Here is a 57671-nt window from a genome sequence, read left to right on the forward strand (position 1 = left end):
GAGCTGCTGGGACGGCCGCAACATCGACAGCGCCAACCACCGCACCCACGTGGCCTTCACCGCCCCCGACGGCTCCTGCCCCGCCGGCTTCCAGGCGATCCCGCAGCTGGTGCAGCGCATCGTCTACGACGTCGCCGCGCCGAGCATCCAGGACGGCGGGCGCACGGTGCCGCTGTTCGCGGTGGACTCCTTCCCGGAGCAGTTGCACAAGCCCGTCACCGACCACGGCGACTTCATCAACGTCTTCGACGAGGACCTGATGCGCGACATGGTCGACTGCATCAACTCCGGCCGGACCTGCGGACCCCGTGGCGGCGACGACTCCGGTGCCACCACCGCCCCGAGCACCGGCGGCGGCACCGGAGCGACGGCCGACCCGGGCACCGGCACGACCGCGGATCCCGGCGCGGGCGAAACGGCAGCTCCGGCACCCTCCACCGCCAACCCGGTGGAGCTGCCGAGGACCGACGCGACGACCTCGCCCGCGAACACCACCAAGCACAGCAAGCCCGCCCGGCAGAGCAGGACGACCGAGCCTGCCGGGCCCGCCCGGCACGGCAAGACGTCCGAGCCGGCCGAGCCCGCTCGGCACGGCAAGTCCACCGAGCCCGCCAAGTCCGGCCAGGCCGGAGCCTCGTCCCGTGCGGCGGACTCCAGCGGGGGTGAGGTCGGCAAGCCCACGCAGTCCGCACCGCCCCAGAGCGCCGGAGCGGGTCGGACCCCCGCCGCGCAGACCGAGCCCCAGGCGGTGCAGGGCGGGCTCGCCGAGACCGGGGCCCACCTGTGGCCCGCGGCCATCGGCACACTGCTCGCCCTGTCAGGCCTGATCATGCTGGTGCGGGCCAAGCGCCTGCGCTACTGACCGCTCGGCACGGACGCACGGACGGCGGCCCACCCTCCAGGGGTGCGGCCGCCGTCCGCTTCCACCTGCCATCGGTCGGACGGCGTCCGTCACACGACCCGCAGGCTCCGCTTGGCGAGTTCGTACGCGGGCAGCATCGCCTCGTGCTCCTCGGTGTCCAGCCCGCCGAGGTGCAGCACCACCGGACCGTCGGGCGTGATGACGGCGAGGGCGCTCTCCTTCTTCGTCTCCTTCAGAAGCTTGCTCGTGTACAGGTACTCGACCTCCGCACCGGCAAGCCCGCCGCCCGTCGTGAAGGAGCGGTACTTCTCCTTGCTCACGTTGTCCTCGGCGACGACGAACTGCCGCAGCACAGCGCGCGCGTCGGTGCCTTGCGGCTTGCCGGTCCACACGCGCAGGAAGCCGATGGAGCCGGCCGGCTTGGCGTCGATCTCGCAGGCCATGGTCACCGGGCCCTGACGGAGGAAGGCGTCGGCGAACGCTCCGGTCAGGTCGCCGTCCGACCCGTCCGACGCCTTGGACAGCTCCTTCTCGGCGTCGACCGCCTTGGCCTTCCAGCGCGGGGCGATGTCGAAGCTGACGGGCAGTTCGCAGGCCGTACCCGCGGCGCCGATCGTGCCCCCGCTCGTCGCCGCCGAACTCTTCGCCCCCGCGGCCCCGGCCGAAGGGCTCCCCGACGCCTTGGCCGCTTCGTCCGTCGACTGGGCGCAGCCGCCCAGCAGGGCCGCCAGCATTACCGCCTGGACCACTCTGCCCCGTACGGACCCCACTCTGACCTGCACAATCGTCTCCCCTCCGACACAGCGCGGTCACTGTAACCGAGGGCACCGACAGTGCGTACGCAATAAATAAGGGGCCGGCTGCCCGGCGGACCGGGGCCCGTGGCCACAACGCCGCGCAGGGCGCCGTTTGCGGGCGGCGGCACGGGCAGGGCAGGGTTCGGGACGTGCCTACCTTGCTGATCGTGCACCACACCCCCTCGCCCCACTGCCAGACACTGTTCGAGGCCGTCGTCGCCGGTGCGACCACACCGGAGATCGAAGGCGTCCGCGTCGTGCGCAGGGCCGCGCTGTCCGCCACCGCCTCCGACGTCCTCGAAGCCGACGGCTACCTCCTCGGCACCCCGGCGAACCTCGGCTACATGTCAGGCGCCCTCAAGCATTTCTTCGACCAGATCTACTACCCCTGCCTGGACGAGACGCGGGGCCGGCCGTTCGGCTACTACGTGCACGGCGGCAACGACGTCACGGGCGCCGTCCGTGCCGTCGAGGCCGTCACCACCGGTCTCGGCTGGCGCCGTACCGCCGAGGCGGTGACCGTCACCGGCGACCCGGGCAAGGGCGATGTCCAGGCGTGCTGGGAGCTGGGGGCGACGGTCGCGGCGGGGCTCATGGCCGACACGTGAGGGGCCTGACGGCGCCCGTCACCTTCACCTTGCGAGGGCCGCGCCGGCCGTGAGCCGCCGGCGGACGACGCGCCGCTCGGCCGACCAGGACGGTGTCGGGCAGCGGGGTCTGTAGGCCGTTCGGGTGTTCGGCGGGCGTGGGGATGGCGCACCCCCCGGGCAGGAGGAGCGGGCAAAGGCAGGGGGCATGGGCGGCGACCATGCGGGAGTCATATGCGGCCCGGGCCCGGGCACGCACGCGGACAGTGGGACCGGCGCACCTCCTCTACCTGGATGGATGAAGGTGCGGGTGTGCCGTCCCTGGCCGACGATGGAGCCAGACCGCGTCGCACGCGGGCGCGGTCGTACACCGCCGAACGTCGTCGAGCCGAGGGAGCGCCGGATGCGAGCGGACGGCCACGCACCCGGACGGCCCGCGCAGGACGAGCAGAACGCCGGAGAGCCGCTGCGCCGGTGCGCACGGGATGTGGTGGAGGTGGCCGAGGACATCCGCGAGGTGTCCGCGCGCACCAGCGCCGCGCTGTTCGCGCCGTCCCTGACCGCCTCCGCGCGCCGCCGCCCCCGTACCGGTCTCGCCGCGCGGTGGGCACTGCTGCGGGCCCTGACGGACAAGCGGGGCCTCGGCGGCCCGGCGATCACGGCTCCGAACGGCATGGGGCATGTGCTCGGCACGGCCGGGGAGATGCTGGGCCGGGCGAGCCTGGCCGCGCTGGTGGCCGTCACCTCGCTGCGGCTCAGGATCGCCGCCGTGCTGGTCGACCACCCCGAGTTCGAACGCGACCCGGGCATGCGCCGGCTGACGGCCGCCGTCACCGCCGACCGCGATCTGGACGCCGTACGGGCCCTGCGCACCCTGTTCAAGGACCAGGGCGCCCGGCGCGCACTGTCCGGGCTCGTGCCCCTGATTCCCGAACTCCTCGCCATCCGCGCCCTGTTGGACGAGTACCCGCCGAACGAAGAGACCGGGCGGGCGCCGGCCACGGCCCGTGAGCCGTCCGCCTACCCGGTGCACGGCATCCGCGCCTCCCGCCTCGCGGCCATGGACGAGGGCGAGGGCGTCGCCGAGTCCGTCGACCTCGCCGAGCAGGAGAAGCAGACCATCGCCCTCGAGGGCTCCTTCCTCGGCTTCCTGCGCAACATCGAGACGCTGTCCGCCGACGGGCGGATCCTCGTGCAGAACGTGCGCGGCCCCGACGGCGTCGTCCGATACGTCGTCCAGGCTCCCGGCACGGCACCCGGCCGCCCCCGCAACGACTCCGCGCAGGACATCGCCGGCGCCTGGCGCAACCTCTTCATGGCCGACTCGCCCCACACCCGCTCGATCCGGCTCGCCCTCGCGGACCACGGCATCCCGCGCGGCGCCGACCTCGCGCTGATCGGGCACGGCGAGGGCGGCATCGCACTGATGAACCTCGCCCAGGACGAGGAGTTCTGCCGCGCCCACCGGATCACGCACGTGATCGCCGTCGGCTCCCCGGCCGGCGACGAGAAGCCCGCCGACCCCCGGACCTGGATCGCCCGCATCACCAACCAGCACGACATCCTGCCCGTCCTCGACGGCAGGAACACGGGCTCCGCCTTCGACCCGCACCCCAACCGGTACGAGGTGGAGTACACCGGACCCAGCCACGAGTTCCCGCTGTGCCACATGCTCCGCGCATACATCGAGCACCTGCGGAGCGTCATACCCGAGGCCCGTGAGGACGTCGACGAGGCGCTCGCCCTGTACCGCGGCCCGGTCGTGCGCACCCAGGCCTACCGGCTCAAGGACCGCGCCCACCCGCCCGAGGGCCACCCCTTCCTCACCCTGCCCACCACCTCCGTGCCCACCACGACGGGCCCGGTCGAGGTGCCGGTGCGCTACTACGACTCCTCCGCCGCCCACCTGTGCTTCGCCGTCGACGCCGACACGGCGCGCGGCCTGCTCCCGGACGTCACCTGGATGGTGCCGAGCAGGCTCGGCCGCCGGGCACTGGCGGTGCTCTCCCTGTACGAACACCGCTGCTCCACGATCGGCCCCTACGCCGAGCTCGCGCTGTCGGTGCTGGTGGACGACCTGTGGCGGCCGCGCCCGTACGACTTCGCCGCCGATCTGCTGCGCCGCGTCGACCTGCGCCGCACCGGCCGCTACGTCCTCTCCCTCGCCGTGGGCAGCGAAGAGGCCCGCGTGGTCGCCCGGGAGATCTGGGGCCAGCCCGCGGTCCGCTCCTTTGTCCAGGCCGACCTGATGGGCCGTGACATCGGCTTCACGGCACCGGAACTGGGCTTCGCCGTCGAGGGCCGCCTCGGTCCCGGCATCCGCTGCCCCGAGGCGGACTGGGTGCTGTACGGGCGGCGCGGCAAGAGCACCGTACGCACACTGGTCCGGACCCACGGCAGGCTGCGGCTGCACACCGGAAGCGGGGTACGGCTGCGCCTGCACACCCCCGCCGCCGAACCCATGGCGGGACAGCTGCGCCGCCTCGGCATCGAGGCCGCCCGGCCGCTGTTCGCGCTGTCCTGCCCGCAGTTCATGCTCCACCGCAGCGCCGGTGCCGCCCTGCCGCGCTGAACCCCCTTACGCGTTCCGGCAACTGGGAGCAGCCTTGGTGACCGAGTCCACCCGCACGATGCCGCCGGTCGGCGAACTCCTCGACCAGGCAGCCAGGTTGCGTGCCGACGCCGATCTGATGGACGACTGTGCCCGTCGGCTGCTCGCCACCGCGTCGGCGCTGACCGGCTGCGCGGCGGCACCCGAGCCGAGCCGCCCCGCCCTGCGGCAGCAGGCGGCCGCGTGCGGCACGGCGGCACAGCAACTACGCACCGCCGCAGAGGCCTTGATCGCCCACGCGCGCGCCTAGAGACGGGGCCCGCTCGGCGGGCGCCGGCGCGGCCGCACCGAGCAGCAGCCAGCCGGCTCGTGCACATCGGCCGCGCGCTGCCACTGGCCGATTCGTCCCGCCCGCTGGAGGGCCTGGAGACCGCCCTGGCCGGGGCTGGTCCCATGCGGTACGGGCGCTCGGCCCGGCCGCGCCCGAGGGGAAGCCGGACGACGAGGGGCTCGTCCGCCTCGCGGACGGTTGATGGTCCGTCAGTGGCGTTCGCACATCCGGGTGGTAGCGGCCACGGTCCTGGGCCGAACGAGTTGCCGAGGCCGCGACGGGGTGCGCCGGGCCCCGATAATCAGCGCTCATGCACCTCGTGAAAGCGCGCGGCCCGGCTCGCACGCCCGTGGCCGCCACCGGACCGGGACGGGTCACAACCGCGGGCATCGGCCGGGACGCGGCGTGGGCGGGCCTGTGTGCCGGGCAGTCCACCGCGACCGCCGAGCGGGGCGGCGACGCGCTGCCCGTGGCCTTCTCGTGCCGGGCGCCCGGCCTCGGTGCGGCCGACCTGGTCGGGCACCGGCTCGGCCGCCGCCACGGCCGCTTCACCTCCCGCGCCCTGCCGACGCTGCCGGACGGCGCGCCGACCGGCTCCTGGCAGGGCGCGCCCATCGCGTTCTGCCGGGCCGGACCGGTGCGGATCTGCCGCGTGCGCCACGTCACCCGGTCCGTCAACTCGATCTGCCGTGCCGCCGGTTCCCGGCCCTTCCGCGGCCGGGACCACTTCGGCGACGTATGGGGCCGACCCCGGTGTCCCTCGGCGAGTCCTGGCACGACCTTCACCGCGTCGGTCCGACCGGCGCACGGCACGATGTGCGCCGGCCGGACCGGCGCCGGATCACCGCACGCCGAGGGGAAGCGCCCGAGGGCGTGCGACACGAGGACGGAGGACCACAGGAATGAATGTCCGCCAGCATATGCATGTCACCGGCCAGGTGCAGGGCGTGTTCTACCGCGACACCTGCCGTCGGCTCGCCGAGGAACGGGGAGTGGCGGGGTGGGTGCGCAATCTGCGCAACGGCGACGTGGAGGCCGTGTTCGAGGGACATCCGGACGGCGTCGTCGCCATGGCGCGCTGGGCGGCGGAGGGTCCGCCGGCGGCGCGGGTGACGCACTGTACCGGCGTCGCCGAGGAACCCGAGGGCCTGTCCGGCTTCCGTGTCCTGCCCGACGCCATGCCCGGGGACGATCCCGGCGCCGGGTAGGCCGACGGGCCGCTGACCTCAGCGCACCCGCTCGGCGGCCGCGCGCGTCAGATGACGGCGGGGAGCGGCCGCGTCGCTCCGCGAGGAGTCGACGAGCGGCCGTACGAACAGGCTGACCGTGGCCTGTTCCGTGAAGCCGTTGCGGCGCATCAGCTCGGCGGAGGCGGTGTTGCGCCGCTCCACGTCCGTGACCACGCACACCGCCCCGGCCGCGGCGAGCCGCACACAGCACTCCTTCACCAGCCGCGTGGCCACTCCGCGCCCCTGGTAGGCGGGGTCGACCGCGATCCACTCCAGATAGCCCCAGTCGGCACGCTGCTCGAACGAGACGGACCCGAGGACGAAACCGGCGACCCGGTCGCCGTCCAGCGCCACCAGACAGGCGGAGTCCGGTGCGTCCAGGTGCCCGGCGACGGCCGACAGCGACCAGCCGGTGTACGGCATCGCCTCGGTGTCGTAGACCCGGTGACCGAGGTCGAGGACGGCGGCGAGGTGCTCGAAGCCGAGCTGGCGCAACGGGAGGGCGGGGGTCGGCGGGGCGTCGGTCACGGGCACTCCCTTCGGGGCAGCATTTCGCAGCATATGTCCGATCGAAGGGGGCGGCGCGGCCGGGAGCGAGACCGGGACCGGGCTGGGCGGCCGGGTGAGGCCAGGTGCTCGCGGGTGTACTTCACGTCCGCGGCCGGTGCCGGTGTGGTCGGGGCCCCGCGGTCAGGGAGCCCGTCGTCCGCCCTCGGCAGCCGGTGCGACCTCGCCGGGACCGGCCGTCGGCGATGGCGCGTCAAGGGGTCCGGGAGGGCTGGACGGCGGCCGGATCATCCGGTCCCGGCTTCGGGCGGGTCCGGGTCCAGGACGGGTCGGCGGGCAGGCCGGGGCTGGGTGTGTCCAGGGGCATGGGCGGGGGATCCTTCGGACGAGTGGGGGACGGTCCGTGGAAGGGAAGCGGCCCGTGCGGGGGAGGCAGGGTCCGGGATGGCGGATGCCGCCGTCAGTTCCGCCCAGACGACGCGCGCGGGCCGGTCGGCCGCGATCGTCACGCCCCAGTCGGCGCTCAGCGCGTCGACGAGGAAGAGCCCGCGCCCGTTCTGGTCGTCGGGCCCTGGACACCGGGGGACCGGGCGGGCCGGGCCCCGGTTCTGGTCCTCGACCTCGATGCGCAGCCGGTGCGCGGCGCGGCGCACCCGGCACACGATCCGTTCGCCGGCCGCGTGCACCAGTGCGTTGGTGACCAGTTCCGAGGTCACGAGGACCGCGTCGTCCCGGGCGCTCTCGCCGACGCCCCAGGCGGTCAGCAGGTCGCGTACCACCCGGCGGGCCGTGCCGACCACGCCCGGCAGCGGCGGGAGTTCGAACGCGGCGGCGGGGCCGGGAAGGGCGGCCCCGGAGGCGAGCGGGTCGAGGCCGTCGGGCCCAGGGAGTCGACCCAGGTGCTCGCCTCCGGGTGGTCTCAAGGTGCCGGCCGACTCCGCCGTCCTGCGGGCGGACTCCAAGGCATCCGGGGCGCGGGCCGGAAGGCCGACCGGAGGCAGCCGGGGCGGGGTCGGACGGGCAGCCGACGGCCGACCGGGGGTCCGGTCTTCGGGCAGCCGGTGGAGCGGTTGGGGGAGGGAGGAGGGCGGAGCCATCGCCGTACGCCTTTCGTCCGGCCTCGTGCCGTGGGGGGTGTCGGTGTCGGAAGGGCCGGCCGCTTCGGAGAGCAGACGACACACCGCCTCCCGGGAGGCCGTGGTGCGGCCCCGTCTCCCCCGACTGGACCGCGCCGCCTGCTCCTTCGGTCGGCCGGAGCAGTGAATCCACTGTGACATCCACCAACAACCCCTCGCAACACGCAAGTTGAAAATTGCAAGTGGCCAAGTGCATGCTGCTTCCGGCAAGAAGTGATCGAATGGGTTTGGGAAAGCGGTTGCGTGGGACGGCGGCCCTGAAGCCCGTGTGAGGGGGTGGGCGTGACCGCGGAGACCGACTGGGGCGGCGCCCCTTCCGTTCTGCGCATGATCCTCGGCAGACAGCTGGAGGAGCTGCGGACCCGGGCCGGCCTGACCTACGAGCAGGCGGGCGTGGCCATCGGTGTCAGCCACTCCACGATCCGGCGCATGGAGGCGGCCAAGGTCGCCCGACTGCGGCTCGCGGACGCCGAGAAACTCCTCCAGGTCTACGGCGTGAGCGACCGGCAGGAGATCGACACCTTCCTGCAGTCGGTGCGCGAGGCCAACAAGCGCGGCTGGTGGCACACCTACCGCGACGTCATGCCCGACTGGTTCGCCGCCTACCTCAGCCTGGAACAGGCGGCGCTGCAGATCCGCGCCTACGAGAACCAGTTCGTGCACGGCCTGCTGCAGACCGAGGACTACGCACGCGCCCTGCTGAGCGCGGGCAATCCGCACGCCCCGGCCGAGGCGACCGAACGCCGGGTCGCGCTGCGCATGCGCCGCCAGGAACTGCTGGCCCGGGACGGGCCGCCGCGACTGTGGGTGATCATGGACGAGACCGTGCTGCGCTGGCCGGTCGGCGGACCCGAGGTGATGCGCGCCCAGGTCGGCCATCTCATCGAGCTCAACCGGCTGCCCCACGTGACCGTGCAGCTCATGCCGTTCGCCAACGGCCCGCACCCGGCGCTGCGGGCGGGTGCGTTCCACCTCTTCCGGTTCCGGGCCCGCGAACTGCCCGACATCGCCTATCTCAACGGCCTGGTCGGCGCGGTCTACCTGGACAAGGGCGACGACGTCGTGGTGTACCGCGAGGCCCTGGACCGGCTGGGTGCCCAGGCGGCGCCCGCCAGGAAGACCGAGACCCTGCTCGCCGCGATCCGCAAGGAGCTGTAGAGGTGCACCCCCCGATACGCAACGGCATGCCTGCCCGGCAGCTGGGCGCCCACGGCTGGACCAAGCCGTGGAGCGACGACGCCGGCGGCGCCTGCGTGGAAGTGAAGAAGCTCGCCGACGGGCGCGTCGCCGTACGCCAGTCCACCGACCCCGACGGTCCGGCGCTGGTGTTCACGTCCGGCGAGATGTCGAGCTTCCTGAGCGGTGTGAAGGAGGGCGACGCCGACTTCCTGCTCTGACCGTGCCTTTTTGACGCAAGTCCCACACCTCCGACTCGAATGGGAGACACGGCGTTGCCCGACAACGGATGGCCGGCCGAACGCATCGACACCGAGAACGCCCACTCCGCCCGCATCTACGACTACATCCTCGGCGGCAAGGACTACTACCCCGCCGACCAGGAGGCGGGCGACGCCATGTCCGGGGAGTGGCCCGCCCTCCCGGTCCACATGCGCGCCAACCGCGACTTCATGAACCGCGCCGTGCGCTGGCTCGCCGAGGAGGCGGGCATGCGCCAGTTCCTGGACATCGGCACCGGCATCCCGACCTCGCCCAACCTGCACGAGATCGCCCAGGCGGTGGCCCCCGAGTCCCGGGTCGTCTACGTCGACAACGACCCGATCGTCCTCACCCTCTCCCAGGGGCTGCTCGCCAGCGCGCCCGAGGGCCGGACGTCCTACATCGAGGCCGACTTCCGCGACCCGGCGGCCATCCTCGGGGCCCCGGAGCTGCGCGAGACCCTCGACCTGGGCCGGCCGGTCGCCCTCACGGTCATCGCGATCGTCCACTTCATGCTGGACGCGGACGACGCCGTCGGTGTCGTGCGGCGGCTCCTGGAGCCGCTGCCCTCCGGCAGCTACCTGGCGATGTCCATCGGCACCGCCGAGTTCGCGCCCGAGGAGGTGGGCCGGGTCGCCCGGGAATACGCGGCCCGCAACATGCCGATGCGGCTGCGCACCCTCGATGAGGCCCACGCGTTCTTCGAGGGCCTGGACCTGGTTGAGCCGGGCATCGTCCAGGTGCACAAGTGGCACCCCGACGGCACCGGCGAGCGGGACATCCGCGACGAGGACATCGCGATGTACGGCGCGGTGGCCCGCAAGGCATGACAGGCCCGGGGCCGGGGTCCGCCCACCACCTCCCGGACCCCGGCCCCGTCCGTGCCGTACGCCGGACGGAAGACCGGAATCCGCCGGCCGTCAGAAACACAGCTGGCCGAAAAGGCGGGTAATCGGTCCGGAATTCGGCGCAACCTTCGGTGCTGTGCCAGCGGCTCGGAATGAGGGAAAAACAAAGCGGAAAGAAGCGGAACCCGGCGCGGGGAAAAGCGGTCTTAAGGTCCGCCGACGGCCGGGAACGGCCCGGCCGTGCAGGAACCGGGGGAACGAGTCATATGTCCGTACGCAGCCGCAAGACCCTTCTGACCGCAGTCGCCCTCACCGCCGGCCTCACCCTGGCCGCCGTCACGCCCGCCCTCGCCGGCTCCGGCGCGAGCCGCACCACCCGCGCCGCCGTCTCCTCCGCCGAGGGCGACCCGCGCAACGTCACCCAGCACGTGGCCGACTTCTACGGCGCCTACATCGACTCCGTGTGGGCCACCGAGGACCCGTCGGCCGCCGCCGGCGCCAAGGCACTGCGCGCCTTCTACCTGACCGCCGCCGCCCAGAAGAAGGTCGCCGCGTTCGAGGAGAAGAACCACGCCGACGGCATTCTGTTCGCACAGAACGTGCCGGTGAAGTGGAAGGTCACCTACACCGGCTCCGGCGCGGGACACGCCACCAGCAGGGTCACCCTCACCTGGGGCGACGGCTCGACCGCGCAGGTCAGCAAGATCGACGTCCAGTCCGACCTGAAGACCTTGAAGATCACCGACCTCAAGCCGGCCCGCTGACCGGCTGACGGGCGCGCAGTCCCGCCCCGCCCCCACTCGGGGCGGGGCTCGCGGCTGTCGGGGGCGGTGTCAGGGCCGGCCGTGCGGGTAGTACGGCCGCGGCAGCCGCATGCCGCGGTCGGCCATGATCCGCCGTACGTGGTCGGGGTAGTCGGTGATGATCCCGTCGACGCCGAAGTCCATCAGCGCCTCCACCGTCGCCGGGTCGTCACAGGTCCAGGGGACCACCTTGAGGCCGCGGGCGTGCGCCTCGGCGACCATCGCGGCGTCCGAGTAGAAGCGGAAGCCGGGGTCGCCGACCTTCCCGCTCTGCGGGAAGCCGTAGTTGGGGGAGAGGGTCGTGAGGCCGGGGATGGTGGCGGCCGCCTTGACGAAGTCGCCGCCGTAGTCGTCGGCGTCGATCCCGCCGAGCCACGGCGACGCGCCGGGCCGGCCGACCTGGAGGAAGTCGTAGTTCGTCAGCGCCACCAGCGGCCACCCGGGTGCCAGCCGGTGCATCGCCTTCAGCGCGCCCCAGTCGAACGACTCGATGGTCACCTGCCGCTCGATGCCCGAGCGGTGGATCTCCTCGTACACGCGGCGCACGAACACCTCGCGCGGCGCGGTCTGTTCGGGCGCTCCCGCCTCGACCTTGGTCTCGATGTTCAGCCTGACCCGGTGGGCGTGGTAGCTCTTTACCAGGTCCAGGACGTCCTTCAGCTCCACCATCCGGAAGCCCTTGACGACCTCCTGATCAGGGAAGCCGGGCAACTGCTGGTAGCCGCAGTCCAGGGTCTTGATCTGGGCGAGGGTCAGGTCCTTGATGTACTTGCCGGTATACGGGTACATCGGGTCGCCGGGCGTGACGGGACCGGTGTCGCGGCACTTGACGCCGCTGATCTGCCGGTCGTGGTTGACGACCACCTTCAGGTCCTTGGTGATCTGGGTGTCCAGCTCCAGCGTGGACACGCCCAGCCGCATCGCCTTGCCGAACCCCTCCAGCGACTCCTCGGTCGTCATGCCGAGTCCGCCGCGGTGGGCCTGGAGGTCGAAACGGGCCTGGGGCGGACCGCCTCGGGCCGCTTGCGCGGTGGCGGGTAACACGAGCGCCGGCACCAGGGCCAGACCGGCGAGCAGGTGTCGTACGGACATCGCACCTCCCTGTTCTCGGGGCGCCCGAGATTCTCGCAAGGGGCGGCCCGGGCGGGCCACCTCCGCGGCGGAACATTGACCCAAAGGCCGTCGAACGTACGGCGCACCGACACCCGGACGGGGGCCGCAGGTCAACCTGCGCGCCGCCTGGAGCCCCTCCCCACCCCGGACCTCACCCCGTGTGCGACCGGTTCCCGGATCCGTGCCGCAGGCCCTCGGTACCGGCCCCGCGCCCGTGATGGTGGCGACGGCGCTCGACCGGGGTGCGGTGCAGGGCGATGAGCGCGGCGTCGTCGCCCAGCCGGCCGCCCGCGTGGGCGAGCAGGTCGCGCCGCACATGGTGCATCAGCGCCTCCGGACTGTCGTCCGTCCACCTCACCACCCGCTCGACCAGCGGATAGAACCGGCCGCGCGTGTCCCGGGCCTCGACGACACCGTCGGTGTACAGCAGCAGCGTGTCACCGGGCTCGAAGGAGAACACGTCCAGTGTGTGGTCGGACCCCCCGTGCACCCCGAGGGGCGGCGAGGGATGCAGGCTCGGCACCGAGACCGCGTGCCCCGGGCTCAGCAGCAGCGGCGGGGGATGGCCGCAGCTGGTCATGCGGGTGATCGGGTCCTGGTCCGGGATCTCCACCAGCAGGGCGGTGGCGAAGCGCTCGCCCGCCTCCTCCGGTGTCTCCAGCTCGGTCGCGTAGCGGCTGATGCTCTGGTCCAGCGTCGTGGCCAGGACCTCCAGCGGGATGTGTTTGTGCGCGCTCTCGCGGAACGCGCCGAGCAGCAGCGCGGCCTCCCCGATGGCCGGCAGGCCCTTGCCGCGCACGTCTCCGATCAGGACCCGTACCCCGCCCTCGTACTGGGTCACGGCGTACAGGTCACCGCCGATCTGTGCCTCGTCCTCGGCGGCCATGTAGAGCGAGGCGATCCACAGCGGGCCGATCTGCTCGGGCAGCGGCCACATCAGCACGTGCTGTGCGGCCTCGGCGACCGTGCGCACCTGCGCCAGCTGGGCCTGGCGGCGCTCCCGTACCACGCTGTAGATCACGACCATCACCGAGAGCACGGTGAGGGTGACGAGCTGCACGATGTGGTTCGAGGTGGAGATCCCGCCGTGGACGAACGCGATCAGTGTCTGGGCGGCCACCGCCAGCGCCCCCACGAAGGCCGTGGTCCGCGGTCCGGCGAACGACGGCGTGAGCGCCGGGGCGATGACCAGGGCCGGGCCCAGATGGATGCTCTCGGGGGAGCGGATGTCCACCACGGTGATCACCACGATGAGCACGATCGGGAGCAGCAGCAACGCATGGACCGACTGCCGCGGCTGCTGCCCACCCGCCCCCCGGTGCCGGAGCCTCATGCCTACCAGCGTGCTCCCGGACGAGGCTTACGGCATATGGAAGAGCCGGAGCCGGACATCGGCCACTGCCGGTCGCCGTGCGAGGGCGGAACGGGCGAGCCGGAGGGCCCCGGGTACCGGGTCTGTCTCCTCGCGCCCGCGGCAGCGCCGGACCTGGTCGTGGTGCGCAGCCGCCGAGAACGCGGTGGTACCGGGGCCGATCCGCCGCCTGGCACGGGTCAGCGGGGCTCGTGCACCCTCGTGAGGATCTCCAGCACCTCGGGTTCTCGCTGCAGCCGTGGCTCAGCGATTGACCGCCCGCATCCCCGCCTCGTCGTACCGCTCACCCGACACCTCGGGCAGCTCCGCCTCTATCCGGGTCAGGTCCTCCTTGGTCAGCTCGATGCCGACAGCGGCCGCGTTCTGCTCCAGATAGGTCCGCCGCTTGGTGCCCGGGATCGGGACCAGGTCCTCGCCCTGGGCCAGCACCCACGCGATCGCCAGCTGGGCCGGGGTGACGTCCTTCTCCGCGGCGATCTCCTTCACCTTCGCCGCCAGCCGCTGGTTCGCCTCGATGTTGGCATCGGTGAAGCGGGGGCTGTTGCGGCGGTAGTCGTTCTCGTCCAGTTCCTCGGCGGAGGAGAAGCGGCCGGCGAGGAAACCGCGGCCGAGCGGCGAGTACGGGACGAAGCCGATGCCCAGTTCCCGGCAGGCGGGCAGCACCTCGGCCTCCACGTCCCGCGTCCACAGCGAGTACTCGCTCTGCACCGCGGTGATCGGGTGGACGGCATGGGCGCGCCGGATGGTCTCCGCGCTCGCCTCGCTCAGCCCGATGTGGCGCACCTTGCCCTCGGCCACCAGCTCCCCGAGGGCACCGACCGTCTCCTCGATGGGCACGTTCGGGTCGACCCGGTGCTGGTAGTACAGGTCGATGCGGTCGGTGCCCAGCCGCTCCAGCGAGCCGTGCACGGAACTGCGCACATGCTCGGCCGAGCCGTCCTGCCGGCCGATCGTGCCCATGTCGCCCGGCACCGCGTCGTCCATCCGGTAATTGAATTTCGTGGCGATCACATACTCGTCACGGTGGCCCCGGATCGCCTCTCCGACCAGCGACTCGTTGGTGAGCGGCCCGTAGACCTGAGCGGTGTCGAGGAAGGTGATGCCGAGTTCCAGGGCGCGCCGGATGGTCGCGATCCCCTCGTCCTGGTCCGTGGTTCCGTAGAAGGCGGACATGCCCATGCACCCGAGGCCGATGGCCGATACCTGGAGTTCCCGCAGATTGCGCTGTCGCATGTGGTGTTCCAGCCTTTCCCGCACACTGGATAGTCGTTCCGCACGGCACGAAGCCCCTCATCCATCTAGCGACGGAATCCGCCCCCCGGCATCCCGTGGGGGAGACCGGGCGACGTGGGCCTCGTGCGCCTGGATGTCCTCGACGCTATGACTTGGAGCGCTCTCGAAGTCAACTCAGCCGTTCAGGCGCACCAGCAGCTCGAACAGGTCGTTCCGGGGCACCACCGGCTTGTTGCGCAACGCGGCGGCCGGTACCGAGAGTTGGTGGTCGGATGTGAAAGGCTCCGGTGTCATTCCATGGAGTGGACCGTCATGCCTGCGCGTTGGCCGTGAACCGGGCACCTCGGGAGTGTGCGGACAGACACCCCCGTTGGGGGACGGTTCCGAAGCCGCCCGGGTTGCCTCCCGTGCACCGGTTTCTTCTCACTGCACCGCAGGTCGCGAGGATCTTGACGACCGGCCCCCGGCTCGCTGAACTGTGAGCGCCGCCGTCGCAAGGGCGGCGGTGCGACGAGCAGGCGATCGAGCGAGAAAGGGTGCGGCCGACCCGCTTGGAGGGGGAGGGGCGAGCGGGGTGGAAACCGTACATCTATACGATGGCGGCGGAAAACGGGTGGATGACCAGGAAACTCCTCGCACGGCCGGGACGCCGGAAGCGGGGACGAGGGGGCGATGCAGGTGGCGGGGGACCCGGAGGCGATGGGCTGCCGTACCTCATGAGCGCCGACCGGAGCAGTGAGGGGCGCAGGCAGTGGATCCGCTCCGCGCTCGCACGCTTCGCCCGGTTCACGGGGCGCACGCTGCGGGCGGAGTGGCACGCCATCATCGTCGACCCGGTGCACCGGGTCGCGCGACGCGGACTGTCCGGGCTGGTGCTGGCGTTCGTCGCCGCGTTCGGCGTCATCTTCTTCCACGATCTGGCGCAGCACCCCACCGGAGCCCTGTGGGTGACGCGGCTCGGCGGAGTCAAGGCCGACCTGCCGCTGGGGGTCTCCCTGCTGCGCACCCCGGTGTCGCTGTACGTCCCGGCGCTCGATCTGCCGGTGTGGGCGGGCATCACCCAGCTCTTCCTCGCCTTCGCGCTCGCCGAACTGGCCCTCGGCCGCCGCCGGACGCTGGCGATCGCCTACATCACCACCCTGGCCGGCACCCTCACCGCGCGCGCGATGATCGAGCTCGGTCCCGGCTGGTGGGGGTTCGGACTGCCGCCCGAGTGCGGCAAGGTCCTCGACACGGGACCGTCCGCGGCCGTCGTGGGCCTGTTCACCTATCTCGCGGTGGTCCGGCGGGCGCCCGTGGTGTTCATCCTGACGGGCGGCTCGATGGTCTGGGAATCGATCGCGGTCCCGAACCTCGCCGGCCGGGAGCATCTGATCGCGGTGGGCGCGGCGGTCGTGCTGGGGCTCCTGCACGGCCGCGGGGAGAAGCTGAGGTCCTTCGTACGGTCCCTGCGCGTGCCGCGGCGCCCCGAGCCCACACCAGCACGGCGGAAGCCCGTACCCGCACCACCGGGGCGAGAGCCCGTACCCGCACCACGACGCCCGGAGCCCGCACCACAACGCCCGGAGCCCGTACCCGCACCCATGCTCCCGGAGGGCCCCGGCCCCTCCGCGTCCCTTCCCGGCGGCCCGGCTCCTGGCATGTCCGCACCACGTCAATGTGATGGTTTTCGCACTTCGACACGTGCGGGCACCCCCTAATGTTGCCGCGAGGTACGGCAGGGCTTGGCTGACACCATGGTGTTCGTCGCCGGCAGGCAGCTGAAGGGAATCCAGGATGTTCCGCAAGGTGCTGGTCGCCAACCGTGGAGAGATCGCGATCCGCGCGTTCCGGGCGGGCTATGAACTCGGCGCGCGCACGGTCGCCGTCTTCCCGCACGAGGACCGCAACTCGCTGCACCGGCTGAAGGCCGACGAGGCGTACGAGATCGGAGAACCGGGGCATCCCGTGCGGGCCTACCTCTCCGTCGAGGAGATCGTGGGCGCCGCACGCCGGGCCGGCGCCGACGCCGTCTACCCGGGCTACGGGTTCCTCTCCGAGAACCCCGAACTGGCCCGCGCCTGCGAGGAAGCGGGCATCACCTTCGTCGGCCCGAACGCGCAGACGCTGGAGCTGACCGGCAACAAGGCCCGTGCGGTGGCCGCGGCCCGGGCGGCGGGCGTACCCGTGCTGGGCTCGTCCGCTCCCTCCAATGACGTCGACGAACTCGTCCGCGCCGCCGAGGAGATCGGCTTCCCCGTCTTCGTCAAGGCGGTCGCGGGCGGCGGCGGACGCGGCATGCGCCGTGTGGAGAACCCCGCCCAGCTGCGCGAGTCCATCGAAGCCGCCTCCCGCGAGGCGGCGTCCGCGTTCGGTGACCCGACCGTCTTCCTGGAGAAGGCCGTCGTCGACCCGCGCCACATCGAGGTGCAGATCCTCGCCGACGGCGCGGGCAACGTCATCCACCTCTTCGAGCGCGACTGCTCGCTCCAGCGCCGCCACCAGAAGGTCATCGAACTCGCGCCCGCGCCCAACCTCGACCCGCGGCTCAGGGAGCGGATCTGTGACGACGCCGTGCGCTTCGCCCGTGAGATCGGCTACCGCAACGCGGGCACCGTCGAGTTCCTCCTCGACCGCGACGGCAACCACGTCTTCATCGAGATGAACCCGCGCATCCAGGTCGAGCACACGGTCACCGAGGAGGTCACCGACGTCGACCTGGTCCAGGCCCAGCTGCGCATCGCCTCCGGCGAGACCCTCGCCGACCTCGGCCTGTCCCAGGACACGGTCACCCTGCGCGGTGCCGCCCTGCAGTGCCGGATCACCACCGAGGACCCGGCCAACGGCTTCCGCCCGGACACCGGCCGGATCAGCGCCTACCGCTCGCCGGGCGGCTCCGGCATCCGCCTCGACGGCGGCACCACCCACGCGGGTACGGAGATCAGCGCGCACTTCGACTCGATGCTGGTCAAGCTCACCTGCCGGGGGCGGGACTTCAGGGCCGCCATCGGGCGCGCCCGGCGCGCCGTCGCCGAGTTCCGCATCCGCGGCGTGGCCACCAACATCCCCTTCCTGCAGGCCGTCCTGGACGACCCCGACTTCCAGGCCGGCCGGGTCACCACCTCCTTCATCGAGCAGCGCCCGCACCTGCTCACCGCCCGCCACTCCGCCGACCGCGGCACCAAGCTGCTCACCTACCTCGCCGATGTGACGGTCAACAAGCCGCACGGCGAGCGCCCGGACCTGCTCGACCCCGTCACCAAGCTGCCGCCCCTCCCGGCCGGCGAGCCCCCGGCCGGCTCCCGGCAGCGGCTGATCGACCTCGGTCCCGAGGGCTTCGCCCGGCACCTGCGCGAATCGCCGACCATCGGCGTCACCGACACCACCTTCCGCGACGCCCACCAGTCGCTGCTCGCCACCCGGGTCCGCACCAAGGACCTCCTCGCCGTCGCCCCGGTCGTCGCCCGCACCCTGCCCGAGCTGCTGTCCCTGGAGTGCTGGGGCGGCGCGACCTACGACGTGGCGCTGCGCTTCCTCGCCGAGGACCCGTGGGAGCGGCTGGCCGCCCTGCGCGAGGCCGTGCCGAACATCTGCCTCCAGATGCTGCTGCGCGGCCGCAACACCGTCGGCTACACCCCGTACCCGACCGAGGTCACCGACGCCTTCGTCCAGGAGGCCGCCGCCACCGGCATCGACATCTTCCGCATCTTCGACGCCCTCAACGACGTCGGCCAGATGCGGCCCGCCATCGACGCCGTGCGCGAGACCGGCACCGCGGTCGCCGAGGTCGCCCTCTGCTACACCGCCGACCTCAACGACCCCGCCGAGCGGCTGTACACCCTCGACTACTACCTGCGCCTGGCCGAGCAGATCGTGGAGGCCGGCGCCCACGTCCTCGCCGTCAAGGACATGGCCGGACTGCTCCGCGCCCCGGCCGCCGCCAAGCTGGTGTCCGCGCTGCGCCGCGAGTTCGACCTGCCGGTGCATCTGCACACCCACGACACCGCGGGCGGCCAGCTCGCCACCTACCTCGCCGCGATCCAGGCGGGCGCCGACGCCGTGGACGGCGCGGTCGCCTCCATGGCCGGCACGACCTCGCAGCCGTCGCTGTCGGCACTGGTCGCCGCCACCGACCACTCCGAGCGGCCCACCGGACTCGACCTCCAGGCCGTGGGTGACCTCGAGCCGTACTGGGAGGGTGTCCGGAAGGTCTACGCCCCCTTCGAGGCGGGCCTCGCCTCTCCGACCGGACGCGTCTACCACCACGAGATCCCCGGCGGCCAGCTGTCCAACCTGCGCACCCAGGCCGTCGCCCTCGGCCTCGGCGACCGCTTCGAGGACATCGAGGCCATGTACGCCGCCGCCGACCGCATCCTGGGCCGCCTGGTCAAGGTGACCCCGTCGTCCAAGGTGGTCGGCGATCTCGCGCTGCACCTGGTCGGCGCCGGTGTCTCCCCGGCGGACTTCGAGGCGACCCCCGACCGGTTCGACATCCCCGACTCCGTCATCGGCTTCCTGCGCGGCGAGCTGGGCACCCCGCCCGGCGGCTGGCCCGAGCCGTTCCGCACCAAGGCCCTGCGGGGCCGGGGCGAGCCCAAGCCCGCCCCCGAGCTGTCCGCCGACGACCGCGCCGGCCTTGCCAAGGACACCCGGGCGACGCTCAACCGGCTGCTGTTCCCCGCCCCGACCCGTGAGTTCGACACACACCGGCAGAGCTTCGGCGACACCAGCGTCCTGGACAGCAAGGCCTTCTTCTACGGCCTGCGCCCGGCCAAGGAGTACGCCGTCGACCTGGAACCCGGTGTCCGGCTGCTGATCGAGCTGCAGGCGATCGGCGAGGCCGACGAGCGCGGTATGCGCACCGTGATGTCCTCGCTCAACGGACAGCTCAGGCCGATCCAGGTCCGGGACCAGGCGGCGGCCTCCGACGTGCCGGTTACGGAGAAGGCCGACCGCGCCAACCCCGGTCATGTGGCGGCGCCCTTCGCCGGCGTGGTGACGCTCGCGGTGGCGGAGGGCGACGAGGTCGCGGCCGGCGCGACGGTGGCCACCATCGAGGCGATGAAGATGGAGGCCACGATCACCGCGCCCAAGGCGGGCCGGGTGTCCCGGCTGGCCATCAACCGGATCCAGCAGGTGGAGGGCGGCGACCTGCTGGTCGAGATCGCCTGAGACGGCCGTTCGCCGCGACCGGGCCGACCGGTCGCGGCGAACGGCCGACCGGCTAGAGGCGGCCGAACAGATAGCGCAGGCGGGCGAGGATCAGGTTCGGGTCCTGCTTGGTGACGAACGCGCCGCTGGGCAGGTACAGGGTCCGGCCGAAAACGGCCACCGAGGTCGGGTTGGACAGCCCGTCCTGCCGGGTCAGCACGACCGTGCGGGTGCCGTCCCGGCGCACCAGCACGACCTGGCTGGAGTCGTTCAGCGCGGCCAGCACGCTGCTGCCCTGCCCGGGGAAGGCGAAGTCGTCGATGCCGGCCAGGCCCGTGGCCCGAGTCTCGACGGGGCCCGCCGAACCGTCCTGGCCGATGGGGAAGCGCAGCAGCGTCCCGCGGTCCGAGTTGGACACCCACACCGCGTCGCGGTGCGCCTTGATGCCGTTGGCGCCGTAGCCGGAGCCGTCCGGCACGGACAGCGGCCGCAGTTCCGCGCCCTTCGCCCAGGCCGTGGCCTTGCCGCCGGACACCGGGACGCGCCACACGGTGCCGAGTACGGAGTCGGCGGCGTAAAGCATGCCGTGGCGTTCGTCGAGGGCCAGGCCGTTGGGCAGCCCGTTCGACGGCAGCTCGGCGATCTGCGCCGCTGTGCCGCCGTCGCCGGGGATGCGCCAGATACCGGTCTCGCGCGTGCCGGTCGCGTAGTTGACGTAGAGCGTGCCGTCGTGGGTGCGTACGACGCCGGTGACGGAGGCGCTGCGCACGACGGGTGTGTTCGGCTTCTCCACGGCCGGCAGGGTCGCGAGGATCCGGGTCTCCCCGTCCGCGGTGACGTGGGCGACCTGCCGGGCGAGGGCGAAGGTGAGGTCGGCGGACCCGTCGCCCTCGACCGCGATGTTCTCGGGCGTCTGCCCGGCGGCCAGGCCGAAGTGGGCGACGATCCGCGAGTCCGTGACGATCGGCTCGTGGCCGGTGGCGGGTGCCGCCGCGATCAGGCCGAACACGAGCGCGGCAGTGGCGGCCGAGGCCAGGCGGGGGAGTCGGGGCATGTGACCTCATTTCGTACGGCGCGCGGTGCGCCGGCGTGCGGGGCCACACAAACATGACGGCGTGCTGGTCACCGGCCCGGGGAGCCAGGGCCGCGGGGTCGCCCGCGCGGCCCACGACATGACGCCGCGCGCGGCCCGCCCGGGTGACGGGTTTGGCCGCGCGCGGCGGGGGAGGTCAGTCCCAGAGAGGGTAGATCACGACGTTCTTGAAGCCGTCAGGCCGGGCGCCTTCGTAGGTGAGGCTCATCCGGCCGTAGCGCAGGACGTCCGGGTGCTTCTTCCAGGGTTCCGGACGGTCGAGGCGCACGGTCACCCGGTACGAACGGAAGGTGCCCGCCGCGCAGTACGGCTTGCAGTCGTTGACCGCGTTCACGCCCACGGCGGTGGCCGTGTCCGGGCTCCACCGCGTCCAGTGGAGCCCGATGAGGCGGCTGTTGCCGTCGCCGCAGGCCAGGATGAAGTCGGTCGGGCGGACGTTGCGGTTCCAGAAGCAGTCGACCAGGACCGGCTGCGAAGGCTCGGCCTTCGGGGCCGTGGCAGCCGGCGGGCTGGCCGAAGCCGTGGTCATGGCCGCGGTGAGCATGGCCCCCGCCGCCAGGGTGACCGCCGTTCCCACCAGTGATCCGCGCATGGCCGCTCCCGCCCGTCGTGCGTGTACCGCCGCGTGCACCTCGACGCTACGACCGTACGCCCGGTTGCACCAGTCGCGCAGGTCGCGCCGCGTGTCAGCCGTGCGAGACGGTCAGCCCGTAGAACGCGACCCGGGCTCCCTTCGTGGTGCTGTCCGAGGACGACTGGTTGTAGGAACCCGCCTTGAAGTACTGCTTGTACGGCGAGAACGACGACGGGATGGCGTAGTGGGTGGTGGTGCCGTTGACCGTCAGATCGATGGTGTTCCCGCCGGAGACGGCGATGGTGTAGCTCCATGTCCTGCCGACCGCCACATGGCCCACGGTGTGCGTGGTCTGGCCGCCGGAGGGCGAGTTCTCGGTGCCGAGCACGATGTCGCCGTCCGCGTGGTAATACAGCTCCAGCAGCGGCTTGGTGGACGAGCCGCCGGAGCCCAGGTGGATCTGGCCCACGCAGACGTTCTTGGTCACCGAGACCACCCGCAGGGTCGCGCTCATCCGGTGGGAGCCGTTGAGCGGCCAGTCGGCGGGGCTGCCGCTCCGGTTCATCTCGCGCAGCTCCGAGCGGGCGTAGTTCGAGTTCGGCGTGGTCACGCCTTTCTCGGGTGCCCAGAAGGTCATCGCGCCGTCGCGTGTGTCGGTGTAGAAGTAGGCGTCCTGGTAGCCGTTCGCGCCCTGGAGCCGGGACGAGGGGATGGTGGTCGGGGAGCCGGGCGAGCCGACCGGCTCCTGCAACTGCCATATCGACAGGTCGAAGTTGCCGCCGGGCGCGACATGCGGGTCTGCCGCGTCGGCGCTGCCACCGGTGAGAGCGGTGAGAGTGAGGGCGAAGCCCGCGGCGGTCGCGGCCGCGAGCAGCCTGGGACGGGTCACGTGGGGGGTCCTTCCGCCAGAAGGATGCGCCCATTGTTCAGAAGTTCATAACTGTGAACGCTGGACGCATCCTTGTTCATCGGTGACCCGTGAAGCTAGAGGTCTGAACCAGACACGTCAAGAGGGTCAGCAGGCGCCCTCGTCCTGCCACGGGCCCCACTCCGAGGCGCCGGGGGCCTCGTTCTGGGTCCACCACTTGGCCTTCCAGTTGTGCTTGCTGTACGAGACCTCGTTCCCCGCCGTGTACACGGCCGTCGAACTCCAGGCGGTCTTGCAGGAGGCGGGGGTCGGCGTCGGCGTGGGTGTCGGTGTGGAGGAGGGCGGGGTGGCGCCCGCGAACCGCACCGAGTACTTGGCGAAGTCCCAGGAGTTCTGCGTCACGCTGGAGCAGGTCCCGGACGTGCGGCCGCCGTTGTCGGGCGGCGTGCACTGGCGGTCCCGGTTCAGGGACCAGAACGTGAAGCGGTCCATGTTGTGGCTCGTGGCGTAGTCCAGCACGGTCTGGAAGTCGGACTGTGTGAAGTACTCGCCGGTGTCGCTGCGGCCGTTCATTCCGGAGAAGCCCTCATGGGCGTAGGCGGTCGCCTGGTCCCAGCCGAACGTGGACTGCAGGATCGAGTTGAAGTTGGTGAGCGCGCCGGTCTGGCTCGCCGCCCCGTTGAAGCCGCCGTCGAAGGGCATGATGGAGAAGTTGTTCGGGGTGAACCCCTGCGACTTGGCCTCCAGCAGCATCTGCTTGCCGAACCAGCCGGTGCCGTCCGCCGTGCCCGCCGTGGTCACGGAGACGTACAGGCCCGGGTTGTTCTGCTGCAGGATCTTCGCGGCGCCGATCTCGTTCTTGATCGCCGCGCTGTTCTCGTACTCCGGCTCCTCCAGGTCGAAGTCGATGGCGTGCAGCCCGTACTTGGTGATGACCTGCTGGTACGCCACCGCCGTGGAGGCCGCGTCCGAGCAACTCTGCCCGAGCTTGGTGCCGCCGTACCCGCCGATGGAGACGGAGACGTCACCGCCCTTGGCGCGGATCGTGTTGATGACCGACTGCACGGCCGTGTCGGAGGAGACCGGTGCCGTGCCGCCCCAGGTGGGGGAGCAGCCGCCGCCGTTGGGCGCGAGGATGAAGGCCAGCTGGAAGGCTTTGAGTCCGGTGGCGTCCATGATGGCCGACGCGTCCGGCGGGTCGTTGTCCAGCGGCATCAGATAGGGGGCCGCGGCGTACCAGCGGTTGTCGAGCGCGGTGGTGGCGCCCGAGGCGTTGCCCGCGACGAGGGCGGTCGTGCCCGCGGCGGCGAGCGTCACGGCCGCCGTGGCGCCCAGACATGCGTGAAGACGTCTCACTGCGTGCCTCCAGAGGGTGGGGGTGGGGAGGAGCCCCACCCTCCGGGAGCTGTTGCGGTCACGTCAATAAGTTGGACTAGACCAACTTGCTCTTTGGACTAGACCATACGATCTCTTTACTCGGCGTCGACCAGACGCACCGCGAAGCCGCTGTCGAGTGGCAGGCTCGGTGTGCTGATCGTCGTCACATGGGTGTCCGCGTCGTACGCCCAGGCGGAGTCCGGCAGTTGGCGCCCGTCGACGAGCACCCGCGCGGGTGCCGTGTCGCCGTGCACGGTGAACCGGTACGTCCGGGCGTCCGGCCTGTCCGCGTACTCGCCCTTGCTCGCGCCGACCGTCACCGTCGTCCCCCGCGCGTCGGCGTGCGCCGACACCCGCTGCGTGGCCGCCGCGCCCTCGGCGAAGGCGCGTGTGACGCCGTCGTCCTCGTAGAGCGTGTAGCGGCTGGTGCCGTGCGCGGACGGGTACACGTCCCAGTCCAGCTCGTGCCGGTCGCGGGTCTGCCAACTCGTCGTGCCCTTGGGCCACATGGGAACGATCGCACCCTCGCGCACGAACAACGGGAGCGTGTCCAGCGGGGCGTGGTAGCCGTTCAGAGTGGTCGGACCCTGGTAGGTGCGGCCGGTCCAGTAGTCGGTCCAGGTGCCCTTCGGGAGGTAGATGCCGTCACGGGTGTCGGAGTCCTGGTAGACCGGGGCGACGAGGAAGTCGGGGCCGGACAGGAACTCGTACTTCGCCTCGGCGCCCAGGGTGTCCGGGTCGTCCGGGTACTCCAGCCACAACGGACGCACCGCGCCCACACCCGTCTTCGCCGCCTCCGCCGACAGGGTGTACATGTACGGCAGCAGCCGCTCCTTCAGCTGGAGGTACTTGCGGTTGATCGAGGTGTACGGCTCCCCGTCCCGCCACGGCTGCTGGTCGGCGGGCTTTCCGGTCGTGAGGTCACTGGCCCAGCCGTCCATGGTCATGACGGCCGGCAGGAACGCCTTCCACTGCAGGTCCCGGGCGTACATCTTGGCGTCGTGACGGTAGATGCTGCCCACGTCACCGGTGTTGTAGGCGATGCCGGACAGGGTCGCCCCGGCGTACGTCGGTATCTGCCAGCGGATGTAGTCCCAGGACAGCTTCTGGTCGCCGCTCCACAGCACCCCGCAGCGCTGGGCGCCCGCCCAGGACACGGGCAGCCAGACGAACCCGCGCGCGTCGCTGTTGTCCTCGATCCCCTTCTTGGCGGCGTCGCAGGCGTCCAGCGCGAACTTGTAGCCGTTGCCGACCCAGGCCACGTCCAGCTTGGCCACCCGCTGGCCGGCCTTGACCTGGTCGGCGAGCTTGTCGATGCCGTCCTGGGTCCACAGACCGAGCTGGGCGTGGTGGTCCCGCAGGCCCTTCGCGGTCTGCTCCAGGTTCTCGTACCCGCAGCCGTAGCCGTCGTTGACCAGCATCCAGCCGAGCGGCATCTGGTTCTCGGTGTAGCCGTCGGCGATCTTCAGCGCGTCCAGGGTGTGCCGCTCGCCCCGGTTGGCGTTGTGCAGGTAGCAGTCCGAGTCGCCGGGTTCGAGGCCGTAGACCGGCGGCATGAAGGGCTTGCCGACCAGCGCCGTGTACTTGCCGATGACCCGCTTGGCGTCACCGGGGAAGTAGTAGGCGTCCAGGCGTCGTTCCTGCTGGCCGGTGGTGACCGGCGAGCCGAAGGTGTACACGCCCGGCGCGAAGGTGTTGCGGAGGACGCCGTAGCCCGCGCTGGAGAGGTAGAACGGCTGGGAGTTGTTGTAGCCGCCCTCGTTCCAGTCGAAACTGTTGGCCACGTACATGGTCTGTCCGCGGTGCGAGAAGGTGCCGTTCTGCTCGCCGCCGCCGAAGAACTGCTCGTCGGCGCCCCGCGTGAGGCTCTGCCGCATTCCGCCGGTGGACCAGCGCAGCGGCTTGTCCTCCTGCCAGATCCGGGTGCGGTCGTCGGGCTTGTACAGCCCGAACCGCAGCGGCTTCTTGTACACGCGCAGCACGGCCTCGGGGGAGCGGATGCCGTAGTAGTCGCCCGCGTCGAAGGACGAGGTGTGCCGCTGGAGGGCGGGCTGTTTGCGCACGATGGCCGTGCCCGCCGGATCGCTCAGCGAGCCCGACGGGTCCGCCTGGAGCCGGAGTTGACCGCCCGTCAGGAAGTCGGCGCGGGCGGTGAGCGCGCCCGCTCCGATCGTGTAGCTGCCGTCGCCGCCCGAGAAGGACGTGAGATCGCCGGCGTCCGTGGTCGCGGGCAGGTACGCGCTGCCCGTGAAGGAGTTGTCGTGCGCGTCGTACGGAACGACCAGGACGTGGTACGTCCCCGACGCGCGCGGGATCACCGTCGCCTCGGGGTCGGCCGTGCCGGCGCTGGACGCCACCTGCTTGCCGTGGTCGTCGTAGACGTACAGGTCGAAGTCGTCGGAGGGCTTCTCCCACTTGACCGACAGCGGTACGCCGCCCTCGGGGTTGTCGTCCCAGTAGCCGTCCGGTACCGAGACGGTCAGGTCGAAGCGGTCGCAGACCTTGTTGTCGGGGTCGGCGGCGGCAGCGGGACAGCTCTCGGTGCCACCGCCGGTGCCCTTGGGGTACACGGGACTCTGCCAGGTGACGCTGCTGTGGGCGGAGTCGAGTACGGCGCCGGCCGCTTTCGTGGCGGCCGCTGCGGGCGCCGGGGCGGTGAGCACCGTCCCGGCCAGGGCGGCCGCCAGCCCCAGTGGAACCCAGGACGGCCACGGCACACGGCGGCGCAGTCTTCGTGGTCTTTGCACGGGGGAACAGCTCCCATCGCACCATCGCGGACTGACTGTTCTTGCGCTTGTTGCGCGGATGCGCTCGAAATGGGCTTCAATCGAGCAACTTCACGCACGAAGCCTCGGGGTTGGCGCAGGTTCATGTCAATACGGCGGTGCGTACCACGCCCGGGCACGACGAAGGCCGGCCCCCTCGCGGAGGGGGCCGGCCTTCGTGCCGGTGTCGCTCAGTCGGTGTTCCTCCGGAGCACGATCTGGGTCTGCGTGGTCTGGCCGACCAGCCGGTTCCGGTCGTCGCGCAGATCCGTCTGCACCACCATGAGCGTGCCGCCGAGATGCAGGGGGCGGGCCGTGGCGTGGACGTGCCCGGCGGTGACCGACCGCAGGAAGTTGGTCTTGGACTCCACCGTCGAGGTCCCGGACGCCCCCTCGGGCAGGTTGAGGTAGGCACACACGGCGCCGACGCTGTCCGCCAGCGCCATCAGCGCCCCGCCGTGCAGCGCCCCGCCCGCCGTACAGACGTCCGGCGACCAGGCCAGGATCCCGACGGTGCGCTCGGCCGTGGCCTCCTGCAACTCGATGCCCAGCCCGGCCGCGAACGGCATGGCTGCCAGCAGATCACCGGGCTTCGGGACGACCGGCTCGGAGGGGGACATGACGTACCGCCTTTCATGGGTGCCGTGGTGCTGTGGACGGTGATCCACTGTGGTGGCGCGGGGCACCGGGCGCCAGTCACTCCTCGGACGGCTGCTGGATCATGGCCAGCGTCAGCACACCGCCCCCGATGCCCCAGCCACCGTCGACGACCTCTTCGACGAGGACCAGCGTGGTGGCGCGGGCACGCTCGCCGTAGAGCCCGACGTACAGCTCGGTGGCGCGCGTGACGATCAGCTCCTTCTGCTGCTCGTCCAGGCTTCCGGCAGGGACCTTGAAGTTGGCGAAGGGCATGGGAGATCTCCTTGGCTGGGAAAATGGTCGAGAGGATGTCGGACGGGGTGTCAGAGGGAGCTGCCCGCGGTGAGCAGGTCCTCCAGCCCGGCGCGATGGAAGAAGTCCGCGCGGATCCGGTCGGCGACCGCGGAGACGACCTCGCTGCCGTCGCGGCTCGGGTCGACGTGCGTGCGCAGCGGCCGGCGGCCGGCGGGCAGGTCCACCAGGCGTACGACGGCTTCGGCGACCTGCGCCGCGTCGGCATCCGGCGGGACGAGCGCCGCGAGCCGCTGGTCCAGGCCCGCCAGCAGGGCGCCGTAGCGCTCGTCGTAGGCGGCGGCCCGCTCGGTGTCGGCGGGAGTGCCCGCGTGGGCGAAGTGGTTGGTGCCGGAGGTGAACGCGCCCGGGACGACGATCGCGGTGTCGATGCCGAACCGGATCAGCTCGCCGGCGTAGCTGACCGCCAGCGCGTCCATCGCCGCCTTCGCGGCGAAGTACGGCGCGAGGAACGGCGGGCAGCCGCCGCGGGTGCTGGAACTGCCGATCCACACCAGCAGGCCCTCGCCCCGTTCCCGCAGATGGGGCAGCGCGGCCCGGTTGACGCGCTGGGCGCCGAGGACGTTGACGTCGTACAGATCGGCCAGCTGGCCGGGGGTGAAGGCCTCGGCGGGCCCGGTGACCATGTGGCCCGCGTTGTGGACCACCACGTCCAGCCGGCCCTCGGCGGCCAGGACATGGGCGACGGCCGCGTCTGCCGAGTCCTGGGAGGTGACGTCGAGGTCCACCGCGTGCAGGGACACGCGGTGTGCGGCCGCGTGCCGGCCGAGGTCGGCCACGGCGGGCGCGTTGCGGGTGGCCGTCTGCCGGATGCCCGCGTAGACGGTGTGGCCGGCCTCGGCCAGGGCCCGCACGGTCAGCGCGCCGAAGCCGCTGGAGGCGCCGGTGACCAGGATGGTCCGGGGAGTGTCGGTGAGCATGAGTCCTCGCATGAGTGGCGCAGAAGAAGCTGGGGTGAAGGAGTGTCAGACGATGCCGCCGTTGGCGCGGACCACCTGGCCGTTGACCCAGTGGCCGGCCGGGGAGGCGAGAAAGGCCACCACCTCGGCGATGTCGGCCGGCGTGCCGAGGCGCTCCAGCGGGGGCTGGGCGGCCAGCCTCGCGACGGTCTCCTCGTCCTTGCCGTCCAGGAACAGATCGGTGGCCGTGGGCCCGGGGGCGACGGAGTTCACGGTGACGTCCCGTCCGCGCAGTTCGCGGGCCAGGACCATGGTCAACGCCTCGACCGCGCCCTTGCTGGCGCTGTAGGCGCCGTAGGCGGGGAAGGACAGGCCCACCACGGACGTGGAGAAGGTGAGGAACGCGCCGCCGGGGCGCAGGGTGTGGGCCGCCTGCCGGGCGACCACGAAGGTGCCGCGGATGTTGGTGCGGTGCATCGCGTCCAGCTCCGCCAGGTCCAGCTCGGCGACCGTCGCGAGGTACATCCGCCCGGCCGCGTGGACCACGACGTCGACTCCGCCGAACTCGTCGGCGGCGGTCTCGAACAGCGCGGCGACCTGCGTCTCGTCGGCGACGTCGGCGCGGACGGCGACCGCGCGACCGCCTGCCGCGACGGCTTCCTCGACCGCGGCCTCGGCCGGCTCGCGGTTGCCCGCGTACCCGACCACCACGGCGTATCCGTCGGCGGCGAGCCGCTTGACCGTCTCGCGGCCGATCCCCCGGGAGCCTCCGGTGACGATGGCGACGCGGGGTGCGGAGGGGGTGGTGGAGTGGGCGGATATTTCAGTGGACATATCGGTGGACACGGGGCCTCCAGGGGGAGCGGGGCGTGACGCCCGGTGAGTGCCTCCAGCCTGGGTGCCCGGTCGGCCGCCAGCCACGGCTGTGCTCACCCTGGGGTCGGCAACCCCTGGTTCCGCGTCGCTGCCGGGGTGACCATGGAGTCGTGAACCAATCGGAGCTCGCCGCCTTCCTGAAGTCCCGCCGCGACCGGATCCGCCCCGCCGACGTCGGCCTGCCCACCGGGCCCCGCCGCCGGGTGCCGGGTCTCAGGCGCGAGGAGGTCGCCCAGCTGGCCGGGCTCTCCGCCGACTACTACACCGAGCTGGAGCGCGGTCGCGGGGCCCAGCCCTCCGCGCAGGTGCTGGGCGCGCTCGCCCGCGCGCTCAGGCTGAGCGGCGACGAACGCGATCACCTCTTCCACCTGGCCGACCGCCCCGTGCCGACCGCCCACGGCACGGCGGCACAGGCCCAGCCCGCCCTGGTCGGCCTGTTGGACCGGCTCACCACCACCCCCGCCCAGGTCATCAACGACCTGCACGAGACCCTCGTGCAGAACCCCCTCGCCCGCGCGCTCCTCGGCCCGCCACCGGCCACCCGCGGACTGGAGGCGAGCTTCGTCCACCGCTGGTTCACCGATCCCGGCGCCCGCGCCGTCTACCCCTTCGAGGACCACCCGCACCACTCCCGGGTGTTCGTCGCCGACCTGCGGGCGGTCGCCGCCCGGCGCGCCAAGGACGCCGACGTCGGCCGGCTGGTCGCCACGCTGCGCCGACGCAGCGCGGAGTTCGAGGAGCTCTGGGAGCAGCGGGACGTGGCCCTGCGCCGCACCGACCACAAGCGGATCGTCCATCCCTCGCTCGGCGTCATCGAACTGGACTGCCACAACCTGTTCAGCGAGGACGGCCGTCAGCGCCTGCTGTGGTTCAGTGCCCCGCCCGGCACCGAGGGCGCGGCCCAGCTGGAACTGCTGTCGGTGATCGGCACGCAGGACATGACGACCGGCGCGGAAGGTCTGGGGCGCCGGCCGGGCTGACGGAGCGGCCCGGCCGAGAAGGCGGGACATTCAGGCAATCCGTCCTGACACATCACCGATGTCCGCAGACCCATGGCGGATCTTCCGTCGCCTGAGGCACCCTTGACGGTGTGCGTACTGTTTCGCGACGTTTGAGCGACTGCGCACGGCGGGGAGCCGTAGACATCGGTAGCAATGGCAGGACGCGCCCGGCGCGTCATGGGGGGGGAGCGATCGCCCATGCGATCCAAGAGCCGTGATCCACACGTCGCACCGGCCTGTGCCGCACGCGAGACAACACTCGTGAAGCCGGCGGAAGGGCGGTCGAGCTGACGTGGAGATCACCATCCACAGACCCGGCGACCTGACCTCCGCGCTGCGCGGAGCCTGGCACCGGGCGATGGACGAGTCACCGGAATACGCCAATCCTTTCCTGGCGCCGGAGTTCACCCTCGGTGTCGGCCGCCACCGCGGCGGCACACGGGTGGCCGTCCTGCGGGAGGACGGGGAGGCGGTCGGCTTCTTCCCGTACGAGCGGAGCCCCTTCGGCACCGGCCGCGCCATCGGACTCGGGCTCTCCGACTGCCAGGCGCTCGTGCACCGGCCCGGAGTCACCTGGGACGCCGGAGAACTGCTGCGCGCCTGCGGGATCAGCATCTTCGAGTTCGATCATCTCGTCCAGGAACAGCGGCCGTTCGCCCCGCACGTCACCGGCACCTTCGCCTCGCCGGTGATCGACGTGAAGCCCGGCGACGGCGCCTACGCGCAGTGGCTGCGGGGCGCCTACCCGGGGCTGGCCAAGACGACCCTGAAGAAGGAGCGCCGCCTCGGGCGGGACATCGGCGAGGTGCGGTTCGTGTTCGACGAGCGCGATCCCGAGATGCTGCGCACGCTCATGCGCTGGAAGTCCGCCCAGTACCGCCGGACGGGGCGCATGGACCGGTTCTCGCGGCCCTGGATCGTCGATCTGGTGGACCATCTCTTCCACGTCCGCGAGGAGCACTTCACCGGGGTGCTGTCCGTGCTCTACGCGGGAGACCGTCCGGTCGCGGCCCACTTCGGTCCCCGCTCCAGCACGGTCCTCGCCGCCTGGTTCACCGCCTACGATCCCGAACTCCACTACTACTCCCCGGGGTTGATGATGCACCTGAGGACGGCCGAGGCGGCCGCCCGGCACGGGGTGACCCTGGTCGACCTGGGGCGCGGCGACAAGGAGTACAAGGACTGGCTCAAGACCCGTGAACTGCGGGTCGGCGAGGGCTTCGCCGCGCGCCCGCACCCCGTGGCCGTGGCCCAGCGGCTGTGGCGCCGCCCGGTGCGCGGCCTGCGCAACACGGTCCTGGCCCATCCCCGGCTGCGCGAGCCCGCCGACCGGCTGCTGAAGACGGTCGGCCACCTGCGCGCCCACGAGCGGACCGCTGCCGCCGCATCGCCCCCGAGCGGCCCCCGGTCGGGGTGAGCGTGCCGGAACATCGCGGCCCGGACCGCCAGCTACTGGCAGGTACGCGTCAAATGTGGGTCAAGTGACGGACGGTGTCATGTCCGCGTGGTCGGGTCTCCTGCGTCGGCTGTGTCGATACCCGTCCGGGAGGTCCAAGTGTCCTTGCCCACCCGCAGCAGACGGTGGTTCACCGTCTGCGCGCTCACGGCGTCCGCCGCGCTCGTCGCGATACCCCCGACCGCCGCCTCCGGCCGCGGCGGCGCCGTCCCCTTCGGAGTCCGCGCGCTCGGCCGACTCGCCGAGCAGCGCCAGCACTCGGTGGGTGTCGTCTCCCCGCACCTGCGGGCCGATGACGACGACGGCAACGAGGCGGACGAGATCGCCGAGGGCGCGGACCAGTACGCCGAGGCCCGCACCTCACCCGGCGTCGTGGCACCGGGCGCGTACGGCGCCGCCTGGAACGATCTCCAAAGGCTCCCGCGGACCGGCGGCGGCTGGCGCCACGTCACCAGCCTGCCGTACGACTCCGACGACCCGCGCTACCGCGACATCGACTCCAACTCCAGCGGTGGATCCGGCCACGTGACCGGCCGCATGGCAGCGCTCGCGGCCGACGACGACGGCTACGTCTACGCGGGCAGCGCCGGCGGCGGAGTGTGGCGCTCGCGCACCGGGGGCGGCCACTGGCAGCCCATCAGCGACCGGCTGCCGGCGCAGTCCACCGGCGCCCTCGCCGTCGACGGAGCGGGCCGGCTGTGGCTGGGCACCGGCGAGGCCACCACCAACTCGGACGCCTACCTCGGCAGCGGTGTCTACGTCCTGGCCCACCCGCACCACGGCACGTTCTCCCCGCGCCGCAGGGTCGGCGGCGACGAGCTGGAGAGCACCACCATCCACGAACTGCGCTTCGGCGGCGGCAAGGTGTGGGCGGCCACCAGCGAAGGGGTGTGGAGCCACTCCACGAAGCGGCTGAACGGCCCCTGGAAGCTGGAGTTCGCGCCCAACCCCGACTATCTGCCCGGCGGTTCGAAGGCCGACGACCCGAACGCCCCGTACAAGAACCTCGCCAACGACATCGCGATCGATCCCAAGGACCCGTCCGAGGTGGTCCTGGCCGTCGGCTGGCGCGGTGGAGACGACTACAACGGCTTCTACCGGAAGACCGGCGGCACCTGGACCCGGATCACCAGCGGCCTCGGCGACCTCCCCGCCGACGCCGACGACGTCGGCAACGTCACCTTCGCCCGCTCGGCCGACGGCTCCCGCTACTATGCCATCGACCAGTCGCCGCACCAGCTGAACACCGATCCGGACAGCGGACTTGAGGGCATCTTCGTCTCCAAGTCGGGTTCGCCGGCCGGTCCCTGGACGAAGATCGCCGACTACAAGGGCCTGGCCGCCGACAACTCGGCTCTGACCACGGCCGGTTACATGCCCGGCGTCCAGGCCTGGTACAACCAGTTCCTCGCCGTCGACCCGAGCGACCCGCAGCATGTGTACGCCGGTCTCGAAGAGGTCTACGAGACCAAGGACGGCGGCACCACCTGGTCCACCGTCGGCCCGTACTGGAACTTCCCCTTCTCCTGCTGGAGCATCGACCCCGCCGAGCAGACCGGCGACTGCCACCAGACCACCCACTCCGACCAGCACGGCGTGGCGATCGGCCGCTACCACGGCAGGAGCTGGGTGTACGTCGGCAACGACGGAGGCGTCTACAAGCGCCCCGTCGACGGCTCCCAGGACGCCTCCGGCCACGCCACCGACTGGACGTCCCTCAACGACGGCAGCATCGACACCCTCCAGTATTACTCCGTCGGCATCGGCAGGGACCTCGACCACGGCGGCCTGTCCGTCACCGGCGGCCTGCAGGACAACGGCCAGTCCGTCCTGCGCGGCGACGACAAGGTGATGGGTTCCGACTTCGGCGGCGACGGCGGCGACACCCTCACCGACCCCGCCGACGGCTGCGACATCGCCCAGGAGTACGTCTACCTCGCCGTCCAGGTCACCCAGAACTGCGCCGTCAACGACGGCAGTTGGACCACCGACCCGAGCAAGGCCACCTCCTACGGCGTCGCCCCGCCCGACAACGCCACCAGCGAGGCCCGCTTCATCGCCCCGCTCGCGGCCGACCTGAAGGACGGCGACACCTGGATCGCCGGCGGCCGCCACATCTGGGTGCAGACCCACGGCTACGCCATCCGCAGCGGCGCGGAGTGGACCAGCGTGCACGACTTCGGCACCGGCCGGGTCGCGACCGCCGTCGCGGCCTCGGGCGGGAAGGTCTACGCCGCCTGGTGCGGTCCGTGCAACAACCAGGGCTTCGCCCGTGGCATCGCCGTCGGCAACGCGGACGGCACCGGCTGGCACGACATCAGCCTGCCCGCGGACGGGACCGTACCCAATCGCTACCTGAGCGGTTTCGCCATCGACCCGAAGAACGCCGACCACGTCTTCCTCGCGGTCAACGGCTTCTCCAGGCACTGGACCGAGGGCCCGGGAGCGGGCGTCGGCCACGTCTTCGAGTCCACGGACGGCGGCACCACCTGGAAGGACATCTCGGCGAACCTCCCCGACGTACCCACCGACTCCGTGCTGGTGACGGCGGACGGCGGCCTCGCCGTGGCGACCGACCTCGGCGTCGTCCACCGCGCGCCCGGCCACACGAGGTGGGAACGCGTCGGCAGCCTTCCGGCCGTCGCGGTGCTCCAGCTGAAGACCAGCCCGGACGGCGGCACGCTGTACGCGGCCACCCACGGTCGGGGCATCCGGGCCATCAGACTGCGCGACCTCGACTGACCGGCCCGCAGGACCGGGGAACGGGTGACCCCGGCAGCCATGGGGTCACCCGTTTCGCGCGTACGGCACCACGCTCAGGTCCAGCGTGAAGACTCCCTGCGGGGCACCCGCCACGTCCGGTGCCTTCGCGGAGACGGTCACCCGGGCGGCACCGCCCCGGGTGCCCGCGCAGCGCAGGGCGGCGTGCGCGGTGCCGTCCGCCTCCACACGCCAGCCGGTCGGGACGACGAGGGCAGGGGCCGAACTCTCCACCCCGGTCCACCGCTTGTCGTCCACGCGGGGGCGCAGCACGAGCGTGACCACCGTCCCGGGCCGTACGCACAGCTCCCGCCGGACCGGGTCACCGGGGGAGACGGCGACCTCCCCATGTCCGGCCGCGCACTTCCCCGCCGAGGGGGAGGGCGCAGCGGGGGAGGGCGGGGAAGCGGCGGTGTGCGTCGAGGGCGACGGCCCGAGCGAGCCGCTGTCCGACGGCCCCGTCCCCGCGCTCCCGCTGTCCGACGGCCCGGAGCCGCCCCCGCTCTCCGGCGCACCCGTGTGTGCCGCCGAACCCCCGCCCCCCGACGCGCCGCACCCCGCCAGCAGCACGACCACCGCGGCGGTCACCCACGCCGCACCGCACCACCGCATGCCGCCACCTCCCAGCTCGACACCCGCCCCCAGAATGCCCGGCCTCACGCCCCGTTGCGCACCGCCCGCCCCACCTCTGTGCGCAGCGCCACGAAACCGGGCAGGCCGCGTGTGGTGATCTGGTCGCGTTCGCCGGGCAGGTCCACCGCCAGGTCCCGGACGACACGGGAGCCGGGGCCGGGGGAGAGGACGACGACCCGGTCGCCGACGTACACGCTCTCGTCGATGTCGTGGGTGACGAACACGATGGTCGTGCCGTCGGCACGGTGCACCTCGAGGAGCAGGTCCTCCAGGTCCTCGCGGGTACGGGCGTCCAGGGAGCCGAACGGCTCGTCCATGAGCAGCAGGGAGGGCCGGCAGACCAGCGCGCGGGCGATCGCGACCCGCTGCTGCATCCCGCCCGACAGCTGCCGGGGATGCCGGCGGGCCACCCCGGGCAGGCCGACCCGTTCCAGGATGGCCTCGGCCTCGGCGTGCCGGGCCGCCCGCCCAAGGCCCCCGCGCCGCAACGGCAGGGCCACGTTGTCCCGGACGGTGAGCCAGGGCAGCAGCGAACGGCCGTACTCCTGGAAGACGACCGCGAGCCGCTCGGGTACACCGGTCACCGGCGTGCCGTCGACCGTGATCGTGCCCTCCTGCACGGGCAGCAGCCCGGCGATGGTCCGCAGCAGCGTGGACTTGCCGCAGCCCGAGGGCCCGACGACGCACAGCAGTTGTCCGTCGGGCACGGTGAGGCTGATGTCGTCCAGCACGGGGTGGTCGCCGTAGCGCCGGCTCACGCGGTCGAGGCGCAGCATCCCTCACCCGGCCCAGGGCTCGTACAGGGTGCCCGCGCTGCCGGTCACCCGCAGCTGGAGCAGGAACGGCCCCGAGTCGTCGCCGCGGCGCAGGGCGTGGTCGAGGGCGGCAGGCACCTCGCCGGGGCGCTCGGCGCGGGCCGCGGGGCAGCCGAAGGACTCCGCGAGCCCCGTGAAGTCGACGCCCTCGATGTCCGTACCGGGCACGCGCTCGATACCGATCCGGCGGCCCAGCGCGCGGACGGCCCCGTATCCGCCGTTGTCGAGGAGGACGTAGGTGACGGGCGCCGCGTACCGGGCCGCGCTCCACAGGGCCTGCACGGAGTAGAGCGCCGAGCCGTCGCCGACCACGCACACCACCCGGCGCCCGTCGGCGAGCGCCCGGCCGACCGCGAGGGGCAGGCCCCAGCCGAGCGCTCCGCTGCCCGTCGTGAGGAAGCCGCCGCCCAGGTCGACCGGCACGCGCGCGTGCAGGGCGTCGCGATGACTCGGGGCCTCCTCGACGAGCACCCGGTCGCGCGGCAGCCGCGCGTGCAGCAGATCGAAGACCAGCTCCGGGGTGAGAGGCTCCTCCGCGCCGCCTGCCGGGGGCGCGGGACGAGGCGGAGGCGGCTCGCGGTCCGCTTCCTTCACCAGCTCGGCGAGGTGGGCCAGCGCGGGCCGCAGCGTCGTCACGACGCTGGTGCCGGTGGGCAGCCAGGCGGCCTGCCCCGGATCGCAGTCCAGGTGGAACAGGTCGGTACCCGGCGCCAGGGGCGGCCCGTCGTCCGCCACGTGGTACGTGAACAGCGGCGCGCCCAGAGCCATCACCACGTCGTACGGCGCCAGGCGCGCGGCCAGCGGCCCGGCGACCGGCGGAAGGAAGCCCTGGAACAGCGGGTGCGACTCCGGGAAACCGGAGCGGCCGGACAGCGGGCTGATCCAGACCCCGGCACGCAGCCGCTCCGCCAGCGCCCGGACCTCGTCCAGCGCGTCCTCGTCGTCCACGCCCGGGCCGATCACCAGAGCCGGGCGGGCGCAGGAGTCGAGCCGGGCGGCGAGGGCGGCGAGGACCTCCGGGCGGGCTGTGAACGCGGAGTGCACCGTGCGGGGCACCACGGGCTCGGCGGGCCGGTCCCAGTCGTCCTCGGGCACCGAGACGAAGACCGGGCCGCGCGGATGCGTCATCGCGATCCGGTACGCCTCGGCGAGCACGGCCGGCACGTCCTCGGCCCGCTCCGGCTGGCGGGCGTACTTCACGTAGGGGCGCGGGAACAGGGCCGGTTCGTCGGCACCGAGGAAGGGCCGCAGCTGGATCAGCGAACGCGCCTGCTGGCCCGCCACGACCACCAGGGGCACACGGTCGCGGAAGGCGTTGAAGACGGCGCCGAGCGCATGCCCGACGCCGCCGGCCGAGTGCAGGCTGACGAAGGCGGCGTTCCGGGTGCCGAGCGCGTGTCCGGCCGCCATACCCACGGCGATGGACTCCTGGAGCCCGAGCACATAGGTGAAATCGTCCGGCCAGTCACGGACCATGCGCAGTTCCGTGGAGCCCGGGTTGCCGAAGACGGTGGTCATGCCGGTGTCCCGCAGGAACCGTACGACCGCGTCGCGCACTGTCGCCGTCACGAGACCCTCCCTGGGCCGATGAGCCGCCTCTCGACCGCCAGCAGACCGGTGTTGAGGAGATGACCGAGCACGCCGAGCAGCATCAGTGCGGACCACACCGTCAGCAGGTCGGAACGCGTCTGGGCGTCGGTGAGCGTGAAGCCGATGCCGTCGGCGGACCCCGGCAGCAGTTCCGAGAAGACCATCAGGATCAGGCTCAGCGACAGGCTCAGCCTGAGGCCCGCGAAGATCCGGGGCAGCGCGGACGGCAGCACCAGGAACCACAGCCGTTCGGGCCCCGTCAGCCGCAGTACCGCGGCCACCTCCAGCCGCAGCGGGTCCGTGGCCCGGGCACCCTCGGCCGAGTTGACCAGCACCGGCCATACGGCGCTGAACGCGATCGACGCCACCTGCATGGGCGTACCGAAGTCGAAGACGACGACGAACACCGGTACCAGGGCGGGCGGCGGAACCGCCCGCGCGAACTGGAGCACCGGGTTGCAGAGCGCGTACGCCCGCCGTGAGCGGCCCACCGTGATCCCGAGGGCGGTCCCGGCGACGGCGGCGAGCGTGAATCCCGCCGCCATCCGCCCGAGGCTGGGCAGGATGGTGTCGACGGCCGCACCGGTGAGGAACAGGTGGTCGAGAGGGCCGGAGAACCACAGGTCATGGGCGTGGCGGGCGATACGCAGCGGGGGCGGGAAGTACACGCTGCCGTGCGCGCGGGCGGCCGCCTCCCAGCCGGCGACGGCGGCCAGCAGCACCGACCAGCGCAGCAGCAGGGGGACGGCGGCACGGGCCGGACGGGAGCGGAACCGGGAGTCGCGCGCGGCAGGAGCGCGGCGCGTGCGGGAGCCGCCGGGAGTGCCGGCCTGGCCGGAACGGGAGCCGTCAGGGACGCGGTCCCGGCCGGTGGCGGCGCCCTCGGCGGTGCGGGGCCCGCGCGTGCGGGAGTCCTCCGGAGCACGGCGGGCCCGGCGCCGGTCCGCCGTCATGTCGGGGCCTCCTGCCGCCCCGGCCCCGACTGCCGTCGCGCGGGCGGGGCTTCGTGGGCCCACCGGAACAGCCGCCGCTCGGCCCCGACCAGCACGCCGTTGATCACCAGCCCCAGAGTGCCCGCCCACACCACGCCCGCGAGGACGTCCCGGGTGCCGTCCGTGGCCGTCTCGGCCTGGGCGATGAAGATGCCGAGCCCCTCGCCGAACCCGGACAGGATCTCCGAGGCGACGGCCAGGATGAGCGCGACGGCGGCGGAGATCCGCACTCCGGCGGCGATGAACGGGGCGGTGCCGGGCAGTTCGACCCGGAGCAGCACCGCGAGGCGCCCGAAGCCGAAGGCGCGCAGCGTGTCCTTGGCCAGTGGATCGGTCTCGGCGAGGCCGTAGACGGTGTTGAACAGCACCGGCCACAGCGACGCGTACGCGATCAGCGTCACCTCCGCCGAGGTACTCGATCCGAGCAGCAGCGACACCAGGGGGATCAACGCGACGGACGGCAAGGGCCGCAGGAACTCCACGATCGCGCGCAGAGCGGCGTCGAGGCCCGGCACCGTGCCCAGCAGAAGGCCCAGCGGCACGGCGATCGCACAGGCCAGGGCGAGGCCCAGCGCCCAGGCCCGCAGCGTGGCCCCGACGCCGTCGAGGAAGGCCCCGTCGCCCGCCAGCCGCACGGCGCGGACGAGGACTTCGGAGGCGGGCGGCAGATAGCTGCGCCGCACGAACCCGGCCCGGGCGACCGTCTCGCAGGCACCGAAGGCCAGCACCGTGCCGAGAACGCCGAGCACCAGCTCCTGACGCCGCGTCATGAGCGCAGCAGCAGCGCCTGCTCGCGCATGAGGTGGACGAGACGGCGCAGCCGCGCGGCGTCGGCGGCCACCGGATACGTGGGCAGGTGGATCGACTTGGCCTGGTCCGCGGTGACCTTGGTGTACTTCGGCAGCTCCGCGCGTACGGCACCGGGATCCTCGGCGGCGATCTTCGACGCCGCCTCGATGGCGCGCCGGAAGCCCGCCGCGGCCTTCGCGTGCTTCTGGGTGAAGTCCCGCGTGGTCACGTATCCGCTGGCGGGCAGGGAGCGCGCCGGCCCCGAGCCGCCGTCCAGCAGCACCCGGGCGCCGAGCTCGTCCTGGATCGCGGTGTCGAAGGGCTCGACCGCGTGGACGGCGTCCACCTGGTCCCGTTCCAGGGCGGGACCCATCTGCGGGAAGAGGATCTGCCGGTAGACGGGCCGGCCGACGCCCTCGGCGTCGAGGATCGCGTTCAGGGTCAGCGACTGGATGTTGTTGAGGACGGCGACGGCGACCTTCTTGCCCGCGAGGTCGGCCGGCGTCCTGATCCCCGAGTCCTTGGACACCAGGACGTCCATCATGTGCGGGGTGATCCGGACGCCCTCGGCGAGGATGCGCAGGTCCAGGGTGCCCTTCTCGTACGCCTGGAGGTAGGTGACGTAGTTGGCGCTCGCGATCACGCTCACCTGGCCCTTGAGCAGCGCGGGCAGCGCCTGGATGCTCTGCTGCACGGGCCGGATGTCGACGTCCAGGCCCTCCTTGGCGAACAGTCCGCGGTCCCGGGCGAGGTAGAGCGCGGCCGAGTCGGTGAGCGGCACCGCCGCCACGGTCAGCCTCTGCCGCCCGTCGTGGGAGCGGGAGCCCGCGCCGCTTTCGCAGCCCGCGAGGGTGAGTGTCAGGGCGGCGATGGCCGCCGCGAACCTGGTCCGTAGCGATCGTGATCGACATAACGCCATACGGGCATGCCTACCTCGCAATTGTCATGATCGCTACATGCGAACAGAGGGTTTCACCGGCCTTTGGAGAAAAGCGCACTCGCGTCGGGCGGCCCTCGGGGACGGGTCGGGGTGGCCTGGTGAAAACCGATCGGTTTACGATGTGGGAAACCGATCGGTTTCATTCTTGTGGAGGCTGTCATGACCAAACTCGCGAACTCCGTCGCCCTCGTCACCGGCGGCAGCCGGGGCCTTGGCAAGGCGCTGGTGGAGGAGCTGTACGCCCGGGGCGCCGGCAAGGTCTACGCCACCGCCCGCGACCCGCGCACCATCACCCACCCCGACGCCGTCCCGCTGGCCCTGGAGGTCACCGATCCCGCCTCCGTCGCGGCGGTGGCCGAGCGGGCGCAGGACGTGACCGTGCTGATCAACAACGCCGGAGCGGCCACCGGCGCCCGTCTGCTCGACGCGCCGCTGGACGCCATCCGCACGGAATTCGAGATCAACTACTACGGCCCGCTCCTGCTCACCCGCGCCTTCGCGCCGGTCATCGAGCGCAACGGCGGCGGTCACATCCTGAACGTCCACTCCGTGCTCTCCTGGCTCTCCGACGGCAGCGGCTACAGCTCCACCAAGGCGGCCATGTGGTCGCAGACCAACGGCCTGCGCCTGGAGCTGCGGCCCCGCGGCATCGACGTCACCGGACTGCACATGGGGTACGTCGACACGGACATGACGGCGGGCATCGAGGCGCCGAAGGCGAACGCCCACGACATCGCCGTGGCCGCGCTCGACGGAGTCGAGGCGGGGGCGTACGAGGTGCTGGGCGACGACATCACCCGCTGGGCCAAGGGTGCCCTGTCCGGCGACGTGGCCGCCATGTACGAGCAGTTCGCCGCGTAGCCGCCGACAGCCGATCCCGCCGAGCCGGGAAGACGCCACCGGCCCGGCGGGCTCCGGCGGGAGACCGGACACGCCCCGCCCCGCCGGGCACCCGCCGGCCTGTCCGGTTCTCGGCCCCCGGCACTCTCCGCGAACCCGGCGCTGCCCTTAGATGGACGCAGCCAACACGGTCGGCGGGAACGGAGTGTGACGCGGATGACGGCGACGAGCGTCCTGGTGGTAGGCGGCGGAATCGCGGGCACGGCGGCAGCCCTGGGTCTGGACAAGGCGGGTTTCGACGTCACGGTCCTCGAGTCGCACCCCGACGCGGCCGAGGATCTCGGCGCCTTCCTGACCCTGGCGAGCAACGGCATGCGCGCCCTCGCCCAGCTCGGCGCCACGGACGCGGTCACGGCCGTCGGTTTTCCGCTGACTTCGCTGCGCCTGCTCGACAGCCAGGGCGCCGAGCTGACACAGGCACCGCTGGGCGAGGCGGACGACCCGGCCCTGCGCTTTCGCTGCCTGCGGCGCGGCGAGCTGAACTCGGCCCTGCAGGCGGAGGCCGTCCGGCGCGGCATACCCGTGCGCCACGGCACCCGGCTGGTGTCCGTGGCACACGGCCCCGACAGCGTCACCGCGCGCCTCTCTGACGGGGACACCGTCACCGCGGACCTCCTCATCGGCGCGGACGGCCTGAACTCGACCGTGCGCCGGCACGTCCTCGGCTCCGCGCCGCAGCCCCGGTACGCGGGCCAGCGCGTCTTCTACGGCTACACGCACGAAGCTCCCGTGACCGACGGCACCGGCGTCATCACCATGGTGCGCGGCAGCGGAGCCGCCTTCGGCTACGCCTCCTCGCCTGCGGGGGAGACGTACTGGTTCGCGCGCGTCGCCGGCGACCCGCTGCCCGCCGACGGGCCGGCCTACCGCATGGCCGCCGACCTGCGCGACGAGCTTCTCACCGTCCTGCGCAAGGACTCCACTCCCGCCGCCGACATCGTCGCGGCCCGCGCCGACCGCATCATGGTCACCAACGCCACCGAGATGCCGCTCGGCACTCCATGGCACTCGGGCCGGGTCCTCATCGTCGGCGACGCGGCCCACGCGGCCTCCCCGGCCACCGGGCAGGGAGCCTCGATGGCCCTGGAGGACGCCGTCGTCCTCGCCAAGTCCCTGCGGGACACCCCCGATCCGCACCGCGCGTTCGCCGTCCACGAGCGGTACCGCCGCCCGCGCGTGGAACACAACATCACCGTCAGCGGCGGCATCTCCCGCGGCACCCGCACCCCTTCACGGGATGCCGCCGCGAATCCCGGCGCCCGGCGCGAGGACGACGCGCTGATCCGTCAACTGGCCTGGGACGTACCGCTGGAGACCGCCGCCGACGGCCCGGACTGAGCCGCGCACCGCCGCGAAAGTGCAAGAGGCGGAGCGGGGGAGTCCATTGCCGGAGGAACCGCGGAGCCGGATCGTTCGGGTGCATCCGGCCCTTCGGCAACAAGGAGCACCCGTGCGACTCTTGAGCAGAGCAGGCGGCGCCATGGCCGTCGCCGTCGCCCTGGCCCTCGGCGGCGGCACCGGAGCCCCGGCCTCCGCCGTCTCCCCGGCCAGCGACGCGACGTACAGCGTGACCGTGGGGACGCCCGTACCGTTCACCCACCCCACGGACACCCCCGCCGTCCCCTACCTCGACCGGGACGGCACCTTCCACTACCAGCAGTCCGCCGCCCTCTACGGCGCCAAGGACCCGCGGACCTGGGACTTCTACACCGGCAGGGACTTCGACAGCGCCACCTTCGACAAGGCGCTGAGCAAGGCCGTCAACCCCGCCAACGCGGACGACCGCAACGACGACACCACCTGGCGGTGCGACAACAGCCCCACCGGACGCGAGGCGACGTACCCGCCGGCCGGCTCGGGCTACGCGCACAAGAACTACTGCGACCTGTCGGGCGTGTGGGTCGACCCCGACACCGGTGACTGGTACGGCCTGGTGCACAACGAGTTCACCCCGCAGCCCTTCGGCGACGGACTGCACTACGACGCCATCGACTACACCGTCTCCACCGACCGCGGCCGCACCTGGACCATCAAGGACCACGTCATCACGTCCCCGTACAGCACCGAGCGCGGCGACACGGCGGCCTTCCCACACCAGACGTACTCCTACGGCGACGGCGACCAGCGCCTCTTCGTGGACACCGCCTCGGGTTACTTCTACGTGTATTACGGCTCCCGGATCGTGGACAAGAACGGCGGCTGGAAGGCGTTCTACGAACACGTGGCCCGCGCCCCGATCTCCGCGAAGATGGCGCCCGGGTCCTGGCAGAAGTGGTACGACGGTGCCTGGTCCCAGCCCGGCAGCGGCGGCCGGGAGAGCAACATCGTGCCCGTCGACGCGGACCACCCCACCGGCTACACCCCCGTTTCCGGCGAGTACGACCCGGCCAACACCGGCACCGCCGCCGAGCAGATCGCGGCCGGCAAGATGCCCTCGACCTCGCCGCTGTTCGTCATGAACATCGCCTACGACGCCTACCTCGGTCTGTACATAGGCGAACCGCAGGCCGTCGACCAGAGCGGCGACTCACCGCAGTACTTCTACGCCACCGACGACCTGGCCTCCCAGAAATGGCACCTGATCGGCGACACCGGCGGATACACGAACGCCTCCTGGTACCGCTGGTTCCTCGATGGTGCCAACCGGACCAGTTCCACCGTCGTCGGCAGGACCTTCCGCTCCTACTGCTCCTTCGGCTGCTCCCACGACGCCTCCGGCGAGTACGTCGACGTCACCATCGACTCCGCTCGGCCCGCCGCCCCGCCGGTGGACACCACCCGCCGCTACCGCATCGCCGCCGGCACCGGCCGGGTCCTCGCCCAGGCATCCAGCGGCTCCACCGCGACATCCCTCGCGTCCCCGACCGGCGCTGCCCGGGAGTCCTGGACCTTCACGCCCACAGGCGACGGCGCCTTCACCGTCGCCAACGCCGCGAGCGGCCGACTGCTGGGCGTCGACTCCGCCTCCACCGGCGGCCGAGCCTGGGGCGCGAGGCTCACCGTGACCGCGGCACCGGCCGGCGGGCCGGCCGTCGGCCGGCAGTGGTTCCTGATCCGCGGCGCCTCCGGCGACGGCACCTACCGTCTCGTCAACCGCTACAGCGGCCTCGTACTGGCTCTGTCCGGCACCGCGGCCCACCGCGCCGAGACCACCCCGGCACGCAACTGGACGGACACGAGCGGCAGTTCCGTCGGCGGCGGCCGGACCGCGGCCCAGCAGACCCTGACCCTCACCCCGACCGGGCCCGGAGCCTAAGCTGCTCGCATGCCGATCATCAACGGGGAGTCCGACGCCCACCTGGCCCTCAGGGCCGCGCAGGCGGGCGCGGACGTGGTGCGCGACATGTACGGGGGATCGCTCGCCCGCATCGAGAAGTCCGCCGGTGACTTCGCGACGGCGGCCGACCTCGCGGCCGAGAAGACCATCGTCGACCTGCTGCGCGCGGCGCGGCCCGAGGATGCCGTGACCGGGGAGGAGAGCGGCAGCACCGGCACCGAGGCGGCGCGGCGCCGCTGGCTGGTCGACCCGCTGTGCGGCACCCTCAACTACGCGGTACGGAACATGCTGGTGGGGGTGAACGTGGCCCTGCGGGTGGGCGACGAGATCACGGCGGCCGCGACGGCCGACCCGTTCAGCGGCGAGGTGTTCTGGACCGACGGGCACCGGGCCCGGGTCCGGCTGGACGGCACGGACGAGGAGCTGACGCCGTCGGCGGACTCCGCGCTGGTGGACGTCAACCTCGACCCGCCCTTCCCCAACGCCCCCGGCTTCCAGGCCGCCCGGCTGCTGGCGGACCCGCGGTTCGTACAGCGGTTCCGGCCCCGGGTGGTCTCCACGACCCTCGCGGTCGCCTGGGTGGCCGCCGGCCGCCGGGCCGCGTACGTCACCGACGGCGATCTGCGCGACAGCGTTCACTTCTCGGCGGGGATCGCCCTGTGCCGGGCCGCAGGCTGCACGGTGACCGGCATCGACGGCCGGCCGCTGCACACCGGTGCGGGCGGGCTGATCGTCGCCGCCGACAAGGAGACCCACGCCGCGCTGCTGACGATGGCCGAGGACCGAGCCGGTCAGCGGGCTTAGCACGACGGGCCTTCGGAGGTCTTGACTTCCGAAGGCCCGTCGCGCGCCGACCCGCAGGTCTCCTCTTCACGGTCAGAGACACCAGGATCCGCCTGCCGGCGGCGGCCACGCCCGGCACCCCTGGCCTCGTGAGCGGCCGACCGGCTCAGTCGCGCGCCGGGGCCGCGGCCTCCCGGCTGGAGGGCAAGGACTCCAGCCGGGAGGCCGACCCGTCGCCGGCCCGCCGGCGCCGGAGCAGCAGTCGTCTGGCCGGGCGTTCCACCGCCTCGTACAGGAGCCAGGACAGCCCCAGGGACAGACCGAAGACGACGGCGGTGACCCCCACGCCCGTGAGGACGCCGAAGTGCGGCTTGGTGCCCAGCAGGTTCGTGCCCGCGCGCAGGACCAGCAGATGGATCATGTAGAAGGCGAACGACAGTTCACCCAGGCGTACGAGCCGCCGATGCCGCCACAGGGACGGCAGCCCCTGCAGATCCGCGACGGCCGCCGCCGGGATGAGCAGAGTGAACCCGGCGAGAGTGCAGGCCGTGGCGGAGAATCCGGGCGTGACCTGCGGGACGAAGAAGTAGCCCATGATCGCCAGGGCCAGCGACGCCTCCAGCCCCGGCCCACGCCACCGGCCGAGCAGCACCAGCCGTGCGGTGACGGCGCCGAGGACGAACTCGGGGAGGCGGGCGGCGGGGAAGGAGTAGACCGGCTGGTCCAGCCAGTGATGGGCGTCGGCCCAGGCCAGCACCACCACCGCCGCGACCGAGAGGCCGCCCAGCGCGATGGAGCCGCGGGCGCCGAGCCGGCGCAGCAGCAGGATCAGCAGCGGGAAGGAGGCGTAGAAGAACGCCTCGCAGGCCAGCGACCAGCTGACCGGGTTCAGCGTCTGCCACCAGGGGTGCCACCAGGAGTGCAGCAGCAGGGCGTTGGCCAGGGTCTGCTTGGGCGTCGGGTTCCCCTGATGGGCGAGCGTGTACGTCATCAGGAGCGCCACGGCCAGGGTGACCAGGTGTACCGGGTAGACCCGCGCGATGCGCCGGCGCCAGAAGGCGAGCGCGCGGTCACGTGGCCGCGCGGACCAGGTCAGCACAAAACCGGACAGCACGAAGAAGAACGACACTCCCGTGGCACCAGCCCCGAACGCCCAGAACACGATGCTGCCGGCGCCGCCGGTGAAGTAGCCGAAGTTGTTGACGTGCAGTCCGAACACCAGCAGGGCAGCCATCCACCGGAGCCCGGTGAGGGACGGCAGGGAGGGCAGCGCGGTGGGCGGGGAGGACCGTCCGGAACCGTTGGCCGTGCCTGTTCGTGCGGGCGGCGTCCGGTTCGCCCGGGTCGTCGCCGTGGTCATCCAATCACCTGCCGCTGGAAGTTCGCGTGGGGTATGAAGGCAAAGGCTGCCCGTTGCGCCCCTGTCCATCACGTCACTTTGTAAACATCACACTGCTGCCGAACGACGCCGCCCCCGCTGTGCCACGGACGGACCGACGCCATGCACCCGTACGAGTGAGGGGGCCTGTTGACCGCCCGGCCGGCGATCCGTGCGGGCGCCTCCGGGCGTGTCCAGGGCCTGGCCGGACACGGCCGTACTGCACTTCGCCGCCCGAACAAAGCCGACACACCGGCCTTGTCGGTCGCGCCGGGACCGTGCGCCGTGCGGTCTCCCGCCCTCAGCGCTCGGTGGCGCTCCTCGGCCCGGCCGCGACTTTCGCCGCACGATGCCCTCCCTTCGGCCCCGCGCCGTAGACCATCGGGGGACGGCGCGGGCGAGCCCGGTGCCGCCAGGGTGACCGTATGCAGAAGTTTCATGATCGTACACAGAATACCGACAGGACCCACCGCGACAGCGAAGGGGTCAACCGCGCCCAGTTCCTGGCCGGATTGGCGTCCGCCGCGCTGCTGCCGGCGGGCACGGCCCGGGCGGCGCGGCGGTGGCACGGACTGCGCCACCGAGGCGTGGTCTACACCGTCGGCGCGGGCGAGACGCCGGCCACCGGCTTCCGGCCGGCCCGGATGCGCAGGGACATCCGCGCCATCCGCGACGAACTGCACGCCGACACCGTGGACGTCACCGGCGACGGCGTGGAGCGGCTGACGGCCACCGCCGCCGAGGCCGCGGAGCGGGGCCTGCACGTCTGGCTCCAGCCGACGCTCGGTGACGTCCCCGAACGGGACATCCTGGAGCACCTCGCCGAGACCGGCCGCTTCGCCGAACGGCTGCGCCGGCAGGGTGCGAGCGTCGACTTCAGCGTGGGCTGCGAGTTCTGGCTGTACGTGCCGGGCATCGTCCCGGGCGACACGGTGATGGAACGTGTGCAGAACCTGCTGGACGGCAAGGTCGACCCCGTCAGGATGCAGCGCCGCCTGGACCGCTTCACGGCCGAGGCGGCCGCCGTGGGCCGCTCCGTCTTCCGCGGCCGGCTCGGCTACGCGGCCGCCCAGGACGACCACGTCGACTGGCGGCTCTTCGACATCGTCGGCATCGACTACTACTCGTGCTTCCCCCGCCGCGCCGACCACGTGCGAGAGCTGCGCCGGTACCTGCGCTGGGGCAAGCCGCTGGCGATCACCGAGTTCGGCACCTGCGCCTACGTCGGCGCCCCCGAGACCGCCGGCATGGGCTGGAACATCGTCGACCACGACAAGCACCCCGAAGAGATCAAGGGCGACCCGGTCCGCAGCGAACGCACTCAGGCCGATTACCTCGTGCAACTCCTCGACGTCTTCTCCTCGATGGGCCTGTACGCGGCGATGGCGTACGAGTTCGTGACCCCCGACGCCCCGCACCGCCCCGGCGATCCCCGCCACGACCTCGACCTGGCGTGCTACGCGATCACCAGGACCATCGAGGACCGCCCCTTCGACCCCGCCTCCCGTCGGCACTGGGAGCCCAAGGAGGCCTTTCACGCCCTGGCCCGGCGGTACGCACGGGACGCGCGCCGCGGCTGACGCGCCGGCTCCCGGGCCGCGCTCACCCGTTCGAAGGATGCCTCGGCTCGGCGCGCGGCGGGGCGGGATCCACGGCTCCATGATGCGTCCGTGACCGCGTGCGCCCCGGTCCGTCCGCCCGCCCCCCGCCGGGCAGAGCCGCGCACGGGTGAACACCGGCCGACGACACGAGACCAGAATTGCATCGTTCGTTTTCTTGAATCTCTCGTGTTTATGAGGGTAGGTTCGACCCATGAGCGCATCCCCGACTCCGACCACCGCCGAGGAGCTGCGCGGGGTCGGCCTGCGGGTGACGGCCGCCCGTGTCGCGCTGCTCGAGACCGTCCGCCACGGTGATCATCTCGATGTCGAGACGATCGCCTCCGGCGTACGCGACCGCGTGGGCCACATCTCCGTCCAGGCCGTCTACGAAGCGCTCCACGCACTCACCGCGGCCGGACTCGTACGCCGAATCGAGCCGCCGGGCAGTCCGGCCCGGTTCGAGGGACGCGTCGGGGACAACCACCACCATCTCGTGTGCCGGTCGTGCGGCGTCGTCGTCGACGTCGACTGCGCGGTCGGTCACGCGCCCTGTCTGACCGCGGCCGACGACCGTGGCTTCGCGATCGACGAGGCCGAGGTCATCTACTGGGGCCTGTGCCCCGTCTGTTCCAGCGCCGCTACCGCAGCACCGTGAACCCCTCAGTTCGGAAGGATTCCCCCATGTCTGAGAACACCCCTGCCGAGGCGAAGTGCCCGGTCGCACACGACCGTGCCGCGCATCCGACCCAGGGCGGCGGGAACCGCCAGTGGTGGCCGGAGCGGCTGAACCTGAAGATCCTTGCCACGAACCCGGCCGTGACGAACCCGCTCGGTGAGGAGTTCGACTACGCCGAGGCGTTCAAGGCGCTCGACCTGGCCGCCGTGAAGCAGGACATCGCCGAGGTGCTGACCACCTCGCAGGACTGGTGGCCGGCCGACTTCGGGAACTACGGCCCGCTGATGATCCGTATGGCCTGGCACAGCGCCGGCACCTACCGCATCAGCGACGGCCGCGGCGGCGCCGGCGCCGGCCAGCAGCGCTTCGCCCCGCTCAACAGCTGGCCGGACAACGGCAACCTCGACAAGGCCCGCCGTCTGCTGTGGCCGGTGAAGAAGAAGTACGGCCAGAACATCTCCTGGGCCGACCTGATGATCCTCGCGGGCAACGTGGCGCTGGAGGAGATGGGCTTCCAGACCTTCGGCTTCGGCGGCGGCCGCGAGGACGTGTGGGAGGCCGAGGAGGACGTCTACTGGGGTCCCGAGAACGTCTGGCTCGACGACAAGCGCTACACCGGCGACCGCGAGCTGGAGAACCCGCTCGGCGCCGTCCAGATGGGTCTCATCTACGTCAACCCGGAGGGCCCGAACGGCAACCCGGACCCGATCGCCGCGGCCCGCGACATCCGTGAGACCTTCCGCCGCATGGCGATGAACGACGAGGAGACCGTCGCCCTCATCGCCGGTGGCCACACCTTCGGCAAGACCCACGGCGCCGGCCCGGCGGAGAACGTCGGCCCCGAGCCCGAGGCCGCCCCGATCGAGGCGCAGGGCCTCGGCTGGGCCAGCACCCACGGCTCCGGCAAGGGCGGTGACGCCATCACCTCCGGCCTCGAGGTCACCTGGACCGCCACGCCCACCCAGTGGAGCAACGGCTTCTTCAGGAACCTGTTCGAGTACGAGTACGAGCTGACCGAGTCCCCGGCCGGCGCCAAGCAGTGGGTGGCCAAGAACGCCGAGGCCATCATCCCCGACGCGCACGACGCGTCGAAGAAGCACCTCCCGACGATGCTCACCACCGACCTGTCGCTGCGCTTCGACCCGGTCTACGAGCCGATCTCGCGCCGCTTCTACGAGAACCCGGCCGAGTTCGCCGACGCCTTCGCCCGCGCCTGGTACAAGCTGACCCACCGTGACATGGGCCCGAAGTCGCTGTACCTCGGTGCCGAGGTCCCGCAGGAGACCCTGCTGTGGCAGGACCCGCTGCCGCAGGCCGAGGGCGAGACCGTCGACGCCGCCGACATCGCGTCCCTGAAGGCCGAGCTGCTCGGCTCCGGCCTGACCGTCTCGCAGCTGGTGTCCACCGCGTGGGCGTCCGCCTCCACCTTCCGCGGCAGCGACAGGCGCGGCGGTGCCAACGGCGCCCGGATCCGCCTGGAGCCGCAGCGCGGCTGGGAGGCCAACGACCCCGACCAGCTGCGTCACGTGCTGAGCGTCCTGGAGGGCATCCAGCGGGAGTTCAACTCCGGCGCCAAGAAGGTCTCCCTGGCCGACCTGATCGTCCTCGGCGGTGCCGCCGGGATCGAGAAGGCCGCCAAGGACGCCGGCTTCGACGTGGAGGTCCCCTTCACGCCGGGCCGCGTGGACGCGACCGAGGAGCACACGGACGCCGAGTCGTTCGCGGCGCTGGAGCCGGCCTGGGACGGCTTCCGCAACTACGTCGGCAAGGGCACCCGCCTGCCGGCCGAGTACCTGCTGCTCGACAAGGCGAACCTGCTCACCCTGAGCGCCCCCGAGATGACGGTCCTCGTCGGCGGCCTGCGCGTCCTGGGCGCCAACTCCGGCGAGTCCAAGCACGGCGTCCTCACCGACAAGCCGGGCACGCTGACCAACGACTTCTTCGTCAACCTGCTCGACATGGGCACGACCTGGAAGTCCACCTCCGAGGACCAGCACACCTTCGAGGGCCGCGACGCCGCCACGGGCGAGCTGAAGTGGACCGGCACCCGTGCCGACCTCGTCTTCGGCTCCAACTCCGAGCTGCGTGCGCTCGCCGAGGTCTACGCGAGCGACGACGCGAAGAAGAAGTTCGTGAACGACTTCGTCGCGGCGTGGGTCAAGGTGTCGGACCTGGACCGGTTCGACCTCGTCTGATCAACTCTCCGAAGGCGTCCGGGCCGACCCTCAGGGGCCGGTCCGGACGCCTTCGCCGTGCCCGGGCGCCTTTCCGTGCACCCGTCGAGGCAGCGGTGGCCGCGAGCCTCAGCGGCCCAGCGCCGCCGCCCCGGCCTGCGCGTACCTCTCGTCCAGGTCGCCGGACGGGGCGCCCGCGACGCCGATGCCCGCGACCGGGGCGCCCTGGGCGGTCACCGGGGCGCCGCCCGCGAGGAACAGCGTGCCCGGGATGTCCTTCAGGTTCGGCGCCTGCTCCAGCCGCTTGGTCAGCTCGGACGTGGACGCGTTCCAGGACACGGCGGTGAACGCCTTGCGCTCGGCGGACGCGTACGACTGCGGTCCCGCCCCGTCGCCGCGCAGGGTGACGAGGGTGTTGCCGTCGCGGTCGACGACGGCCACCGACACCTGCCGGCCGTCCTTCTCGGCGGCGTCCACCGCGGCCTGCGCCGCCTTCGTGGCCGCGTCGAGGGTGAGGTGCCTGCTCTCGGTGAGCTTGCCGGGCCGGACGGCCACGGTGGCGGGCGCCGCGCCCGTGGAGTCGGCGGCACTGGCGGCGACCGTACCGACGACACCGGCACCGGCGACGGCGAGCACGGCGCCGCCGACCAGGACGCGGGTACGGCCGGCCGGCTTCTTGCGGCTGGGCATGACGAAGACCCTTCTGGAGGCGGGATCAGGGGGCCGAGCGGCTCCCGTACCGATCCTCGGCCCGGATCCGGCGGCTGCCCGTCGACGGACCGGTTGCCCCGGGGGTCATCCGATCGGGTGACCCCCGGATGTCCCGGGCCAGGGAACAATGGAGGGTGTTTGCCCAGTTCAGCGCCATGACGAAGGAGAAGGCACCGGTGGTCACGCCCGAACGCGACGACCCCCGTGCCCTCACCGTCGTCATGCACACGGCGTTCTTCGTGCTGTTGGCCGCCTCCCTCACCCGCTACCTCGCCCGGCACGCCGACGGCCCGCGTACCCCCTGGATCATCGGCCTGTCCGTGCTGCTGGCGACGCTGTACGTGCTCGGCCCGGCCCTCGGCCCCCGCCCCGCCCCGCGCCGCCTGACCTGGCTGGGCGTGGTGGTGGCGACCTGGGCGTTGCTGGTGGTCCTGGCGCCGAGCTTCGCCTGGTGCGCCGTGCCCCTCTTCTACACCGGCCTGCGCACCCTCCCGCCGCGCGCCGCGATCCCGCTGGTGGCGCTGCTGACGGCGCTGGCGGTGGCGGCCCAGCTGAGCCTCGCGGGCTGGCCGGACCCCAACGTCCTGCTCGCGCCCCCGGCCGTGGCCGCCGTGGCCACCACCGTCCACGTCGTCATGCAGCGCCAGTCGGCCCGCCGTGACGCCCTCATCACCGACCTGGTCCGCACCCGCCGCGAACTCGCCGCCACCGAGCGTCGCGAGGGCACCCTCGCCGAACGCGAACGGCTGGCCCGCGAGATCCACGACACCCTCGCCCAGGGCCTGTCCAGCCAGCGGATGCTCCTGCAGGCCGCGGACCGCCTGTGGGACAGCGCCCCGGACACGGCCCGCGACCACGTCCGTTCGGCGGCGGCCATCGCCGAACGCAGCCTCGCCGAGGCCCGCCGCTTCGTCCACGACCTGACCCCCGCCGACCTCGCCGAGGGCGGCGGCCTGCTCCAGGCCCTGCACACGATCGCCGAACGCGAGACGACGACCACCCTCACCGTCCGCGTCCACACCGAGGGCACCCCGCCGGCCGCCCTGCCCGCCTCCGTCGAGTCGGCCCTGCTGCGCATCGCCCAGGGTGCCCTGGCCAACGTCCGCGAACACGCGGCCGCCACGACGGCGACCCTGACCCTGACCTGCCTGGACGACCAGATCGTCCTGGACGTGACCGACGACGGACGCGGCTTCGACCCCGCCACGGCCCCGGCAGCCGGGGAACGCGGCCACGGCCTCCCCGCCATCCGCGCCCGCCTGCGCCAGCTGGGCGGCACCCTGACCATCGAGTCGGCGCCGGGCGAGGGCACGGCCCTGTCGGCCGCGATCCCGCTGGAGCCCAGATGACCGGCACGACCGGTGGCAACCCCGTGCGCATCCTGGTCTGCGACGACCACGCCGTCGTACGCGCCGGACTGCTGGCCCTCCTGCACAGCGCTCCGGACATCGAGGTCGTCGGCGAGGCCGGCAGCGGGGAAGAGGCGCTGGCGCTGGCCCGCAGGACGAGGCCGGACGTCGTCCTGATGGACCTCCAACTGGGCAGCGGCATGGACGGTGCGGAGACCACCCGCCGGCTGCGAGCCCTCGCCCCGGCCCCGTACGTGCTGGTCCTGACGACCTACGACACCGACGCGGACGTCACCCGCGCGATCGAGGCCGGAGCCACCGGCTATCTGCTGAAGGCGGAGCGCGCCGAGGACCTCTTCACCGCGATCCACGCCTCCGCCCAGGGCCGGCCCGCCCTCTCACCCCCGGTCGCCGACCGCGTCCTGGCCCGCCTGCGCAGTCCCCGCCCCGCCCTCACCCCCCGCGAACGCGAGATCCTCGCCCATCTCTCCCAGGGGCTGTCCAACCACGCCATCGCCCGCGCCCTGTACATCAGCGAGGCCACGGTCAAGACTCACCTGCGTCGCATCTACGACAAACTCGGCGTGGACACGCGGGCGGGCGCCGTGGCGGTGGCGAAGGAGCAGCGGCTGCTGCCCTGACACGCCCACCGCTGCCGCCCCTGCTCCGGGCCTCAGCCGAACAGGTTCCGTACCCGGATCGTCTCGACGCGTCGCCAGATGCCGCCGGGCAGCAGGAGCCAGTCGCCGGCCGTGCCACGGGCACTCGACCGCGGCGGACCGCCCGTCGCCCGCGGTGCCGGGACCCGCGTCGTGCCGCGTGCCGGCTGCCGGTCGCGGCCGTGGGAGCGTCCCGTCCGTCGCCGGGCTCGGGCGCGCCTGCTCACGGCCCCTCCCACGGGCGGCGTACCCGGGTGTTCGCAACCCGGGCGGTAAGCCGCCGTGCGTCGCCCGTTGGCGCATGCATGATCACTCACTCCTCGACCGTCCTCGCCTTCCTCAACCATGTACCCCGAAAACGCTTGCGCGAGATGGGGCCGGAAGGGACCGCACACCCAGGTGATCCGACGGTATCGCCGCCGAGGCCCGGCCGCCGTCCGTCATGCCCGCGGAGGCTCATCGGTGGCGGGGCGGCCAGGCCTCGCGCAGCGTGGAGACGAGGGGGCGACCGGTCGGGCGGCGGGAGAGCCGCGGGAGAGGTGGGACACATGGACAGGGACGTCGCCATGCCGAGGATCGTGGTCGGTGTCGACGGGTCGCCGTCCTCGTACGCGGCGCTGCGCTGGGCCGTGCGCTACGCCGGACTCGTCGGTGGCAGCGTGGACGCGGTCGTCGCATGGGAACTGCCGGGCCTGCAGGGCTGGTCGGGGCCCGCCGTGGACATGGACGTCGACGAGGACGACGCCCGGGAGCGGATGCGCCAGGAGCTGGCCGACGTGCTGGGCGAGGGCACGGCCCGGTCGGTCACCACACACGTGGTGCACGGTAACCCGGCCGACGTCCTGCTGCGTGCCGCCGAGGGAGCCGAGGTCCTGGTCGTCGGCAGCCGGGGCAGGGGCGGCTTCACCCGCGCCCTGCTCGGTTCCACCAGCCAGCACGTCTCCCAGCACGCGAGCTGCCCGGTCGTGATCGTCCGCGCCGATCACACGTGAGCCGTCCGACCCCGTCGGGCCGTGCCGTCCGTCGCCCGCGTGCGGCAGCCGATCCCACCTGCGATCTCACCTGCGATCGGACCTGCCGAAGGCCGTCCCGCAGGACGAAGCCGGCATCGCCGAGGAGATCCGTGGCGATACCTTCGTGACAGTCTTCGGCACCCACTCGGCGGCGGTGCGCATCGAGGTGCACGATGGTGTCGTGACGCTTACGGGCCGGGTCCGCGAAACGGCCCCGGTGCCGCTCGCCGTCCGCCCCGCGCGAGCCGTGGCCGGCGCGACGGACGTGCGGCGCGCACCGCCCGGTCCGCCTCGTCACCCGGACCTTCCGGACGCCGTGCGGGCCCGAATGTCCTGACGGGCGGCCGTCGGCAGGCGAGAGGAGGCGGCGACCATGACACGGACACCTCCCACGACGGTGGCACGGGTGCGGCTGTGGCGGTGGCGGCCCAACACCCTCAAGCGGCACAGCGACGTCGTCGAAGCCTGGATCGTGCTCGCCACCTGGATCCTCGCCCTGCTGGCGGGAGTGCTCACGGGGCAGGCGGCGGCCCGTTCCATGGACTCGGCGCTCTCCGCGCGGCGGGCCCAGGTGCACGCCATGTCCGCCGTGCTCACCGACGGCGCGGCGAAGGCCCCGCCCGCGGCCGGCGGATACGACGACGGCCGGGTGTGGGCCACCGTGCGCTGGACGAGCGCGGACGGAGCCGTGCACACGGACCGGGCGAAGGTGTACCCGGGCGCCCCGGCCGGCAGCCGGGTCACGGTGTGGACCAACGACACGGGCCGGATCGTCGCCGCGCCCACCACCCCGACCGAAGGCATGCTGCAGACGGTCCTCGCCGGTGTCCTCGTGGCTCAGGTCGCCGGTACGGCCGTCTGGGCCTCGGGCCGACTGGTGCGCGCCCGGCTCGTCCGGCGACGGCTGGCCGAATGGGACGAGGAATGGAAGCGGGTCGGGCCCGAGTGGCGGAACCTGAGCGGGGGCAGGGGCTGATCAGCGAAAACCGGCGCGGCTTTCAGCGTCTCGACGCCCCGGGGAGACGAGTCGCCGTGATGTTCTGCTACGACGACCACGACAACGGCGGGCGGGTCCGGGCCGCTGTGCTCGCCGGCGGGGATCGACGCGGGAGTGCCGTCGGCCGTCCTGCGGGGCAGTTCCGGCGCCCGGCCCGGACGGCGGTGAGCGGGAGGAGACAGTCGTGGAGGAGAGGCTTTCGGTGCGCGCCCTGATGAACGAGGCGCCGTACTCGATCAGCGAGGACGAGACGCTGCTGATGGCCTGGGAGGTCATGGAGCGGTCCGGGCAGCGCCATCTGCCGGTGGTCCGGCCGGACGGCTGCTGTGCCGGAGTTCTGGACGGCGCGGAGCTGGCCGTCGCCTGTGCGGCACCCGCGGTGACCCTGTCCCGTCGGAGGGTGGGCGACCTCGTGCACGGGCGCCGCACGGTCACGGTCCATCCGGAGGAGTCGACGCTGCGCGCGGCGGCCGTGATGACGGAGGAGCACATGGACGCGCTGCCGGTCACCGACGCGCACGGACGACTGACCGGCCTGCTCACCGCGCGGGACTACGTCGTCGCCGCCGCGGGCTCGCACCGGCGCACCGGACCGGCTCCGGCACCGGCACGGGAGCCGTCCCGTCCGCCCCACACGCGTGCCACGCTGTCCGGGCTGCCGCCTCGCCGAAGGGACCGGGAACGCGGCATTCCCATCCCGTAGGGGCCGTAGGGGAGATCGGCCGGCTCGGGGCGCTCCACACGGCCGCGCACACACCGGCGTGCCGCCCCCGGGTGCCATGCCGCCCTAGCCGCGCAGCGCCTCGAACGCTTGCCGTGCACTGTTCGCGATAGCGAAGTCGATGTCCGGTGCCAGGCCCGCCCGCCGGTCCGCGCGGGTGAGCGCGGCCATGGCCACCCGGTCGCCCGAGTCCGCCTCCACCACGCCGATCTCGTGCCGCAGATGCAGGAACGTGCCCGTCTTGCCGCTCCATCGCAGGGAGTCCGCGCGCAGTTCACCGGCGAGCCGCTGGGTGAAGACCTGAAGGCCCATCAACCTGCGCACCTCGGCCGTCGCCCGGGGATACGAGACCTCGTCCCGCCACACCCGCTGCAAAAGATCCACGAGCGCCGCGGCCGAGCCGAGGTTGGCACGGGCCGGATCCAGGGTCTCGATGGTGTGCCGGCCCGCGCGCTCGTCGCGAACGGCCAGTTCCAGGGCGAGGGAGAAGTCGTTGCCCGCGGCACCGGCGGCACATTCGTACATGTGGTTCATCCGGTGCCGGATCCGTATGCCTTCGCAACCCCACGCGCGCAGGCGCGCGTCGACGTCCGCCGGCGGCACCAGCTCGAACAGCGCGTCGGCGGCAGCGTTGTCGCTCACCGACAGCATCAGCAGAAGCAGATCACCGACGGCCACCGTGGCCGGATGCCGGAACGCCGCGAGCCCGGTGGGTCCGACGCTGCTCGTGGCCGGGTCGAGCGTCACCGGGCGTGCCGGGTCGAGGTCCCCGGCCGCGATCCGGTCCAGCACGGCCAGGGCGAGCGGGACCTTCGCCACCGAGGCCAGGGGCAGCGGCTCCCCGACGTCGAAACCGAGCTGTTCGCCCGAGTCGATGTCGCGGGCGAGGAACGAACCGCGGACCCCGAGGGCCGCCCAGTCCCGTGCGATCGCCTCGGCGACGTCGAGGAGGCCGCCGTCACCGGCCACGCAGGCCGGCCGGTGGGCCGCTGCCGCGCTCATCCGCGTGCCGCCAGCCGCGCCGGAACGTCCTCGCCCGCGGATCCGGCCCGCCGGGGATCCGGCGGGCCGGTCGCCGCGCCGGCGGCGCCCGCGAGCGAGACGACCAGCCAGTCGG

The 57671-nt window shown here is 72.5% G+C and carries 52 protein-coding genes (2 of these 52 running past the window's edge); 27 read left to right on the forward strand and 25 right to left on the reverse strand.

What is annotated here, in order from left to right; genetic code table 11:
• Window positions 1-862, forward strand: partial view of a DUF1996 domain-containing protein gene (locus AVL59_RS18145; RefSeq protein WP_067317418.1) — the 3' end only. 1142 nt of this gene lie to the left of the window's left edge; the window shows 862 of its 2004 coding nt (coding positions 1143-2004); the start codon falls outside the window, past its left edge; its stop codon occupies window positions 860-862.
• A gap of 89 nt (window positions 863-951) precedes the next feature.
• On the opposite strand, the gene AVL59_RS18150 is transcribed toward AVL59_RS18145, so the two are convergent.
• Window positions 952-1644, reverse strand: coding sequence for a lipoprotein (locus tag AVL59_RS18150; RefSeq protein ID WP_067305473.1), 693 nt, complete (start codon window positions 1642-1644; stop codon window positions 952-954).
• A gap of 164 nt (window positions 1645-1808) precedes the next feature.
• Here AVL59_RS18150 and AVL59_RS18155 point away from each other — a divergent pair, with 164 nt between their 5' ends.
• The 4 genes from AVL59_RS18155 to AVL59_RS18170 all read left to right on the forward strand — a co-directional run bounded on the left by AVL59_RS18155 (window position 1809) and on the right by AVL59_RS18170 (window position 6336).
• Window positions 1809-2267, forward strand: coding sequence for a flavodoxin family protein (locus AVL59_RS18155; RefSeq protein WP_067305476.1), 459 nt, complete (start codon window positions 1809-1811; stop codon window positions 2265-2267).
• A 382-nt stretch (window positions 2268-2649) separates the two neighbouring features.
• Entirely contained in the window at window positions 2650-4818 is a 2169-nt protein-coding gene (locus AVL59_RS18160) for an acetoacetate decarboxylase family protein (RefSeq protein ID WP_067305478.1), read from the forward strand.
• Between the two features lie 37 nt (window positions 4819-4855).
• Entirely contained in the window at window positions 4856-5107 is a 252-nt protein-coding gene (locus AVL59_RS18165; RefSeq protein WP_159399944.1) for a hypothetical protein, read from the forward strand.
• A 923-nt stretch (window positions 5108-6030) separates the two neighbouring features.
• Entirely contained in the window at window positions 6031-6336 is a 306-nt protein-coding gene (locus AVL59_RS18170) for an acylphosphatase (protein WP_079146763.1), read from the forward strand.
• A gap of 18 nt (window positions 6337-6354) precedes the next feature.
• Here AVL59_RS18170 and AVL59_RS18175 read toward each other — a convergent pair whose 3' ends face one another.
• Both AVL59_RS18175 and AVL59_RS18180 read right to left on the reverse strand, forming a co-directional pair.
• Window positions 6355-6885: a GNAT family N-acetyltransferase gene (locus AVL59_RS18175; RefSeq protein ID WP_079146764.1), complete on the reverse strand. Its 531-nt coding sequence runs from the start codon at window positions 6883-6885 to the stop codon at window positions 6355-6357.
• Between the two features lie 266 nt (window positions 6886-7151).
• A complete protein-coding gene (locus AVL59_RS18180) occupies window positions 7152-7787 on the reverse strand; it encodes an ATP-binding protein (protein WP_237281539.1) in 636 nt (211 codons plus the stop codon).
• A gap of 495 nt (window positions 7788-8282) precedes the next feature.
• On the opposite strand from AVL59_RS18180, the gene AVL59_RS18185 reads away from it, so the two are divergent.
• From AVL59_RS18185 to AVL59_RS18200, 4 genes are all read left to right on the forward strand, one after another.
• On the forward strand, window positions 8283-9158 hold the full coding sequence (locus AVL59_RS18185; protein ID WP_067317421.1) for a helix-turn-helix domain-containing protein: 876 nt from the start codon (window positions 8283-8285) through the stop codon (window positions 9156-9158).
• 26 nt (window positions 9159-9184) lie between these two features.
• A complete protein-coding gene (locus tag AVL59_RS18190) occupies window positions 9185-9397 on the forward strand; it encodes a DUF397 domain-containing protein (RefSeq protein ID WP_067317419.1) in 213 nt (70 codons plus the stop codon).
• A 54-nt stretch (window positions 9398-9451) separates the two neighbouring features.
• Entirely contained in the window at window positions 9452-10267 is an 816-nt protein-coding gene (locus AVL59_RS18195) for an SAM-dependent methyltransferase (RefSeq protein ID WP_067305492.1), read from the forward strand.
• Between the two features lie 284 nt (window positions 10268-10551).
• Window positions 10552-11049: a hypothetical protein gene (locus AVL59_RS18200; RefSeq protein WP_067305494.1), complete on the forward strand. Its 498-nt coding sequence runs from the start codon at window positions 10552-10554 to the stop codon at window positions 11047-11049.
• A 69-nt stretch (window positions 11050-11118) separates the two neighbouring features.
• On the opposite strand, the gene AVL59_RS18205 is transcribed toward AVL59_RS18200, so the two are convergent.
• The 3 genes from AVL59_RS18205 to AVL59_RS18215 all read right to left on the reverse strand — a co-directional run bounded on the left by AVL59_RS18205 (window position 11119) and on the right by AVL59_RS18215 (window position 14806).
• Entirely contained in the window at window positions 11119-12180 is a 1062-nt protein-coding gene (locus AVL59_RS18205; RefSeq protein WP_067305497.1) for a glycerophosphodiester phosphodiesterase family protein, read from the reverse strand.
• 172 nt (window positions 12181-12352) lie between these two features.
• On the reverse strand, window positions 12353-13534 hold the full coding sequence (locus AVL59_RS18210) for a PP2C family protein-serine/threonine phosphatase (protein WP_067305500.1): 1182 nt from the start codon (window positions 13532-13534) through the stop codon (window positions 12353-12355).
• A 282-nt stretch (window positions 13535-13816) separates the two neighbouring features.
• A complete protein-coding gene (locus tag AVL59_RS18215) occupies window positions 13817-14806 on the reverse strand; it encodes an aldo/keto reductase (protein WP_067305503.1) in 990 nt (329 codons plus the stop codon).
• Window positions 14807-15522: 716 nt separating this feature from the next.
• Between AVL59_RS18215 and AVL59_RS18220 the strand changes: the two genes are divergently transcribed.
• Together AVL59_RS18220 and AVL59_RS18225 are read left to right on the forward strand one after the other, a co-directional pair.
• Window positions 15523-16506: a hypothetical protein gene (locus AVL59_RS18220; RefSeq protein ID WP_079146766.1), complete on the forward strand. Its 984-nt coding sequence runs from the start codon at window positions 15523-15525 to the stop codon at window positions 16504-16506.
• A gap of 76 nt (window positions 16507-16582) precedes the next feature.
• A complete protein-coding gene (locus tag AVL59_RS18225) occupies window positions 16583-19957 on the forward strand; it encodes a pyruvate carboxylase (RefSeq protein WP_067305505.1) in 3375 nt (1124 codons plus the stop codon).
• Window positions 19958-20009: 52 nt separating this feature from the next.
• Here AVL59_RS18225 and AVL59_RS18230 read toward each other — a convergent pair whose 3' ends face one another.
• The 9 genes from AVL59_RS18230 to AVL59_RS18270 form a co-directional block, all read right to left on the reverse strand.
• Entirely contained in the window at window positions 20010-20990 is a 981-nt protein-coding gene (locus AVL59_RS18230; protein WP_067305508.1) for an SMP-30/gluconolactonase/LRE family protein, read from the reverse strand.
• Window positions 20991-21165: 175 nt separating this feature from the next.
• The gene (locus tag AVL59_RS18235; RefSeq protein WP_067305511.1) at window positions 21166-21621 is read right to left on the reverse strand and encodes a hypothetical protein; all 456 of its coding nucleotides are present in this window, start codon (window positions 21619-21621) and stop codon (window positions 21166-21168) included.
• 94 nt (window positions 21622-21715) lie between these two features.
• A complete protein-coding gene (locus AVL59_RS18240) occupies window positions 21716-22492 on the reverse strand; it encodes a polysaccharide lyase family 7 protein (RefSeq protein ID WP_067305514.1) in 777 nt (258 codons plus the stop codon).
• A gap of 126 nt (window positions 22493-22618) precedes the next feature.
• On the reverse strand, window positions 22619-23827 hold the full coding sequence (locus tag AVL59_RS18245; RefSeq protein WP_079146767.1) for a chitinase: 1209 nt from the start codon (window positions 23825-23827) through the stop codon (window positions 22619-22621).
• A 116-nt stretch (window positions 23828-23943) separates the two neighbouring features.
• A complete protein-coding gene (locus tag AVL59_RS18250) occupies window positions 23944-26565 on the reverse strand; it encodes a glycoside hydrolase family 31 protein (RefSeq protein ID WP_067305520.1) in 2622 nt (873 codons plus the stop codon).
• 239 nt (window positions 26566-26804) lie between these two features.
• On the reverse strand, window positions 26805-27233 hold the full coding sequence (locus tag AVL59_RS18255) for a PaaI family thioesterase (RefSeq protein WP_067305523.1): 429 nt from the start codon (window positions 27231-27233) through the stop codon (window positions 26805-26807).
• 76 nt (window positions 27234-27309) lie between these two features.
• Entirely contained in the window at window positions 27310-27525 is a 216-nt protein-coding gene (locus AVL59_RS18260) for a tautomerase family protein (RefSeq protein ID WP_067305526.1), read from the reverse strand.
• Between the two features lie 50 nt (window positions 27526-27575).
• Window positions 27576-28484: an SDR family oxidoreductase gene (locus tag AVL59_RS18265; RefSeq protein WP_067305529.1), complete on the reverse strand. Its 909-nt coding sequence runs from the start codon at window positions 28482-28484 to the stop codon at window positions 27576-27578.
• Window positions 28485-28529: 45 nt separating this feature from the next.
• Entirely contained in the window at window positions 28530-29297 is a 768-nt protein-coding gene (locus AVL59_RS18270; protein WP_067305531.1) for an SDR family oxidoreductase, read from the reverse strand.
• Between the two features lie 152 nt (window positions 29298-29449).
• On the opposite strand from AVL59_RS18270, the gene AVL59_RS18275 reads away from it, so the two are divergent.
• The 3 genes from AVL59_RS18275 (at window position 29450) to AVL59_RS18285 (ending at window position 34538) form a co-directional block, all read left to right on the forward strand.
• Window positions 29450-30319: a helix-turn-helix transcriptional regulator gene (locus AVL59_RS18275; RefSeq protein ID WP_067305533.1), complete on the forward strand. Its 870-nt coding sequence runs from the start codon at window positions 29450-29452 to the stop codon at window positions 30317-30319.
• Window positions 30320-30632: 313 nt separating this feature from the next.
• A complete protein-coding gene (locus tag AVL59_RS18280; RefSeq protein WP_067305535.1) occupies window positions 30633-31757 on the forward strand; it encodes a GNAT family N-acetyltransferase in 1125 nt (374 codons plus the stop codon).
• 138 nt (window positions 31758-31895) lie between these two features.
• Window positions 31896-34538: a beta propeller repeat protein gene (locus AVL59_RS18285; protein ID WP_067305538.1), complete on the forward strand. Its 2643-nt coding sequence runs from the start codon at window positions 31896-31898 to the stop codon at window positions 34536-34538.
• 45 nt (window positions 34539-34583) lie between these two features.
• On the opposite strand, the gene AVL59_RS54355 is transcribed toward AVL59_RS18285, so the two are convergent.
• Genes AVL59_RS54355 through AVL59_RS18315 form a run of 6 tightly spaced genes read right to left on the reverse strand, consistent with a single transcriptional unit; the run spans window position 34584 to window position 40294 of the window.
• Window positions 34584-35168 (reverse strand): hypothetical protein, encoded by a 585-nt coding sequence (locus AVL59_RS54355; RefSeq protein ID WP_237281540.1) that lies wholly within the window; start codon window positions 35166-35168, stop codon window positions 34584-34586.
• A 44-nt stretch (window positions 35169-35212) separates the two neighbouring features.
• Entirely contained in the window at window positions 35213-35965 is a 753-nt protein-coding gene (locus tag AVL59_RS18295) for an ABC transporter ATP-binding protein (protein WP_067305541.1), read from the reverse strand.
• 3 nt (window positions 35966-35968) lie between these two features.
• Complete coding sequence (gene mdlC, locus AVL59_RS18300) at window positions 35969-37573, reverse strand: benzoylformate decarboxylase (protein ID WP_079146768.1); 1605 nt, start codon at window positions 37571-37573, stop codon at window positions 35969-35971.
• The gene (locus tag AVL59_RS18305) at window positions 37570-38547 is read right to left on the reverse strand and encodes an ABC transporter permease (protein WP_261340674.1); all 978 of its coding nucleotides are present in this window, start codon (window positions 38545-38547) and stop codon (window positions 37570-37572) included. The genes mdlC and AVL59_RS18305 overlap by 4 nt, the downstream gene beginning before the upstream one ends.
• On the reverse strand, window positions 38544-39356 hold the full coding sequence (locus tag AVL59_RS18310) for an ABC transporter permease (protein WP_067305544.1): 813 nt from the start codon (window positions 39354-39356) through the stop codon (window positions 38544-38546). Before AVL59_RS18310 ends, AVL59_RS18305 begins: the two co-directional genes overlap by 4 nt.
• Window positions 39353-40294 carry an ABC transporter substrate-binding protein gene (locus AVL59_RS18315; protein WP_067305547.1) on the reverse strand — a complete coding sequence of 314 codons (942 nt, stop codon included), beginning with the start codon at window positions 40292-40294 and terminating at the stop codon, window positions 39353-39355. The genes AVL59_RS18310 and AVL59_RS18315 overlap by 4 nt, the downstream gene beginning before the upstream one ends.
• 180 nt (window positions 40295-40474) lie before the next feature.
• On the opposite strand from AVL59_RS18315, the gene AVL59_RS18320 reads away from it, so the two are divergent.
• The 4 genes from AVL59_RS18320 (at window position 40475) to AVL59_RS18335 (ending at window position 45296) form a co-directional block, all read left to right on the forward strand.
• Window positions 40475-41176, forward strand: a complete 702-nt coding sequence (locus tag AVL59_RS18320) for an SDR family oxidoreductase (protein ID WP_067305550.1) — start codon at window positions 40475-40477, stop codon at window positions 41174-41176.
• 195 nt (window positions 41177-41371) lie between these two features.
• A complete protein-coding gene (locus AVL59_RS18325) occupies window positions 41372-42553 on the forward strand; it encodes an FAD-dependent oxidoreductase (RefSeq protein WP_067305553.1) in 1182 nt (393 codons plus the stop codon).
• Between the two features lie 112 nt (window positions 42554-42665).
• The gene (locus AVL59_RS18330; RefSeq protein WP_308281814.1) at window positions 42666-44471 is read left to right on the forward strand and encodes an RICIN domain-containing protein; all 1806 of its coding nucleotides are present in this window, start codon (window positions 42666-42668) and stop codon (window positions 44469-44471) included.
• A gap of 9 nt (window positions 44472-44480) precedes the next feature.
• The gene (locus tag AVL59_RS18335; RefSeq protein WP_067305559.1) at window positions 44481-45296 is read left to right on the forward strand and encodes an inositol monophosphatase family protein; all 816 of its coding nucleotides are present in this window, start codon (window positions 44481-44483) and stop codon (window positions 45294-45296) included.
• A 145-nt stretch (window positions 45297-45441) separates the two neighbouring features.
• On the opposite strand, the gene AVL59_RS18340 is transcribed toward AVL59_RS18335, so the two are convergent.
• Window positions 45442-46635 (reverse strand): acyltransferase family protein, encoded by a 1194-nt coding sequence (locus AVL59_RS18340; RefSeq protein ID WP_067305562.1) that lies wholly within the window; start codon window positions 46633-46635, stop codon window positions 45442-45444.
• Window positions 46636-47078: 443 nt separating this feature from the next.
• Here AVL59_RS18340 and AVL59_RS18345 point away from each other — a divergent pair, with 443 nt between their 5' ends.
• The 3 genes from AVL59_RS18345 to katG all read left to right on the forward strand — a co-directional run bounded on the left by AVL59_RS18345 (window position 47079) and on the right by katG (window position 51125).
• Window positions 47079-48233: an abortive phage infection protein gene (locus AVL59_RS18345; protein WP_067305564.1), complete on the forward strand. Its 1155-nt coding sequence runs from the start codon at window positions 47079-47081 to the stop codon at window positions 48231-48233.
• Window positions 48234-48465: 232 nt separating this feature from the next.
• On the forward strand, window positions 48466-48909 hold the full coding sequence (locus tag AVL59_RS18350) for a Fur family transcriptional regulator (RefSeq protein WP_067305567.1): 444 nt from the start codon (window positions 48466-48468) through the stop codon (window positions 48907-48909).
• Between the two features lie 26 nt (window positions 48910-48935).
• A complete protein-coding gene (katG, locus tag AVL59_RS18355) occupies window positions 48936-51125 on the forward strand; it encodes a catalase/peroxidase HPI (RefSeq protein WP_067305570.1) in 2190 nt (729 codons plus the stop codon).
• A 108-nt stretch (window positions 51126-51233) separates the two neighbouring features.
• Here the strand turns inward: katG and AVL59_RS18360 are convergent, their stop codons facing one another.
• Window positions 51234-51794: a GlcG/HbpS family heme-binding protein gene (locus tag AVL59_RS18360; RefSeq protein ID WP_067305572.1), complete on the reverse strand. Its 561-nt coding sequence runs from the start codon at window positions 51792-51794 to the stop codon at window positions 51234-51236.
• A 176-nt stretch (window positions 51795-51970) separates the two neighbouring features.
• On the opposite strand from AVL59_RS18360, the gene AVL59_RS18365 reads away from it, so the two are divergent.
• The 6 genes from AVL59_RS18365 (at window position 51971) to AVL59_RS18390 (ending at window position 56536) form a co-directional block, all read left to right on the forward strand.
• Window positions 51971-53164 carry a sensor histidine kinase gene (locus tag AVL59_RS18365; RefSeq protein WP_067305575.1) on the forward strand — a complete coding sequence of 398 codons (1194 nt, stop codon included), beginning with the start codon at window positions 51971-51973 and terminating at the stop codon, window positions 53162-53164.
• The gene (locus tag AVL59_RS18370; protein ID WP_067305578.1) at window positions 53161-53805 is read left to right on the forward strand and encodes a response regulator; all 645 of its coding nucleotides are present in this window, start codon (window positions 53161-53163) and stop codon (window positions 53803-53805) included. Before AVL59_RS18365 ends, AVL59_RS18370 begins: the two co-directional genes overlap by 4 nt.
• A 566-nt stretch (window positions 53806-54371) precedes the next feature.
• Complete coding sequence (locus tag AVL59_RS18380) at window positions 54372-54815, forward strand: universal stress protein (RefSeq protein WP_067305584.1); 444 nt, start codon at window positions 54372-54374, stop codon at window positions 54813-54815.
• A gap of 175 nt (window positions 54816-54990) precedes the next feature.
• Window positions 54991-55173 carry a BON domain-containing protein gene (locus tag AVL59_RS56420; RefSeq protein ID WP_397856340.1) on the forward strand — a complete coding sequence of 61 codons (183 nt, stop codon included), beginning with the start codon at window positions 54991-54993 and terminating at the stop codon, window positions 55171-55173.
• A 36-nt stretch (window positions 55174-55209) separates the two neighbouring features.
• Entirely contained in the window at window positions 55210-55812 is a 603-nt protein-coding gene (locus AVL59_RS18385) for an Rv1733c family protein (RefSeq protein WP_067305586.1), read from the forward strand.
• Window positions 55813-56017: 205 nt separating this feature from the next.
• Window positions 56018-56536 (forward strand): CBS domain-containing protein, encoded by a 519-nt coding sequence (locus AVL59_RS18390; protein WP_067305590.1) that lies wholly within the window; start codon window positions 56018-56020, stop codon window positions 56534-56536.
• Between the two features lie 84 nt (window positions 56537-56620).
• Here the strand turns inward: AVL59_RS18390 and AVL59_RS18395 are convergent, their stop codons facing one another.
• Window positions 56621-57556, reverse strand: coding sequence for a serine hydrolase (locus AVL59_RS18395; RefSeq protein ID WP_067305593.1), 936 nt, complete (start codon window positions 57554-57556; stop codon window positions 56621-56623).
• Window positions 57553-57671: the end of a LysR family transcriptional regulator gene (locus AVL59_RS18400; RefSeq protein WP_067305596.1), read on the reverse strand. It continues 883 nt past the right edge of the window; only the last 119 of its 1002 coding nucleotides appear in the window; its start codon lies off the right edge, out of view; the stop codon is at window positions 57553-57555. Before AVL59_RS18400 ends, AVL59_RS18395 begins: the two co-directional genes overlap by 4 nt.

It is taken from the genome of Streptomyces griseochromogenes (genome assembly GCF_001542625.1).
GTDB classification, from domain to species: Bacteria; Actinomycetota; Actinomycetes; order Streptomycetales; family Streptomycetaceae; genus Streptomyces; species Streptomyces griseochromogenes.

Coding starts and splice junctions, on each gene's coding strand:
- AVL59_RS18160 (WP_067305478.1), top strand. CDS start 2,650: ATGCGAGCGGACGGCCACGCACCCGGACGGCCCGCGCAGGACGAGCAG.
- AVL59_RS18170 (WP_079146763.1), top strand. CDS start 6,031: ATGAATGTCCGCCAGCATATGCATGTCACCGGCCAGGTGCAGGGCGTG.
- AVL59_RS18190 (WP_067317419.1), top strand. CDS start 9,185: ATGCCTGCCCGGCAGCTGGGCGCCCACGGCTGGACCAAGCCGTGGAGC.
- AVL59_RS18200 (WP_067305494.1), top strand. CDS start 10,552: ATGTCCGTACGCAGCCGCAAGACCCTTCTGACCGCAGTCGCCCTCACC.
- AVL59_RS18205 (WP_067305497.1), bottom strand. CDS start 12,180: ATGTCCGTACGACACCTGCTCGCCGGTCTGGCCCTGGTGCCGGCGCTC.
- AVL59_RS18210 (WP_067305500.1), bottom strand. CDS start 13,534: ATGAGGCTCCGGCACCGGGGGGCGGGTGGGCAGCAGCCGCGGCAGTCG.
- AVL59_RS18215 (WP_067305503.1), bottom strand. CDS start 14,806: ATGCGACAGCGCAATCTGCGGGAACTCCAGGTATCGGCCATCGGCCTC.
- AVL59_RS18220 (WP_079146766.1), top strand. CDS start 15,523: ATGAGCGCCGACCGGAGCAGTGAGGGGCGCAGGCAGTGGATCCGCTCC.
- AVL59_RS18225 (WP_067305505.1), top strand. CDS start 16,583: ATGTTCCGCAAGGTGCTGGTCGCCAACCGTGGAGAGATCGCGATCCGC.
- AVL59_RS18230 (WP_067305508.1), bottom strand. CDS start 20,990: ATGCCCCGACTCCCCCGCCTGGCCTCGGCCGCCACTGCCGCGCTCGTG.
- AVL59_RS18235 (WP_067305511.1), bottom strand. CDS start 21,621: ATGCGCGGATCACTGGTGGGAACGGCGGTCACCCTGGCGGCGGGGGCC.
- AVL59_RS18255 (WP_067305523.1), bottom strand. CDS start 27,233: ATGTCCCCCTCCGAGCCGGTCGTCCCGAAGCCCGGTGATCTGCTGGCA.
- AVL59_RS18260 (WP_067305526.1), bottom strand. CDS start 27,525: ATGCCCTTCGCCAACTTCAAGGTCCCTGCCGGAAGCCTGGACGAGCAG.
- AVL59_RS18265 (WP_067305529.1), bottom strand. CDS start 28,484: ATGCTCACCGACACTCCCCGGACCATCCTGGTCACCGGCGCCTCCAGC.
- AVL59_RS18270 (WP_067305531.1), bottom strand. CDS start 29,297: ATGTCCACTGAAATATCCGCCCACTCCACCACCCCCTCCGCACCCCGC.
- AVL59_RS54355 (WP_237281540.1), bottom strand. CDS start 35,168: ATGCGGTGGTGCGGTGCGGCGTGGGTGACCGCCGCGGTGGTCGTGCTG.
- AVL59_RS18295 (WP_067305541.1), bottom strand. CDS start 35,965: ATGCTGCGCCTCGACCGCGTGAGCCGGCGCTACGGCGACCACCCCGTG.
- AVL59_RS18305 (WP_261340674.1), bottom strand. CDS start 38,547: ATGACGGCGGACCGGCGCCGGGCCCGCCGTGCTCCGGAGGACTCCCGC.
- AVL59_RS18310 (WP_067305544.1), bottom strand. CDS start 39,356: ATGACGCGGCGTCAGGAGCTGGTGCTCGGCGTTCTCGGCACGGTGCTG.
- AVL59_RS18315 (WP_067305547.1), bottom strand. CDS start 40,294: ATGGCGTTATGTCGATCACGATCGCTACGGACCAGGTTCGCGGCGGCC.
- AVL59_RS18320 (WP_067305550.1), top strand. CDS start 40,475: ATGACCAAACTCGCGAACTCCGTCGCCCTCGTCACCGGCGGCAGCCGG.
- AVL59_RS18325 (WP_067305553.1), top strand. CDS start 41,372: ATGACGGCGACGAGCGTCCTGGTGGTAGGCGGCGGAATCGCGGGCACG.
- AVL59_RS18335 (WP_067305559.1), top strand. CDS start 44,481: ATGCCGATCATCAACGGGGAGTCCGACGCCCACCTGGCCCTCAGGGCC.
- AVL59_RS18340 (WP_067305562.1), bottom strand. CDS start 46,635: ATGACCACGGCGACGACCCGGGCGAACCGGACGCCGCCCGCACGAACA.
- AVL59_RS18345 (WP_067305564.1), top strand. CDS start 47,079: ATGCAGAAGTTTCATGATCGTACACAGAATACCGACAGGACCCACCGC.
- AVL59_RS18350 (WP_067305567.1), top strand. CDS start 48,466: ATGAGCGCATCCCCGACTCCGACCACCGCCGAGGAGCTGCGCGGGGTC.
- katG (WP_067305570.1), top strand. CDS start 48,936: ATGTCTGAGAACACCCCTGCCGAGGCGAAGTGCCCGGTCGCACACGAC.
- AVL59_RS18360 (WP_067305572.1), bottom strand. CDS start 51,794: ATGCCCAGCCGCAAGAAGCCGGCCGGCCGTACCCGCGTCCTGGTCGGC.
- AVL59_RS18365 (WP_067305575.1), top strand. CDS start 51,971: ATGACGAAGGAGAAGGCACCGGTGGTCACGCCCGAACGCGACGACCCC.
- AVL59_RS18370 (WP_067305578.1), top strand. CDS start 53,161: ATGACCGGCACGACCGGTGGCAACCCCGTGCGCATCCTGGTCTGCGAC.
- AVL59_RS18380 (WP_067305584.1), top strand. CDS start 54,372: ATGGACAGGGACGTCGCCATGCCGAGGATCGTGGTCGGTGTCGACGGG.
- AVL59_RS18385 (WP_067305586.1), top strand. CDS start 55,210: ATGACACGGACACCTCCCACGACGGTGGCACGGGTGCGGCTGTGGCGG.
- AVL59_RS18395 (WP_067305593.1), bottom strand. CDS start 57,556: ATGAGCGCGGCAGCGGCCCACCGGCCGGCCTGCGTGGCCGGTGACGGC.